Origin of the sequence: Zooshikella ganghwensis DSM 15267, from assembly GCF_000428585.1 — a bacterium.
GTDB lineage: Bacteria > Pseudomonadota > Gammaproteobacteria > Pseudomonadales > Zooshikellaceae > Zooshikella > Zooshikella ganghwensis.
Genome location: NZ_AUAF01000014.1, coordinates 1 through 57,671 on the forward strand (window position 1 = coordinate 1; position 57,671 = coordinate 57,671).

Genomic DNA, 57,671 nt, shown 5'->3' on the forward strand with positions numbered 1-57,671 from the left:
CCTAGTTGCCACTTAGTCTTTGGGAGTAAAGGTGTTAACACTGCCCATTGTTTATCAGTCAGATCCGTTGGATAATACATTGTGGCTCTTTTTTTGTTCCCTGTTTGTTTTTGGTGAAACTAATGGTAAACAGAAGAAGAGTCCATTCCTATCTTCTTGAAACTGCTTTGTGCTTAATGATTAACCTTTTACTTAGACATCTGTATATTTTTTGATTTTTGAGACACGTTCTAAGTTATGAAGTGTTGCTTTTGTCATTTTTTCAAAGTGCCTTACTTTTGGCACAATGAATACTTGTGGAATTAATATAAATATAAAAATAAGGAAGAAAGCAATATTAAACCCAATGCTATAATTAAAAAGCGATACGATTTTTCCTATAGATATAGCAATGATTGCTAGAATTACTGTCCGCATATCTAAACTTCATTAGTCATGGATATAAGGTGGTAATTTTATAGAAAGTCAGCAAATAGTTAAATGAGTCAAAGCATATTATTAATCTATACTGTTAGCGATATTAATAATGTTGGGTTATATATGTGTGGACAGTTTGCACTCGGATCAGGGTTTGATTGGGGCGGCTTTTGTATTCGTTTGGATATTCGTGACTTGGTTGACTCAAAAGATAAGTTACGTTTTAGTGAAGTGTTCAAGCCTAGCCAAAAAATACCCATTGTTACCCAACAGGGGGCAGGGCATCAGCTATGCCAAGCCACTTGGTCATTACTTCTAGAAGAGACTGATGGAGGCTTTAAACCTCATGCTAAATACGCTACATTCAACTCAAAGTCGTCTCGTTTGACAGAAAGTCCTGTAAGTAAGAAAGCATTTAAGCGGTCTCGATGTATCATCCCAGCAAGCTCTTTTGTAGAAGGGGATGGACCTAAAGGTCATCGATACTACCATCAGCTTACACCTGAGTCAGGCATGATAGCGTTTGGTGGTCTTTATCGAGAGTGGATTCATAGTAAAACGGGTGAGCTGATGTATTCAGCATCAATCATTACATTACTAGGTCATCCTAAACTTAAGGATGTGCATCAGAAGTCAATGCCTCTAATGTTGCCTCTGGATCAACCTGCTTTAGCTCATGACTGGCTAAATTCTTCATTACAAGCGACTGAGCGTTTTAATGATTTATTGGTTCCCACATTATTTGATTCATTTGAGATCCTTCCAATTGATCGTCCTGGGAATAAATTACCAATTGGTGAGCGATATAAAATTGAAAGGGATTAAGGTTTATTAAAATAAACATCAGGTATCGTTATTTTTCGACGATTTCATCTTGATTAACATCATAAACAATAATGTTATCTAAACTTAATAAAAAGTCATATACCATTACTGTAATATCTGTAAACAAATTATCATCATCTGGGCCGAAGACTACACGAACTCTGGAGTTAACGTTATTATCTGTTAATTTGACATGAGAAAAATCATTTTTTACATCTAATCCTTGATCAAAATAAACACTTACCCAATATCCATCAAAGTTTAATTGTAAGTTTTTTTGCTCATCAAATGGGTCAGATTCAATTGATGTTGTAAGGTCATCAGAACCTTAAAATAGTTTAAGTATTTGGTCAAAAAGCCATTGTTCATTGGCTTGCTTGCTATCCGATAAAAAGTAACCATACATTGTATGAGGCATTGGATTAACCATTAAAATATAGGGTTGTTTGTTGTAGAAATATTATTAACTTTTATAAAGTAGCTGCGTGATCAATATACCATTGCCAAAACTCACTCAATTTAATAGGCGATGACTGAAAAGGAGGATCTTGCCATGGATATCCACCAGAGAAAGCCCCTGCAGCATACATTGAGGTATCCCAGATATCCAAGTCTTCATCGTCATCATCTAGGTCTTCACAGTAGCAATCACCGATGAGGGTTAAAAGCATTTCTACACACGCGTATCCAACTAATACTGCGTTGAGCTGATCATCACTTAAATCTTGAATATTTTCTAAGCCTGCCAGAAGATTATTAGCGAGTTCTTGTAACTCATCAGGGTTTAAGTTCTTTGACAGATATTGATTGGCGTAATCTAACGCTTTGTGCGGAATTCCATTTATACCAATATATTTTTCCCAAATAGGTAGTACTTTTTTACACGTATCGATAGCAAGCTGAACACGCTTAAAATAACCTTCGTTTTGAACGGCAATATTTTCTTCATTTGTGTCAATTGGCCCGTATGCTAACCAGATTTTTTTTCTATTTTTTAGCGGAAGGTGATTGTTAGGGTTCTTCTTGATAGCACTTTGGGCAGATTTGATTGCTTTAACTTGGTTAGAGGTTTTTTCTTGAGACTTATACACAGACGTTAATTAATCCAGAATGTTAAAAACTCATTAAAATTATCAAATGATTCACTATCCTGATATCTTTCAGCTAGATGGCGCCATACTATCTTTCCTGCTTGAGGATGCCCCTCACAAAATAGTAGTACATAAGATTCCCCATTATCATGTATAACGACTGCATTATCACCGCATGGTTGAATACCGTTTTCATAAAATACCTCAGAACGACGGTCTTTAGTAAACTCGATAACTGATACATAATCATTAAGTTCTGGTGGGCATACCCCATTTATGCACAAACCATCAGCCATCATAAAGCCAAATATTTGTAAGAAATCAACATATTGATCTGGGAGTTTTACCCCAAGAATTTGCTCAATATTTCTAATTTCGTCACTTGTTGCACCTCTTTCAAGATCCATATATTCTGGCTTTTGTTGCAATTCTTTATAAATATCATTTAAACTCATGTATTGAGTCATTAGGATCTCATATTGTGTATTTAAGTTGATGAGCTACAAATAGCTGATAAAAATTGGTGGAACACTAAATTTAATTAATTTTCTTCCAATGAAATGGTTCTTGGTTATTCAACCACTTAACTAGAGCTGGAAAGGGGTTTACGTCTCTGAACCAATACTCACCAGCCTCCTTTTCCCAGAGTTCAATAAGGTATTCATCAGCTCGATAAGTTGTTACACCAGGGCAGAACGTAAGAAGCTGTTGTTCCCAGTCTGCTAGTTTATCTAGAATAGATGGCGTTCGCAGAATTGATGAGTAAACCCATGGAGTCCATATTATTGTAACGTTACCTGTAAGCTCTCCAATTAAGTCAACAGTTGTATTTGGTAGTGTAAATTCAAAGCCACTATCATAAGTTTTACAATCCTCAAGCTCTGTACTTGTTGCAGATTTATTGCTTGGAAGTTGTTGGTTAAATCTTTCACCAGATATATCTAGAATATACTCAACGTTATGTGCCATTGATATCGATTTTTAACTGAAATAAAGGAATCACCTCCATGTGATAGATTAATGTCAGTGATAAAAATTAAGTTAGTCAATCTCTACACCAGTGGTAATAGCTTGTTTGAAGTTAGTATTTTGAAGCAAACATTCGTCAAAGATAGCATACGATAAATCAGCGTGATAAAAATTGGTATCACTTATATCGGCATTGATAAACTCTGCTTGTGATAATTTCGCTCCTTCGAAATTACAATTACTTAATTTTGCTTTATAAAAAGAAGACTTTACGAGAGTTGTTTTTTTAAAGTTACAATTATTAAATAAACTTTTGCTAAAGTTAGACGCGTATAGATCAGTGTTATTAAACGTGCAATTTATGAAAGTAGAATGTATTGCATTAATTTCTGAGATGTCTATACCGCTAAAATCATAATTTTCAATCATTGTCTCACTAAAGTCTGCAGCTTCTCCTTGAGTGCCATGACTAGAAATATACAGTTTATGTTGTTCCAGAATTTTTTTTACGCTTGATGAATCTAGGTTGTTTTGGGTAGACACTATATGTCCTCTCAAAGCTTGGTATTAACTTCAACAATACGGTTTAGCTCTTCTTTTGTAAGATTTTTATCAAGCCATTGCCATAGGCTCTTATGATCTTTTTCATTCATATAAGTGCTATCCAGTATAACTCTTCTTGGGGCGGGTTTACCTGAACTTTCATGAGGATAAGTCCCATGAGGTATGCCTTTTTTTCTTAGCTCACTTTGTATTGATTTGCCAGATTGTTCTGGGTCGAAAAAATCTGGTTTTCCTGGTTTCGCAGATGGAGGAGCTTTTACATCCCATGGATTACCGTCTCCATCATAAAACTCAATGCCTCTTGGCCCTCTTTTTATAGGTCCTTTAATAAGCCCTTGTTTTTCAGCTTCTAATCCTGCCATGGCTTCAGCTCTTGTTGTTGGTTTAATAGCACCAGAATGGTCAGGATCACTGGCTAAGTCGTTAAACCTTGGATCTTTCCTATATGTTTCTGGTACATCTTCATATCTGTGAAGAGACTTATGTTTTTCTGGTTTGTTGGCAGGAGAGGCAACACGGTTTTTGTTTTGCTCTGGAAGGCTCCTTTTTTTGGTCGTTATAGATTTAACGGTTGTTTTTGATTTTCCTTCTCCCCCCAGAGGGTTCATATAAAACACGGTACCCTTTGGTAAACCTTCACGGTTGAGTCGTCGCCAGGCTCTTACAGACTGAGCTAAGATAATTCCTTCCAGTACTAGATCAGGATTTTCCTGTAGAAAGCGGATAGGGTCAGATTTAATTTTGTTTTGAAGGATAAGTTGTTCAGTAACAGGCTCTATATGTTTTAGTGTCCAGTACAGAATATTCTCTTCATCCATGCCGTTCTCACGGGTCATCGCTACATCTTTTAAGGGGAATATGCTGCCTGAACTGTTAATCTCATAAAGGTATTTATCAGGACCTAGCTTGATGAGAGGGTTGAGCGGAAAAAACTCCGCCTTCTTATCAGTTTTTGTTAGGTATTGGCTGGTCCAAATATCGATATCTGTGCGCATGTTTTGGAGTAACGCCAGATACTTACGATCCTGAGTGCTTAAACTTCCATTATGAAAAGGCTCTGAAATTCCTAAATGACGCTTAAGCGCTTTGACTACGGTGAGCATTTTAGCGCGATCTTCTGCTACCCATGCGGCTTTATGTTCTTTTGCTAAGCGTCTGGCATAGGCATCATTGCTTTCTCCACCTTGCTTTTTATAGGGGGCTAATTCTGGCTCTTCTGGGTCAGGATGATCGGGGTAGAGAACTCTGACTTGCTCAATATCTTCCCTAAGTTCAATAAAGGCTTTCCCTTTAGCATCTAACTGGCCTTTTTGGATCTGAGCTTCAGTGTCTTGATCATACAGCTCATAGTTTGCATTAGGGACAGGGGAGCCATCCTCGGTGACTAGTTCAAGTCTAACCCAGTTCTTGGCCTGCTCTTCTTCTTTCTGCTCCTCAGGCTTTGCAGCCTCAGTAAAGGACTGTGTGAGAGTCTCGGGGGTGGTATCAGGGGCAAAGCCAGCGGACTGTAATTGCTTGGATTGGATAGCACTACCTGCACCAGCACCTACTTGAAAGCCTGTGGTGACTTTAGAGCTGCATGGACTGACGATGACATTGCCATTACTGACTTGGCTGCCAACAATAGCTGCAGGCTTACCATCCACTAAGATAGTGGGGTTGCCTGTGGTAATCACACTGCCATCACTCAGCTTATCGCCCACACGAGCGACAGGTAAGCCCTGATCCTTCATGTTAGGGCTACCTTCAATGATGGTATTACCTCGACTGTCTTTATCACCAACCCGTGCCAGACGAAACACAAGTGTACTCCTAATGTTGTCTACACAGTCAGTGTAGACGGAATGACACACGTGTTACGGAAATTAGTCATGAGTTGCTTGTTATTATTTATAAGGCAGCACTCTTGATTAACTACTTCATAAACAAGTAGGACAAGTTAAATAGCAGATAAATAACTAAGTGCTGCCGTCGAATACTGCTGAATATAAAAAAACATGTTTTTTAATTCGTTTAATTCTTTCTGGGGAATCATAACCGTTTTTTTCTGATCGAAAACAGCACTAAAGATCAAAGTGGAAGAGGGTGAAAAATGGGTTGGATAAATATCGAAAGGGTTTGTTAAATCGATTACATCATTCGCGCTGAGATTTTCGTGTGGTTGATACCGCTCCCAAGGTTTTGCTTTGAACACCATAATCACTTCCTTACGATTCAATGTTTCGTACCTACGTCCTAGTCATGAAAGTGAAAATACGTGTAAATATTTGCGATGTAAATCCCAGTTTTTTGTGCAATAAATAAACATTTGGCATTTTTCTAAATAGCATTGGTGCTCAGGATTACTTTTTTGTCATTTCTCTAAAAACGCGCATGATATTCATAGAAAATATTCATGCGGCGTTCATAATTAAAGGACTATGAACAGAAGTATCAGAAGTAAACAGGAACGAAAAGCGATCGGACTTCGCCTACGACAAGCTATCAATGACCATTCCCTGTCAGTAGAAGAAATCAGTCAACAGACAGGTTTAACCACCGCGCAAATTTACGACCGTATGAAGCTTGGCAATCTGCGTCTGAATGAAGCCACTGAGTTATGTCGCGTATTGGAAATTGATTTGCAGTGGTTAGCAACCGGATATGAATCAATTCCCTATATAGAAGGTTTAACTCATAAGTTAACGGAATTAAGCAGAACAAAACCCGAGTTCGTCAATCATCTTTTGCTGGCCATTGATCGACTTTGGTATGAGGAAAGGCTAGGGAAGCGACTATAGGTTTTGTGCATAAGAATGTCATGCTATATAAATGAAAGTGGTTAAAAATGCACCATAACTGTGCAGTTATGAATAGGAAAAGGGTTTATCGTGTGATTTTCGTGTGAATTGATACCCTAATTCTACACATACAAGCACAACCCAAAGCTTTAAGGTTTGCGTTTAAGTAGTTGAAAATATTAGGAGTTTTTTTGAGTTTGGGAAGGGTGAAAGTGGTGGAGGCGGCGGGATTTGAACCCGCGTCCGCCAGTCCTCTGCTTTCGGCTCTACATGCTTAGCTTCCGTCTACTGGGTTAACCTTAGTCGGCCCGACGGTCAGGGCGAATAAGGCGAGCCTGCGAAAAGTTTAGCCAAGTTGATGCAGACAGTCTTCTCAGCGAGCTTACTAAATATGACAGTTACCACCACCCCGTAAGCTGACTAGTGGAACTGCTAGCTGGGATTAAGCAGCTAGAGCGTAGTTTTCGTCGTTTGCGACTATTAATTTGCAGCTTTGGATTTACGAGATTGGCTGCCATCTCGACATGCACCAGAAAGGTTCGTAACCGTCGTCGAATCCAGATCGCCCCCGGTAGAAACCTCGTTTCTTCTTTAACTATGACCTAAGTATGGGGTTCAGGTCAACCTAATTCAAGTACTTGCTTTACTACTTTTGATCAATCATGTGTCGCTATATAATTAATATTATACAACTATTGACGCATTAAACGCTGCTTTTGCCTCTGCCAGTCACGTTCTTTTTGGGTGGCGCGTTTATCAAATTCTTTTTTACCACGGGCTATGGCAATTTCACATTTTACTATGTGTTTTTTCCAGTAAAGTGCCGTACAAATACAGGTTTGGCCTTTTTGCTGCACAGCTGAAAAAAGCTTTGCTAACTCTTTGCGGTGTAAGAGTAGCTTCCTATCTCGCAGTGGATCTGCGACGATATGTGTGGAAACAGTTGTGAGTGGTTGTATTTGTGAACCAACTAGCCACGCTTCGCCATCTTTTAGCAGAACATAACTGTCTACCAGTTGGGCTTTGCCTGCTCGCAGGCTTTTTACTTCCCATCCGGTTAAAACAAGGCCTGCCTCGAATTTCTCATCAATATGAAAGTCGTGGCGAGCTTTTTTGTTAAGAATAATTGTACCGGACTGCTGGCCGGTGCCTTTCTGTTTTTTAGCCATGCGGGCTATTATAAATTTTTATAACCGTTTGTGCTATGACTATGTGCTACATGTTCTTGTGAGAAATTTACAGTTGGTTAAAATGTAACCTTTGCACCAAATTAGAACAAGAAAAGAGGTAATAACAACATGGCAGAATCAACTGCATCAACGAGCGCTACTTGGGCCACGAGGTGGACATTTATTCTGGCCGCTACCGGGTCTGCTGTTGGGTTAGGAAACATTTGGAAATTTCCATTTATTACTGGGGAGTATGGGGGAGGAGCTTTTGTATTAGTTTATTTGTTATGTGTTGCGTTTATTGGGTTACCCATTTTGATGTCTGAGGCTCTCATTGGACGACATGCGCGGTGTAATCCAATTAGTGCGATGAGTAATTTAGCTGCTGAATCGGGTAAAACGCGAGCTTGGGGTTTAGTCGGTTGGATGGGGGTGTTAGCAGGCTTTTTTATCTTATCATTTTATAGTGTAGTTGCAGGTTGGGCTTTGGACTATACCCTGGAAATTGGACGAGGTACTTTTAACGAGGTCGCCTCGGGATCAACAGGGAAAATGTTTGAAGATCTAATTGGTGATCCCAAACGTCTTATGATTTGGCACACACTATTTATGATCATTACTGCATTTATTATTGCCCGAGGTATACATAAGGGCTTGGAAAGCAGTGTGCGTGTAATGATGCCAACATTGTTTTTACTCCTGGTTGTTATGGTAATTTATGCCTTTGTTGAAACAGATAAGTTTGGTGCTGGCCTAAAGTTTTTATTTGCTTTTGATATTGAAAAAACCTTTTTTACCTATGAAAAGCTTGTTGATGGTGCTGTCACAACTTGTCAGTGGGCAGAAGCGGGTTGTGAAAAAGTATTTACTTCTAAGCCACTGCTTGCGGCTATGGGGCATGCTTTCTTTACCTTAAGTCTTGGTATGGGGGCAATCATGGCATATGGTGCTTATATGCCAAAGCAAGCAAATATAGCCAGTACAGCAATAACCATTGTATTTTTTGACACCGTTGTTGCTTTGTTAGCGGGTATGGCTATTTTCCCGATCGTTTTTGCCAATGGTATGGAAGCTTCTTCTGGTCCTGGCTTACTGTTTATTTCTTTACCGCAAGCCTTTGGTAACATGCCTTTTGGCCAAGTCTTTGGTTGCTTATTTTTCTTCCTGGTATCAATTGCGGCATTAAGCTCAGCGATTTCTCTCATTGAGCCTGCAGTTGCCTATTTGACGCAGCGTTTTTCTGTCGGTAGGGTAACAGCTACGATTGGATTTAGCTTTTTTGTGTGGTTTTTAGGTATTGGCTCTGTTCTGTCATTTAATGAATGGGCTGAAGTGAAACCATTCTTTGGCAAAACAGTATTTGATTTTCTGGACTATTTGACAGCAAATATCATGCTACCTCTTGGAGGAATGTTAATAGCCATTTATGCAGGGTGGGCGCTAAAACGCTCTTTGGTGCTGAATGAGTTAGCGCTGAAAAACCTGCTTTATTTCAACTTATGGCGTGCTACTTCAAGAGTTATTGCGCCTGTAGCAGTGTTTGTTGTATTCATTGTGACGCTTATTCAGTCTTTATAAGGGTAAAGCATCAACTAATGGCAGTGATAAATCGTTCAGCTCTGGTCATGTATTCGGCCAGAGCGATGTTTGACCTCATTAATGACATTGAGTCTTATCCTCACTTTTTGCCTTGGTGTGTTGGCGCCAAGGTTCACTCAAGGCGTTCTGATCTGGTGGAAGCAAGTCTTGATGTGGCAAAAGGTGGTATCCGCCACTCATTTACGACTCGGAATCTTTTATCGGCGGGTGAGTCGATTGAGATGGAGTTGGTACAGGGGCCATTCTCTAAGCTTAAGGGTAAGTGGCACTTTAAAACACTTGCTGATAACGCTTGTAAGGTTGAACTGGATTTAACGTTTACCTTATCTGGCAAGGTGCTAGAAAAGACCTTAGGTGCTCTATTAGTGTCTGCAACGAGTTCGATGGTGGATGCTTTTTGTCAACGTGCTAAGGAAGTTTATGGCTGATTTCGCTGAAGAACATATTAAGGTTGAAGTAGCCTACGCACTTGCTAATAAACAAAAAGTTGTAGTGCTCAATGTACCAAAGGGTGCATCTGTTTATGATGCTGCGGTTGCCTCAAAGCTTGATGAGGAGTTTGAAGGTATTGACTGGAATACGGCCAAGATGGGAGTTTTTGGTAAGTTAGTACCTAAGCCTAAGGATCGAGTGTTAGAGGAAGGGGAACGAGTAGAAATCTATCGGCCATTAATTGCAGATCCCAAAGAAGTGCGCAAACGTCGCGCAGAAAAGGCGAAACTTGCTAAAAAACAAAGTTCAGAGTCGCCCGAATAATCAAAAAATAGTAATCCCCTACGGTGTTTCAAACTCAACCTTGAGTAACCTTTGCTTGGGTTACTCAAGGTTTGCTTGAGCGCACTTCATCTTAAAAGTCTTCTGTTGGAGCGTCTTCTTCTAGTAAATCGCTATCATTTGATACGTCTGTGCTTGCTTCTTCGGGTATAGGCATTCCCGCTTCTTCCATGATAGCTTTGGGGTCTGGGCGAAAATCTCCTGAAAAGTGACTTAGAATGTCGTCTTTGAAGAAAATACTGAGTGTTTCTTGGGAGCGAGCTTCTCCTCCTGGTTGAAAGCTGTAAACGTAGTCCCAACGCTCTTGGTTAAAGCTATCAATCAAGAGAGGGGAGCCTAAAATGAAGCGTACCTGTTGTTTGGTCATTCCTGGGCGTAGTTGATTCACCATGTCTTGGGTGATGATATTGCCTTGCTGAATATCAATCTTATACACACCAGGAAAGCTAACCGTACGATGGTCGCTATCTGAGAAAAATGAACAGCCACTAATGCACATTAAAAGTGACGCGAGAAAAGTGAATTTTGTTAAGGTGTTTTGCATCTTTTAAAGACTTCCACTATCTTGGGTCAAAGTGAGATAATACCTTACTTCTTGGCGTCTGCTAAGGGTTCGATTTATAAAGGATAGTGTTGTGGAAAATCAAGAGTTAAGAAAAGCGGGTCTGAAAGTAACTTTGCCCAGAATTAAAATTCTGCAAATCCTAGAAAATGCAGAGCATCGCCATATGAGTGCTGAAGATGTTTATAAGGCGTTAATGGATGCTGATGAAGATGTTGGTTTGGCAACAGTTTACCGTGTATTAACTCAGTTTGAAAATGCAGGCTTGGTGGTTCGGCATAATTTTGATGGAGGCCACTCTGTATTTGAACTTGCCCAAGGCAATCATCATGACCATATGGTATGCGTAGAAACAGGCCACATTGTTGAGTTTTGTGATGAAGAAATTGAAAAGTTACAAAAACAAATAGCCGAAAAACACGGCTTTGACTTGGTTGATCATAGTCTTGTCCTTTATGTGAAGCCGAAAGCACAAAAAAAATAAATTTTTGTGACTTGGGTTGCTATTAATCTGGTGGCTAAACGATGACTGGTTTTAACTTGATAGCTAGGGACAAGCTTAGGAAAAGTTTTTGATGCGCTTTGAGTTTGACTGCCGTTTTAAAACGGCAGTAGCATTACTTTTTTTTAGGCAATTTTTTCAAAAGATAAAAATTGTGAATTATTTTTTACAGTGATCAGATCTCGCTTAATACAGACCAGTTTTATAAAAGTTGTTATTCAACGGCAGTAATCATTTCTTTAGCATGTGCCAGTGTATGTTCGGTGATATTTAGTCCACCAAGCAGGCGCGCAATTTCAGCGACTTTTTCTTCAGGATTTAAGGTTGTGATGTTTGTTTGAGTGCTATCTGCTTTGACCTGTTTATGAACAAAAAAGTGTTGATGACCTTGTGAAGCAACTTGAGGCAGGTGTGTTACACATAATACCTGTCCTTTACTGCCTATCTTTCTGAGTAGTTGACCTACAGTTTCTGCAACACCACCACTTATTCCAACATCAACTTCATCAAACACTAGAGTTGGTGTCGTTGAAAGTTGTGCCGCGATAACTTGAATTGCCAGACTTATTCGAGATAGTTCACCGCCTGAAGCAACCTTTTGCAGTGGTTTGGCGGGTTGCCCTGGGTTAGTGCTGACTAAAAACTCAATATCTTCCATGCCAAATGGTTCTGGTGTTTGAGTTGGTAAATGGGTTAACTGTACTTGAAAGTAACCATTTGGCATGCCAATTTGTTGTATTTGTTCAGAAACGGTTTGGCTCAGTGTTTTCGCTGACTTCTCTCTATGTTTGGAAAGCTTCTTGGCTTTTGATACATAGTCTTTTTCTAACTGAGCTATTTCACGGGTAAGTGCTTCTAAAGAGTCATCAGAAGATTCAAGCGCTTGTAGACTTTTTTCCAAAGCCTGTTGTTTCATATAGAGCTCTTCTGGGGAAATCCTGTGTTTACGAGCTAAGTCATAAATAGCACTTAAGCGCTGCTCAATTTCTTGGAGTCGCTCAGGGTCTGCATCAAAATGATCGGTAAAGCGATTAAGCTCTGCTACTGCTTCTTCGACTTGAATTTGTGCACTAGCCAACAGTTGCAGTGCATCGTTAATGAAAGGGTTATCAGGTTGGATTTTATTTAAAGCATGCTGGGTAATATTTAAGTGATGAAGAATACTACTGTTATCGCTATCACTACACAATGTTAATGCTTGCTGGCAGTAATGCATTGATGATTCTGCATTTGCTAGCACTTTTTGTTCTTGCTCAAGTGTTTCAACTTCCCCTTCATTCAGGTCCAATAGTTGAAGCTCATGCACCTGATAACTTAATAGCTGAACTTTATCGGCCACTTCATCATGTTGCTGGCTAAGTATATTTAATTTTGTATTACACTGCTTCCAACGCTGGTAAATCTGATGGACGTTTTCACTTAATGCAGCGGTTTCTGCAAAAGCATCAAGTAGTTTGCGGTGGGTATCCTTTTTAAGTAGAGATTGATGTTCATGCTGGCTGTGAATATCAATCAGCATATCCCCCAGGATGCGTAATTGCTGAAGCGTTGAGGGTGTACCGTTAATATAACCGCGTGAACGGCCTTCTCGGGTGACCACTCGGCGAAAGATACACTCATTACCGATAAGTAAGTCATGATCGGCTAGCCATTTTTGGGCATCTGCTAAATGCTGAATATCAAAAGTGGCAATGACTTCGGCTTTATCAGCACCAGCGCGAACCATGTCGACTTCTGCTCGATCACCTAAAGCAAGTCCAAGCGCATCCAACATAATGGATTTACCAGCACCTGTTTCACCTGTAATTACTGTCATACCAGAGGGAATGTCCAGCTCTAGTGTGTCAACAATGGCAAAATTGCTGATAGATAAGTGAATCAGCATGTATCCACTCCAGCCCTTAACATTGATGGGGAAAAGTTAATAAAATAGCTGTTTGTTTATACAGTAAACTAGCAGCATTCAGGTGCCAGGTCTAGCCTATAGCCTCAGAATAAGTGCATCTAACATTACAGTTGTAGTGTTTAGGTGACAATTGCTACTTGTTCAGCCATTGAATTATACATGCTGTTAATTTGTACAGTAGTCTTTTTATACATTAATTATTAATGAATACCTGAAAGTCAAGCCTTGAATCACAGCGGTTTACCCCCATATTGCTGGAAAAATAGCCATTTATACGGTTGCCCTGAACAGCTATAGCAATTAACGGAGAGACTGGGATGACTGATAAAAAGTCGACACCTGAGGTTGAAGAAGTCGTAGCGAATGATCAACAGCCTGAAGTTGAAGATGCTAGTGTAGAAGCATCCGAAGTTGAAGTGGATCAGCTAGAAATCGAAGATGCTGCTGCTGATAAGCAGGCCATTGAGTCTCTACAAACAGAAGTAAATTCGCTGCAGAATGCCCTGGTGGAGGCTCAGGAACAAGCACTGAGAGCGCAAGCTGAAGCTCAGAACATTAAACGTCGTTCTCAGCAGGATGTGGAAAAAGCGCATAAATTTGCACTGGAAGGTTTTAGTAAATCACTGTTGCCAATTATTGATAGCCTGGAACGTGGCTTAGAAACCGCTAATCGCGATGAGCCTGGGCAAAAGGCAATGTGTGAGGGTATTGAGCTAACGTTAAAGATGTTCATTGATGTGCTGCAAAAACACAATGTTGAGCAACTTGATCCCGTTGGAGAGCCTTTTGATCCTCAATACCATGAGGCAATGTCCATGCAAGAAAGCCCTGATGCTGAGCCAGGTACTGTACTTGCTGCATTGCAAAAGGGGTATACACTCAATGGTCGGTTGATTCGTCCAGCGATGGTGATTGTGGCTAAACCCAGTGAAACAAAAATCGATGAGAAGGCTTGAAATCGCTGGAACAGGACGCATATAGCAAAGCAAATAGAGTAATCACTGGCAATCTCCTTTATGTGCGGACAGCGGTTATCTCAAGGTTTTCAAATTAGGGTTATTGACGAATTAGCTACTCTACAGAGCTAGGGTATGGAGAGATAGAAAATGGGTAAAATCATCGGTATAGACCTGGGTACAACCAACTCATGTGTTGCACTTTTGGATGGTGACAAACCAAAAGTGATTGAAAATGCAGAAGGTACGCGTACGACGCCTTCTATTATTGCTTTCACGGATGATGGTGAAACGCTTGTAGGCCAGCCAGCAAAACGCCAAGCGGTAACAAACCCAAACAACACATTGTTTGCGATTAAGCGGTTGATTGGTCGTCGTTTTGCTGATGATGTGGTGCAAAAAGACATTAAGATGGTTCCCTACAAGATCGTTGAAGCAAAAAATGGCGATGCTTGGGTTGAAGTAAAAGGGGATCAAAAAGCACCACCCCAAATCTCTGCTGAAGTCTTGAAAAAAATGAAAAAGACGGCTGAGGACTACCTCGGTGAAGCAGTCACTGAAGCAGTAATCACTGTACCTGCTTATTTCAATGACTCACAGCGTCAGGCTACAAAGGATGCAGGTCGTATTGCAGGCTTAGAAGTTAAGCGGATTATTAACGAACCTACCGCTGCTGCTCTGGCCTACGGTCTGGATAAAAAGCGTGGTGACTCCACTATTGCGGTATATGACTTAGGTGGTGGTACATTCGACATTTCCATCATCGAAATTGCGGAAGTGGATGGCGAGCACCAGTTTGAAGTATTAGCTACTAATGGTGATACTTTCCTGGGTGGTGAAGACTTTGACTTGCGCTTGATTGACTATCTGGCAGATGAGTTCAAAAAAGAGCAAGGTATTGACTTACACAATGACCCACTTGCGTTGCAGAGACTTAAAGAAGCTGCAGAAAAAGCTAAAATTGAGCTTTCTTCAAGCCAGCAAACAGATGTAAATCTGCCTTATATTACAGCTGATGCGACAGGTCCAAAGCACTTGAATGTTAAGGTGACACGCGCGAAGCTTGAGTCACTGGTAGAAGACCTGGTTACTCGCTCTATTGAGCCATGTCGTATCGCATTAAAAGATGCAGGTCTGGACATTTCAGAAATTAATGAAGTGATCCTGGTGGGTGGTCAAACCCGTATGCCTATGGTTCAGCAAAAAGTTAAAGACTTCTTTAACAAAGAGCCTCGTAAAGACGTTAACCCTGATGAAGCTGTGGCAATGGGTGCGGCTATCCAGGGTGCAGTACTGTCTGGTGATGTTAAAGATGTATTGTTGCTTGACGTTACACCACTTACGTTGGGTATTGAAACCATGGGTGGCGTGATGACACCGCTGATTGAGAAAAATACGACAATTCCAACGAAGAAGTCGCAAGTTTTCTCTACAGCAGAAGACAACCAAACAGCTGTAACTATCCATGTGTGTCAAGGTGAGCGTAAGCGTGCAGGTGATAATAAGTCCCTAGGCCGCTTTGATTTGGCTGATATTCCTCCTGCGCCACGTGGTGTTCCACAAGTCGAGGTAACGTTTGATATAGATGCTAATGGTATTTTGAACGTTTCTGCTAAAGATAAGGCGACAGGAAAAGAGCAATCTATTGTGATCAAAGCATCGAGCGGCTTGTCTGATGATGAAATTGATACAATGGTGCGTGATGCAGAAGCCCATGCTGATGAGGATCGTAAGTTTGAAGAGTTGGCAAGTGCTCGTAATGCGGCTGATGGTTTGATCCATGCTACAAAGAAAACAGTAGAAGAAGCTAAAGATAAAGTTTCTGCTGATGAGAAGGAAAAAATTGAGAAAGCCATTGAGGAGCTGGAAGCAGCCCTTAAAGGTGATAATAAAGAAGAAATTGAAGCTAAAACTAAAGCGTTAACAGAGGCTTCTTCTGCACTTGCTCAGCGTATGTATTCAGAGCAAGCACAACAGGGCGAAGCTGGCCAAGCTCAACCAGAAGCTGATAGTGCTAGCAAGTCTTCTGATGATGCGGTGGATGCTGAGTTTGAAGAAGTAAAGGATGAGAAGAAGTAACCTTTGGCAAGGGAACGTTTTTCTCAACAGGGTGACAACCCTAACGGTATAACGCGGGAGAATTCCCGCGTTGTCGTTTGTATCGATAACTGTCTTGTGCCGAAACAGCAATTGTTTTTCGGGGTAATAAGCACGTAGGTTTCCTAAAGCTATGGCCAAAAGAGATTACTATGAAATTCTGGGTGTATCCCGGGATGTTTCTGAAAAAGACTTGAAAAAAGCCTACCGACGTATGGCCATGAAGTATCACCCTGACCGAAACCCAGGGGATAAAGATGCAGAAGAGCACTTTAAAGAAGTCAATGAAGCGTTTGAGGTGCTTTCTGACTCGCAAAAAAGAGCTGCATATGACCAGTTTGGGCATGCGGGTGTAGATGGTCAGGCAGGTGCAGGTGGCTTTGGCGCAGGTAGCTTTAGTGATGTTTTTGGCGATATTTTTGGTGACATCTTTGGCACTGCAGCGGGTGCTGGGCGAGGGCGTAGCAGTGTGCAGCGTGGCGCTGACTTGCGCTACTCGATGGACTTAGAGCTTGAAGAAGCGGTAAAAGGTGTTGAGAAGAAAATCCGTATTCCTACTCAAGTAGAGTGTCGTACTTGTGATGGTTCTGGAGCACGAAAAGGTTCTTCACCCGAAACATGTAGTACATGTGGTGGTGTTGGTCAGGTACGAATGCAGCAAGGATTTTTCTCTGTTCAACAAACTTGTCCTGCCTGTCATGGCACGGGTAAGGTTATTAAAGATCCATGTCGTGACTGTCATGGCGAAGGTCGTACTGAAGAATACAAAACCCTTTCAATTAAAATTCCTGCTGGCGTAGATACTGGCGATCGGATTCGCCTAGCAGGAGAGGGGGAAGCAGGGCTGAATGGTGGGCCTGCAGGTGACTTGTATGTTCAGGTCTCTGTGCGTGAACATAAGATTTTCCAGCGTGATGGTAAGCACCTTTATTGTGAAGTGCCAATTACTATCTGTGATGCTGTTTTAGGGGGTGAGCTAGAAGTCCCTACGCTGGATGGTAAAGTTAAATTAAAAATTCCACCTGAAACCCAAACAGGTAAGCTTTTCAGAGTTCGAGGTAAAGGTGTAGCTCCGGTTCGTGGTGGTGCTCAAGGTGACCTATTGTGTCGTGTAATTATTGAAACCCCTGTCAGCTTGACTAAGCGTCAACGTGAATTATTTGAAGAACTGCAAGCTACATTTGAAGGTGAGGGTGGTCATAAACAGTCTCCGCGAAAAACCTCTTGGTTTGAAGGCGTAAAAAACTTTTTTGAAAATATGTAGCTTTTGTAAAAGTCGAGCTTATGTAGGTAAACTCGATGTAGGTACTTCAATATAGTGTTATTAGTTTGGCCAGAAGGTGATTATACGATAATCATGTTCTGGCCAAATTTGTATGGGCCTACTGGTTTTAATAAATTGCTTTGGTGATATAGACTCGGCTCAGTAGGATAGAGTGTTTTTTTTCGCAAAAATCATAAAGTTGAGGGGCATATGATTCGCATAGCAGTTGTTGGAGCCGCAGGTAGGATGGGACGTACACTCATTCAAGCCATCACTGAAAGTAATGAGTGTCAATTAACTGTAGCGACTGACAGACCTGACAGTTCTTTGGTCGGTGCTGATGTGGGCGAGTTAGCGGGCTTGGGAAAAATGCATATTAAACTGTCGGCTAGTCTGGATAGCTGTAAAGATCAGTTTGATGTGGTTATAGATTTTACGCGCCCGGAACATACGCTAAACAATGTTGCTCTTTGTCAGCAGTGGAACAAATCGATTGTCATTGGTACCACGGGGTTTAGCGACGAGCAAAAACAGCAATTACAGGACGCCGCCCAATCGACTGCTATTGTTTTTGCCCCAAATATGAGTGTGGGTGTCAATTTATGCTTTAAGTTGCTGGAGCTGGCCGCAAAAGTCATGGGTGATGATGCGGATATCGAAGTAATAGAAGCACATCATCGCCATAAAGTTGATGCACCTTCAGGCACAGCACTGCGTATGGGTGAGGTTGTGGCTGATGCGCTAGGCCGAGACCTTAAGACGTGTGCTGTGTATGGTCGTGAAGGTATAACAGGCGAACGGGACCGCAAGACTATTGGCTTTGAAACGATTCGAGCTGGTGACATTGTTGGTGATCATACTGTGCTGTTTGCGACTGAGGGCGAGCGTGTTGAGATTACTCATAAAGCCAGTAGTCGTATGACATTTGCGCAAGGTGCTGTTCGTGCGGCTAAGTGGCTAGCGAAAAAAGAAGCAGGGCTTTATGACATGCAAGATGTTTTAGGCTTACGTTAAGGCAGAGACATTAAGATAAGAAATAGTGCTCAACGTAATTTTTTGTAAGCGACCTTAATTTTCCAATAGACGCCGGGCAGGATTTTATTTTAAAATTCCGAAAATTTGTGCCAAGAAAAGGGGTTTGGTTTCAAATGTCCGGCTATCAAAAAAAAGCAAGATGGAGCAGATAACAACTGCAGGCATCTTGCTTTTTTTTTGCCTATGAAAAATGCATCAGAAAATGTGAGGGAGTTAGCTTTGTCAACACCAGCAATATTAGCCCTTGAAGACGGCTCGATATTCTCAGGAGTGTCGATCGGCGCTGATGGGCAAACAGCAGGAGAAGTAGTTTTTAATACGGCTATTACAGGTTATCAGGAAATCCTGACAGACCCTTCTTATGCTCGTCAGCTTGTCACTTTAACGTATCCACATATTGGTAATACGGGTATTAATCTGCAAGATAATGAATCTGCTCAGGTATGGGCAAGTGGGTTAATTATTCGAGAGTTATCACCGGTTGTGAGTAATTGGCGCAGTCAACAATCGTTGTCTGAATTTTTAAAAGAAAAGGGTATTGTCGCCATTGCAGAAATTGATACACGTCGTCTGACTCGTATTCTTCGCGAGAAAGGCGCACTGTCTGGCTGTATTATGGCTGGTACGACAATCTCAGAAGTCGCGGCATTTGCGCAAGCTGAATCTTTTCCTGGTTTAAAAGGAATGGACTTAGCATCCGTTGTTAGCACAGATAAAATTTATGAATGGAATGAAGGTGAGTGGCAGCCATCCACGAATGACTTTTCAGCGACTGTGGATAAACCCTATCATGTGGTCGCTTACGACTTTGGTGTTAAGCATAATATTTTAAGAATGTTAGCCCAACGTGGTTGCCGTATTACGGTGGTACCTGCTACTACTCCTGCCAGTGAAGTGTTGGCGATACAGCCAGATGGGGTATTTCTATCAAATGGTCCTGGCGATCCCGAACCTTGTGTTTATGCTATTGACGCTATTCAAGCACTGCTGGAAGCTAACATACCATTATTTGGTATTTGTTTGGGGCATCAGTTATTAGCACTAGCCAGTGGTGCAAAAACAGAAAAAATGAAGTTTGGGCATCATGGTGCTAATCATCCCGTCCAGGACGTTCATACTCGTAATGTAATGATTACCAGTCAGAACCATGGCTTTGCCGTAAGTGAAGACTCTTTACCGAAAAACGTTGAGGTGACTCATAAATCTCTGTTTGATCACTCACTACAGGGTATCCAGTTAACAGACAAACCTGCGTTTAGTTTTCAAGGGCATCCTGAAGCAAGCCCTGGTCCCCATGATGTAGCTCCCCTCTTTGATCGCTTTATCGATTTAATTCGATCTCGACGCTGATTAGCCCTTACAGCAATCACCTCTGCATAAACGTAAACATATAAAACAGTTGTAACTAATTTATCGTCAGTGAAGAGAAAACCATGCCTAAACGTCACGATATCAAAAGTATTCTAATCCTTGGTGCAGGTCCTATTGTAATTGGCCAGGCTTGTGAATTTGACTACTCAGGAGCACAAGCATGTAAAGCACTTCGAGAAGAAGGTTTTCGCGTTATTCTCGTGAACTCTAACCCCGCAACCATCATGACTGATCCTGTGATGGCTGATGCAACTTATATTGAACCTGTTCGTTGGGAAACTGTTGCCAAAATTATTGAGAAAGAAAGACCAGATGCCTTATTGCCTACGATGGGGGGGCAAACAGCACTGAACTGTGCGTTGGACTTATATAAGCATGGTGTTTTAGAAAAGTTTGGCGTAGAGATGGTTGGTGCTAATCAAGATGCCATTGATAAAGCTGAGGATCGGCAACGCTTTGATATCGCTATGAAGGCCATTGGCTTGGAAACACCTAAGTCTGGCATTGCTCACTCCCTTGAAGATGCATTGCAGGTGCTTGAAGAAGTAGGCTTCCCTTGTATTATCCGCCCTTCATTTACCATGGGAGGAAGTGGTGGTGGGATTGCGTACAATCGAAAAGAGTTTTTAGAAATCTGTGAACGTGGTTTAGACCTTTCACCAACCCGTGAATTGCTGATTGATGAGTCATTGATTGGCTGGAAAGAGTTTGAAATGGAGGTCGTGCGGGATAAACAAGACAACTGCATTATTGTCTGCTCCATTGAAAATATTGATCCGATGGGGGTTCATACTGGGGATTCGATTACTGTTGCACCTGCTCAGACTTTAACGGATAAAGAATATCAGTTGATGCGAAATGCATCTGTTGCTGTATTGCGGGAAATTGGTGTTGAGACAGGTGGCTCAAATGTCCAGTTTGCATTAAATCCTGCTAATGGACGTATGGTTGTCATTGAGATGAATCCTCGGGTTTCTCGCTCTTCTGCCTTAGCCTCAAAGGCAACAGGGTTCCCTATAGCTAAAGTCGCTGCCAAGCTGGCAGTCGGTTATACCCTTGATGAGCTACAGAATGAAATTACAGGTGGGGCAACTCCCGCATCGTTTGAGCCTGCAATTGATTATGTAGTGACAAAAGTGCCACGTTTTGCATTTGAAAAATTTCCAAAGGCCGACAGCCGTCTTACAACACAAATGAAGTCTGTCGGCGAAGTGATGGCGATGGGGCGAAACTTTCAAGAGTCATTTTTAAAAGCATTACGTGGCTTGGAAGTGGGTGTTACAGGTCTGGATGCCAAGCTTAATTTAAATCAGGATGGGGCTTTGGAGCAGTTAAAGGCTGAGCTTATAACCCCTCGTGCTGAAAGGATTTGGTATGTTGGCGATGCTTTCAGGGCGGCAATGACTATAGAAGAAGTGCATCAGCTGACGCATATTGATCCATGGTTTTTGACATATATTGAAGACATCATAAAAACTGAGCAGCAGGTGAAGTCTGGAGGTGGACTGAATAGCCTGAGTAAACAGGCCCTTTGGCAATTAAAGCGTAAGGGTTTTTCTGATGCTTGCTTAGCTAAATTACTCAGTGTCAGTGAAAAAGCTGTGCGGGAATATAGGCAAAAATTAGGTGTACATCCTGTATACAAAAGGGTAGATACGTGTGCGGCTGAGTTTGCAACAAGTACAGCCTATATGTACTCCACCTATGACGAGGAGTGCGAAGCATTACCAACTCAGCGTGAAAAAATGATGGTGCTGGGTGGTGGACCCAATCGGATTGGTCAGGGTATAGAGTTTGACTATTGTTGTGTGCATGCGGCTCTGGCACTTAGGGAAGAGGGCTATGAAACCATTATGGTTAACTGTAACCCAGAGACAGTATCAACAGACTATGATACGTCAGATCGACTCTACTTTGAGCCTGTTACCCTGGAAGATGTGCTGGAAATAGTCGCTATTGAAAAGCCAAAAGGCGTTATTGTTCAGTATGGTGGACAGACACCGCTTAAGCTTGCCAGAGCTTTGGAGGCAGCAGGTGTACCTATTATTGGTACATCACCAGAAGCGATTGACCGTGCAGAGGACCGTGAGCGTTTTCAACATATGATCCAACGCTTAGGGTTGCTGCAACCAGAAAATGCAACGGCAAGAAGCAGTGAAGAAGCGGTCAAAAAAGCAGAAGAAATTGGTTATCCATTGGTTGTTAGACCTTCCTATGTGTTGGGTGGGCGCGCAATGGAGATTGTTAGTCAAGAGTCTGAATTAGTGCGCTATATGCGTGAAGCAGTTCAGGTTTCCAATGAAAGTCCTGTGTTATTGGACTCATTCCTCAACCGTGCCATTGAGGTTGATGTGGATGCAGTTTGTGATGGCGAAACAGTGGTGATCGGTGCTATTATGCAGCACATTGAACAAGCTGGTGTCCATTCGGGCGATTCTGCTTGTTCCCTGCCTCCTTACAGCTTAAGCCAAGAAACTCAGCAAACCATTCGTGATCAGGTGACATGTATGGCACTTGAACTTGGTGTTATTGGTTTGTTAAATGTTCAGATGGCCGTGCAGGATGACAGGGTTTATGTTATCGAAGTTAATCCTCGTGCGTCGCGCACAGTACCTTTTGTGTCTAAATGCATTGGTCACTCGCTGGCAAAAATTGCTGCGAAAGTGATGGCGGGACAGTCACTTGCTGATGTTGGATTTACCTCTGAGGTTATCCCAAATTACTGGTGTGTAAAAGAATCAGTGTTCCCCTTTAATAAATTTCCAGGGGTTGATCCTATTTTGGGACCTGAGATGAAGTCTACAGGTGAAGTGATGGGCGTTGGTGACAGTTTTGCCGAAGCGTTTGCTAAAGGGCATGCTGCTACCAATTTGCCGAACTCAGGAAAAGTAATTATCAGTGTGCGTGATGAAGATAAACCACGTGCAGTGAATGTTGGAAAACTGCTTATTTCACTAGGTTTTGAGCTTTATGCTACAGAAGGTACTGCCAATGCACTTGAAGTGGCAGGTGTTCCTGTAACTAAGGTGAATAAGGTAAGCGAGGGACGCCCTCATTTGGTAGATATGATCAAAAATGACGAAATCAGTCTGATGATCAATACCACTGAAGGGCGTCAAGCGATTGCAGACTCTTATACTATTCGCGGCTCTGCCTTGCAGCACAAGGTCCCTAATGCAACGACCATTGCCGGTGCTGAGGCGGTTGCCGAAGCGATCCGTTTTGGACCAGAAAAAACGGTAAGACGCTTACAAGATTTACATAAAGGTGTGACTGGATGAATAGAATACCAATGACAGTCAGTGGTGAGGTAGCACTTAGAGAAGAGCTAAAGCACTTGAAGACTGTAGAGCGTCCTCGGATTATTCAAGCAATAGCTGAGGCTCGAGAGCACGGAGACTTAAAGGAAAATGCTGAATATCACGCAGCCCGTGAGCAGCAAGGTTTTACGGAAGGTCGAATCAAAGAAATAGAAGGTAAACTTTCTTCTGCGCATATCATTGATGTTACAAAGATTACGAAAACAGGCAAAGTAATTTTTGGTGTAACCGTTGAGCTGCTCAACTTAAACACCGATGAAGAGGTGGAGTACCAAATTGTTGGTGATGATGAAGCAGATATTAAGCAAGGGAAAATATCTGTGAACTCTCCCATTGCGCGCGCGTTGATTGGTAAAGAAGAAGGCGATGTGGCACTTGTCAGAACACCAAATGGTGAAGTGGAGTACGAAATAGAGGAAGTTAAACACCTCTAAACATCGTAAAGCTGAGAATGTTGTTTGAATAGTTGCAAACCCCTCTTTCAATTGTGAGCGAGGGGTTTGTTATATTCGGTCAGAAGGAAGCTACAGCGGTTAATGCCGGTGTAAATTCGAAAGTTGTAGATTGGGTTCTTCTGCAGGGCGGTAAATTAGTGCAATGTTACCAATGGTTTGCACCAGTTCAGCTTGGCACTCATTGCAAAGTGCTTGAATTAACTGTTGTTTAACCTCTCGATCACCTACTTGAAATTTCACTTTTATCAGTTCGTGATCATTGAGTGCTCTTAAGGTTTCTTCAACAATGCTACTGGAAACACCTTTTCCGGCTACAGTTACAATAGGTTTAAGATTGTGCCCGATAGCACGAAACTGCTTTTTCTGACTGGCAGACAACGACATTATTTATAAATCCACTGTGAAAACATAAAATACTCACGGATAACAATACCCGAGTTGGAATAATTTTAGCCTATGAGTACGGTTGATAACTATTTTACAGGCTATTTTTCTAACAATGAATGCTTACGTTAGTAAGCCAGATAACAGAGTTGTACGTTATGGGTAAGTCGAAAAGTAGTCATCGCTGGTTACAGGAACATTTCTCTGACCACTATGTTAAAAAATCTCAGCAGGATGGATACCGCTCAAGGGCCAGTTATAAATTACTGGAAATTCAGCAAAAAGATAAATTGTTACGGCCTGGAATGACTGTCGTTGATTTGGGTGCGGCACCAGGAGGTTGGTCACAAGTTGCTGTCAGCCTGGTTGGAGATCAAGGAAAAGTTGTAGCGTCAGATATTTTGCCAATGGACCCTATCGCTGGTGTCGACTTTATTCAGGGTGACTTTACTGAGGATGAAGTCCTGCAGGAAATTCTTGCTGTAATTGGTGATGCAGCGATAGACCTTGTAATTTCAGATATGGCCCCCAATATGAGTGGGGTGCTTGCAGTTGATCAACCAAAAGCAATGTATTTAGCTGAGTTGGCTGTTGATTTGGCACAGCAGGTGCTTAAACCTGGAGGGGGCTTTCTGACGAAAGTATTTCAGGGTGAAGGTTTTGATGCTTACCTTAAGTTATTGCGTCAGCACTTTAAGCAGGTACAAACCCGAAAACCATCATCATCTAGACCTAGATCCCGTGAAGTTTATTTGCTTGCCCGTGGTCTAAAGCGTTAAGGCTGAGATGAGAGTGTCATCAATCTTACGATGAGCTTTAAATGAGAAACTGTTGCAAATAGATAATCTGTAGTATCGTATGGATTACTCCTTGAGCGCTTCTCCAATAACGTGATGAAGCTGGTACGATTACCAGTTGGAAATCTGGTCAGGCAGACTGAGTGACTGTCAAACTTTGTTCACTCTATAGAGGATAGGCCTTTGAATGACATGGCAAAAAATCTGGTGTTGTGGCTAATAATAGCTTTGGTATTGCTAACAGTGTTTAAAAACTTTGGCAATATGCAGTCTTCAACCAAAGAAATTAGTTATTCCGATTTTGTCACGTACATTGAAAACAAACAGGTTAGTAAAGTCGAAATTGATGGTTCTAAAGTAAATGGCCGCTTTACTGATAATCAAACGTTTGAAACCAACTTACCCTTGGCTATTCGTGATGACAAATTAATGGATGATTTGTTGCGTAACCAAGTTGAGGTATCTGTTAAGCCAATTGAAAAGCAAAGTATCTGGACTCAGTTGCTGGTCGCAAGCTTTCCAATTCTCGTCATCATAGCTGTTTTCATGTTTTTTATGCGCCAAATGCAAGGTGGTGGAAGCGGTCGTGGTGGCCCTATGAGCTTTGGTAAAAGCAAAGCCAGACTGCTAAGTGAAGACCAAATTAAAACGACATTTGCAGATGTTGCAGGTGTTGAAGAAGCAAAAGATGACGTTCAAGAGCTGGTAGAGTTTCTCCGTGACCCAGGCAAGTTTCAGCGCCTAGGTGGTCGTATTCCACGTGGGGTACTTATGGTTGGTTCACCAGGTACAGGTAAAACCTTGTTAGCCAAAGCCATTGCTGGTGAAGCGCGCGTACCCTTTTTTACAATATCTGGCTCTGATTTTGTAGAAATGTTTGTGGGGGTTGGTGCTTCCCGGGTTCGAGATATGTTTGACCAGGCTAAGAAGCAATCACCTTGTATTATCTTTATTGATGAAATTGATGCGGTAGGTCGTCATCGTGGCGCAGGCTTGGGTGGTGGTCATGATGAGCGTGAGCAAACCTTGAACCAGCTACTGGTGGAGATGGATGGTTTTGAAGGTAATGAAGGCGTTATTGTGATTGCTGCAACAAACCGCCCTGATGTGCTTGATCCTGCACTTTTGCGTCCAGGTCGCTTTGATCGACAGGTTGTTGTTCCTTTACCAGATGTACGTGGTCGTGAGCAAATTCTTAAAGTGCATATGCGTAAAGTGCCGATTTCTGAAGATGTAAAGCCTGCAGTTATTGCGCGAGGTACACCGGGTTTTTCAGGTGCAGATTTGGCTAATCTGGTGAATGAGGCTGCATTATTTGCGGCTCGTGGTAATCGCCGTGTAGTGGGCATGGAAGAATTTGATAAAGCTAAAGATAAAATCATGATGGGCGCTGAGCGCAAGTCCATGGTGATGAGTGAAAAAGACAAGGAAATGACCGCTTATCACGAAGCAGGTCATGCCATTGTTGGCTTAAAAATGCCAGAACATGATCCTGTATATAAAGTGACGATTATTCCTCGTGGGCGTGCATTAGGTGTCACCATGTATTTACCTGAGGAAGATAAGGTTTCATACAGTAAACGCTATTTGCTAGGCCGTATTGCCTCTGCCTATGGTGGCCGTATTGCTGAGGAGCTGATTTATGGGGCTGATGGTGTCTCAACAGGAGCCCAAAACGATATCCAGCAAGCTACGCAAATGGCCAGAAATATGGTTACTAAATGGGGCTTATCAGAAAAAGCTGGTCCGTTACTGTATGGAGAGGAAGATGGTGAGGTTTTCCTAGGGAAATCTCAGGGGGCACACCATTTAAATGTGAGTCCTGAAACAGCGAAATTAATTGATGAAGAAGTTAAACACATCATTGATAACTGTTACATAACGGCAAAAAGGCTTATTGAAGAAAATCGAGATAAGCTGGAGCTAATGAAAGATGCATTAATGGAGTATGAAACGATTGATGCCGACCAGTTGAGTGACATTATGGCTGGTAAAAAGCCTAAGCCTCCCGCTGACTGGCCTGAAGATGGGACGAATGGAGGTGCAAAAGTTGAAGATGTGAGTACTAGTGATAGCAAGGAAACTGACAGTTCTTCTGACTCTAAAGAAACTTCCAGTAAACCCTCTATTGGAGGACCTGCAGGTGAGCATTAAGCTCACCTTGCACGCCATTAACCTGCCTTAAAATAAGCTTCTTACTTTTCGAGTATGACAACATCTACTTTGATGCTGAGCTGTGGTGATAAGGTATTAGACTTGTCTACACCACAGGTGATGGGTATTTTGAATGTTGCTCCTGACTCTTTTTCAGATGGAGGCCAGTACAGTAATTTTGACAAAGCGCTTCAGCATGCAGAGAAGATGATTTGTGCTGGTGCCTCGATCATTGATATTGGTGGTGAGTCTACTCGCCCAGGGGCAAATCCTGTTACCGTGCAAGCTGAAATGGATCGAGTGCTACCTGTGCTTTCAGCGTTGAAGCAGCATTTTGATGTCATTATTTCTGTGGATACAAGCTCACCAGAATTGATGCGTGAAGCTGCGCAACTTGGTGCTGGTATGATTAACGATGTTAGAGCATTAAAAAGGGATAATGCGCTGACAGTTGCTGCAGATCTAACTATTCCTATTTGCCTGATGCACATGCTGGGTGAGCCTGATACTATGCAGCGGCTTGCCACTTATGATGATGTAGTTGATGAAGTGATAAGTTATCTACAGCAGCGCGTGGCGGCATGCATTGAACATGGTATTGAAAAGCAGCGTTTGCTGATAGACCCTGGGTTTGGTTTTAGCAAAACGCTAGAGCATAATTTGCTGCTTCTTAAGCGACTGGATGAGTTGCAGCGACTTGAATTGCCCTTACTTGTAGGTTTATCTCGTAAGCGCATGATTGGTGATGTGCTAGGTAAGCCAGTGTCTGAAAGGCTATATGGTAGCCTTGCTTTAGCCGCCTGGTCTGTGCTGCATGGTGCTCATATTATACGAGTTCATGATGTGGCAGAAACAGTTGATGTGGTTCGTATGTTAAATGCGATACAAGCATAGTGGCTCGGCTTTAGTTTCATAAAGGGCATTTTTGGAGACAATTTAAATATGGAAAAAAAGTTCTTTGGTACTGATGGTATACGTGGAACCGTAGGCGAGTTTCCAATAACACCAGACTTTATGCTTAAGCTTGGGTGGGCTGCTGGCCGTGTGTTTGCAGGAAGACAGCAGAGCAAAATATTAATTGGCAAAGACACTCGAATTTCAGGCTACATGTTTGAGTCTGCCTTGGAAGCTGGGCTTTCTGCTGCTGGTGTGAATGTTGACTTACTAGGTCCTATGCCTACGCCAGCTGTTGCTTATCTTACCAGAACTTTTAGAGCACAGGCTGGCATCGTAATTAGCGCGTCACATAACCCCTATCAGGACAATGGCATTAAATTCTTTTCAGGAAAAGGATTAAAGCTTGATGATGACATTGAGCTACAAATAGAGAAGATGTTAGATCAAGATATGAGTGTGGTTGGTTCTGATGCAATTGGGAAAGTCACTCGTATTAATGATGCTGCAGGGCGCTATATTGAATATTGTAAAAGCACTGTAAATGGAAGTGTTAGCTTAAAAGGACTAAAAATTGTTGTCGATGCGGCCAATGGTGCAACTTATCATGTTGGACCTGCTGTATTTAGAGAGTTAGGTGCTGATGTTGTTGCTATTGGCGTATCCCCAAATGGCATGAATATTAATAAAAATGTTGGTTCAACATCGTTAGGATCATTACAGCAGGCTGTAATGGATCAGCAGGCTGACTTAGGAATTGCCTTTGACGGTGATGGTGACCGAGTGCTAATGGTAGACCACACTGGCAGTGTAGTTGATGGTGATGAGCTTCTTTATATTATTGCACGACACCAGCAGCAGCATCAGGCGCTACAAGGTGGTGTGGTAGGAACACTGATGACCAACTTAGGGGTGGAGAAAGCACTTGAGTCTGCATCAATCCCTTTTATTAGAGCTAAAGTTGGTGATCGCTATGTGAATGAGCAACTTATTTTAAATAACTGGTGCCTCGGAGGAGAATCTTCTGGGCATATTATTTGTCGCCATGTAACCACGACAGGTGATGGGATTGTTTCAGCGTTACAAGTTTTGAAAGCCATGTTTTGTGCTGAGCAGAATTTATACGACCTGAGGCAAGGTGTTGAAAAATATCCACAAATCATGATCAATGTCAAAATGAAACAGCAGCTGAATATTTCTAATAGTGCAGCTGTTCAACAGGCCGTAGCACATGCTGAAAACAGTTTAGCTGACAAGGGGCGTGTATTATTGCGTCCTTCTGGTACTGAGCCTGTAATACGTGTCATGGTTGAAGGTGAAAATGAACAATTGGTCTCTCAGTTAGCCGAAGAGTTGGCTGGGGTTGTACAACAGGCCGCGTCGAATTAGTGAGTCGTTCAGTAGGTTGTATATTACTGGCTACTACGCTAACATTGCCGGCCTCAAGTGACTAGGCGAGGTTTTTATGCGCAAGCCCTTAGTGGTAGGAAACTGGAAAATGCACGGCAATACTGCAGAAAATGTAGCATTGCTTGAAGGTTTGCTGAGCGCTGAGTTAGGAACATCAGATGTGGCTGTATGTCCACCCAGTATTTATGTTGCGCAAGTGGCTGAAAAACTAAAGGGCAGTGCAATTGGCTGGGGTGTTCAGAATATTTCTGCAGTAGAAAAAGGTGCGTATACTGGAGAAATCAGTGCTCCTATGGCTAAGGATTTAGGGTCTAAATATGCCATTATTGGTCACTCAGAGCGCAGAACTCTGTTCGGTGAAGTAGATAAAGATGTTGCAGATAAATTTGTTGCGGCTCAGCAGGCAGGTTTGACGCCGATTGCTTGTGTTGGCGAAAATCTAGCAGAGCGTGAAGCTGGAGAAACACTGACTGTCGTTGGTCGGCAACTAGGCGCAATATTAGCTGCCCTATCTGCAGGTCAGGTTGATGGTTTTGTTATTGCTTATGAGCCTGTTTGGGCAATTGGCACTGGTAAAACTGCAACACCTGAGCAAGCGCAAGAAGTACATAAGTTTATTCGTGATCAACTTGCAGCACTATCAGCTGAATTAGCTGAGAATATTCAAATACTCTATGGTGGGAGTGTTAAAGCTGATAATGCAGAAGCCTTATTTGCCAATCCTGATATTGATGGTGGATTAGTAGGTGGAGCTTCATTATTAGTTGATCAGTTTGTAGCGATTTGTCGTGCAGCAGGTTGATGACTGAATGGATACGATCATACTGATAGTTCATGTACTTGCAGCGCTGGCCCTTGTAGGGCTAGTGCTATTGCAGCAAGGTAAAGGTGCTGAGGCTGGAGCCTCATTTGGTGGCGGTGCTTCACAAACGGTATTTGGCAGTCAGGGTAGTGGTAACTTCCTTACTAAACTGACGAGTGTTTTGGCTACTGCTTTCTTTGTCACTAGTTTTACACTTGCTATGCTTGGTAAACATAGTTCAAGTGTGGTATCAGAGTCTGTAATTCCTCAAATTGAGGAAGTTGAGCAAGTGATTGGCGATGCTCCAGTTGTTATTGATGCTGAAGATGTAGCTAATGATGCTCCAGGGGTTGACGAACAGGGTCAAAATGAAGCAAAATCTGCACCCGCTTCAGAAGCTAATGCTGATCAAGTTGATCAGCCAGCTGTAAATGAAAGCGAAGCTACTGTGGATCAGGCTGGTGAACAGCTTGGTACTGAGAGCTCACAACATAGCTCGTCTACTGAAGATAAGACAAGTGCAGTAGATGTAGAAGTAAAGACTGAAAATCAAACCTCATCTTCTGATCAATAATTACCAGTGAAGATCAGAGTGTAGTAAGGTTCTGATGAAGCAATGAAAAGCCGAAGTGGTGAAATTGGTAGACACGCTATCTTGAGGGGGTAGTGGCGTAAGCCGTGCCGGTTCAAGTCCGGCCTTCGGCACCATTTGTTTATTAAGTTGACCATGTAGATGATGCTGAATATAATCTAAGCGCCTTTTTGATGCGGGGTGGAGCAGTCTGGTAGCTCGTCGGGCTCATAACCCGAAGGTCGTTGGTTCAAATCCAGCCCCCGCTACCACTAGATTTTAAAAAACCCCTTAAATAAGGGGTTTTTTATTAGCTGAATTTTTTCAGTGAATGTTTGTGACAAGGAGTAGCCTTCACTGTAAATGTGATATTCAAGCTACTATTGATTTCAGGAGTGGGCGCTATGCCCACTTTTTGTTTGTAAAAAAATTATTTGGGTTGAGGCCGGTGACTTGTGGCAAGTAAACACCAGACACTTGAACAATTAATTGTGCCCACCGTAGAGGCATTAGGCTTTGTTGTGTGGGGTATTGAGTTTTTTTCTCAAGGAAAACACTCAAAGCTACAGGTTTTTATTGATTCCCCAGAGGGAATTAATTTAGACGACTGCGAAAAAGTTAGCCGACAAGTTAGCAGTATTTTGGATGTTGAAGATCCTATTTCTGGTGAATATACCCTTGAAGTTTCTTCGCCAGGTATGGATCGACCATTATTTACTTTGGCACATTATGAAGCGTTTAAAGGGCATCAAGTCCAGTTGAAGTTGCGCTCACCTTATGAAGGCCGAAGGAAATTTAAAGGCGTTATCACCGGTGTGGAAAATGATGAGGTTGTGGTTCAGGTTGATGACCATGAATATTTGTTCGCTATCGATCTGATCGAAAAAGCTAACATAATACCCCAGTTTTAAGGGCTCTCTGGGCTTTTGGGCAGGTTAAGTAACAGGCGAGGCGTAGCATGAGCAAAGAAATTTTACTAGTCGTTGACTCAGTATCAAATGAAAAGGGTGTGCCGCCCGATGTTATCTTTGAAGCAATTGAGATTGCTCTGGCAACTGCAACAAAAAAAAGATACGAAGAAGACATTGATGTTCGTGTAGCCATAGATCGTAAGACAGGTAATTACGATACTTTTCGGCGTTGGAAAGTTGTTGCTGATGAAGACTATGAAAACCCTGCTGCACATATAGTCATTGAAGAAGTCGATGAAAAAGACCCTAACTTGCAAATTGACGATTATTGGGAAGAGCAAATTGAGTCAGTTGAGTTTGGTCGGATCGCTGCTCAAACCGCTAAGCAGGTTATTGTCCAAAAGGTTCGAGAAGCAGAGCGTGCTCAAGTAGTAGAAGCATACAAAGAAAAACTGGGTGAGCTTGTCAGTGGTACGGTAAAAAAGGTAACGCGCGATAACATTATTGTTGACCTTGGAAATAATGCAGAAGCAGTATTACCCAGAGACCAAATGATTCCAAGAGAATCATTTAGGGTTGGTACACGGGTAAGAGCACTGCTTTTTGATATTCGCAAGGATGGACGTGGACCGCAGTTAGTGCTTAGCCGAGCCTGCCCACAGATGTTGATAGAGTTATTTAAAATTGAAGTGCCTGAAATAGCTGAAGAAGTGATTGAAGTTAAAGGTGCTGCACGTGACCCCGGCTCAAGAGCAAAGATTGCTGTAAAAACCAATGATGGTCGCATTGACCCTGTTGGGGCTTGTGTTGGAATGCGAGGGTCTCGTGTACAAGCTGTTTCTGGAGAGCTGGGTAATGAGCGGATTGATATTGTTCTGTGGGATGATAACCCTGCCCAATTAGTAATTAATGCAATGTCCCCTGCTGAAGTAGCTTCAATTGTTGTGGATGAAGATGCCCATACTATGGATATTGCAGTTGCAGAAGATAACCTTGCGCAAGCAATCGGTCGTAATGGTCAGAATGTCAGACTTGCCAGCGAGTTAACCAGTTGGACACTTAATGTGATGACTGAAGATGAAGCGCTGGCTAAACAAGCACGCGAAGTGGGAGATATTGTTAATCGCTTCCGTGAGCAGCTTGAAGTAGATGAGGATCTAGCACAGTTGTTAGTTGATGAAGGCTTTACTTCCCTTGAGGAAATAGCTTATGTACCTCTGGAAGAGATGCTGGAGATTGAAGGGTTTGATGAAGACTTAGTAAATGAGTTGCGTCAGCGAGCCAAAGACAATCTGTTAACACTTGCAATTGCATCAGAAGAGCAGTTGGAAGAAGCCCAGCCAGCAGAAGATCTGCTGACCATGGAGGGGATGGATAAGCATCTGGCATTTTTATTCGCCAGTAAAGGCATCATAACCATGGAGGACCTAGCCGAGCAGTCAATTGACGACTTGCTTGAAATTGAAGGCATTGATGAAGAACGTGCTGGACAACTCATCATGACTGCGCGAGCACCATGGTTCGAAGATGGGCAGCAAGGGTAAACCACGGAGAGAGGAGATTTGTTGATGGCAGATGTAACAGTAGAACAACTCGCCCAAGTGGTTGGTGCGCCTGTTGAACGATTACTGCAGCAGATGAAAGATGCGGGCTTACCGCAAACAAAGGCCAACCAGGCTGTTTCTGATAAAGAGAAACAAGTCTTGTTGGCTTATTTAAAGCAAAGTCATGGTGGTTCAGCAGCAGATCCAGGCCGTATAACACTTAAGCGTAAAACTGTAAGCCAGCTTAAAGTAAGCGGTGGCCAAGGGAAGAGTAAAACAGTAAATGTTGAAGTACGTAAAAAACGTACTTATGTGAAACGCAATGAAGCTGAGGCTGAAAAGGCTGAGAAAAAGCGTTTGGCTGAAGAGCAAGCACGTGAGTTAGAAAAGCGTCGTAAGGAAGCGAAGGAAGATGCGAAGCGTGCTAAGGATCAAGAAGAGCGTGCACGTATTGAAGCCGAAGCTCGTAAACAGCTAGAAGCTGAGCAGCCTCAAAAAGAAAAGCCGGCTGATAAAGAAAAAAGCTCACCAAAACGCAAAGCTCGTGAAAAGAGTCGCTTTGAACGTGATGATGATGGTGATGACCGTCGTAAGAAGCGTCGTTCAGTCGATAAGGGCGATGCGAAGCCTGGTCGTGGTGGAAAAAGTACCCGGCGTGGAAGATCATCACCTCAAAAAACACAGCTGCATGGTTTTGAAAAGCCAACTAAGCCGATTATTCGGGAAGTCAATATTCCTGAGACCATTACTGTTGCTGAGCTGGCTCAGAAGATGTCAGTAAAGGCAGCCGAAGTCATCAAGGCCATGTTTAAACTAGGCACCATGGTGACAATTAACCAGGTTATTGATCAAGAAACCGCAGCCATTCTCGTTGAAGAAATGGGGCATAAAGTCAAGCTTATTAAAGCTGATGCGCTTGAAGATAGCTTGGCCGTTGAGCTTAATACCGTAGAAGGAGAGCAGACTACCCGTGCTCCTGTGGTGACGGTTATGGGACACGTAGACCATGGTAAAACATCGCTACTTGACCATATCCGAAAAGCTAAGGTGCAAGCGGGTGAAGCAGGTGGTATCACGCAGCACATAGGTGCTTATCATGTTAATACTGAACGAGGCATGATTAGCTTCCTGGATACACCAGGTCACGCGGCATTTACGGCCATGCGTGCTCGTGGTGCCAAAGTGACTGACATTGTTATTTTGGTTGTAGCTGCAGATGATGGTGTAATGCCTCAGACTGAGGAAGCGATTCAGCATGCTAAGGCTGCTGAAGTGCCTATTGTTGTCGCAGTGAATAAAATTGACAAGCCTGAAGCTGATCCCGACCGGGTTAAGAACGAGCTTGCTCAGCGTGATGTCATTCCAGAGGAGTGGGGTGGTGATACTCAGTTTGTCAATGTTTCTGCACACTCTGGTGAAGGTATTGATGAGCTATTAGAAGCCTTGTTGTTGCAGGCTGAACTGCTTGAATTAAAAGCTGTTCCAAACTCCCCTGCTCGCGGTATTGTAATTGAGTCTTCTTTGGACAAGCGTCGTGGAGCTGTGGCTACAGTTCTAGTGCAAAATGGCACACTCTCACAAGGTGACAATGTACTTGTTGGGCAGTTCTATGGTCGTGTTCGGGCCATGTTGGATGAGAATGGCAAGCCTATCAAAGAGGCTGGGCCTTCAATTCCAGTTGAAATCCTTGGCTTGGATGGAACGCCAGATGCTGGTGATGAAGTCTTTGCGGTTCAGGATGAGAAGAAAGCACGTGAGATTGCTTTGTTCCGTCAAGGTAAATACCGTGAAGTAAAACTTGCTCGTCAGCAAGCTGCTAAGCTTGAAAATGTTTTCGAGAATATGAAACAAGATGAGAAGAAAACGCTCAATATTGTTTTAAAAGCAGATGTTCGTGGTTCTCTGGAAGCACTGACCCAAGCGCTTAATGACCTTGGTAATGAAGAAGTTCAAGTAAAAGTAGTTTCTGGTGGTGTTGGTGGTATCACTGAGACGGATGCTAACCTGGCGCTCGCCTCCAGTGCAGTTATCTTTGGCTTTAATGTTCGTGCTGATGCTACAGCGAGAAAGATTGTTGAAACTGAAGGTCTTGATTTACGTTACTACAGTGTGATTTATGACATCATTGATGATGTTAAGAAAGCACTCAGTGGAATGTTGAAAGCCCAGTTTAGAGAAGAAATTGTGGGCGTGGCTGAGGTTCGTGACGTCTTCAAATCACCTAAGTTTGGCCTTATTGCTGGCTGTATGGTGGTTGAAGGTATGGTTTACCGTAATGAGCGTATTCGTGTCCTTCGCGATAACGTGGTTATTTATGAAGGTGAGCTTGAATCGCTACGTCGCTTCAAAGATGACGTCAATGAAGTACGAAGCAACATGGAATGTGGTATCGGTGTGAAGAACTACAATGACGTGCGTGTGGGTGACAAGATTGAGGTGTACAAATCAATTCAAGTCGAGCGCAGCTTGTAAGTTTGGCTGAGCAACTAAATTAAATGTGAGAGTACATGGCTAAAGAATTTAGTCGAACACAGCGTATAGCGGATCAGATTCAAAAAGAATTAGCAGTGCTAATTCAGCTAGAAATCAAAGATCCGCGTCTGGGTATGGTGACAGTGAGCAGTGTCGATGTGAGTCGAGACCTGGCTTATGCAAATATTTATGTCACCTTTCTGGGGAAAGAAGATCAGGCCAGTAATGATGAGCAAGTTGCCGTATTGAATAAAGCAGCTGGCTTTTTAAGGTCAATGCTAGCAAAAAGACTAACTGCTAGAACTACGCCTCAACTGCGCTTTTTTTTCGATGAAAGTATTCAGCGTGGCCAATATCTGTCCAAGTTGATTGATGATGCTGTAAGTAAAGATCGTAATCACCACGATAAAGGTGTTGAGGAAGAGTAAAACGTGGCAAGACGTCGTCGTCAGCGTGGTCGCCCTGTGCACGGTATACTGGTGCTCGATAAACGCCAGGGTGTTACCTCTAATAAAGTGTTGCAGGAAATTAAAAGCTTGTTTGGTGCTGCAAAAGCAGGCCATACAGGTAGCCTTGACCCATTAGCAACGGGGGTTTTACCTATTTGCTTTGGTGAGGCAACAAAGTTTTCTCAATATCTGCTTGATGCAGATAAGGGCTATCTGGCTGGAATTCGTTTTGGTGTACGAACAGCTACTGGCGATGCTGAGGGTGAACCCATTGAGCAGCGTCCAGTTAACTTTTCTGAGCAAGAATTGCTGACAACTTTAGAGCAGTTTACAGGGGAAATATCACAAGTCCCTTCAATGTATTCTGCGATAAAAGTTGATGGCCAGCCACTCTATAAGCTGGCAAGAGAAGGCATTGAAGTTGAGCGAAAGGCAAGAAATGTAGTGATTCGTGAACTGTCTTTAACGTCTTTCAATCAGGATACTGCTGAGATACAGGTTGCTTGTAGTAAAGGTACCTATATTCGAACACTTGTTGAAGATATTGGTGAGGCATTAGGGTGTGGTGCTTATGTAACATCCCTGCGCCGCACGTCTGCAGGCCCTTTTACTTTAGATAACGCCTATACTATCGAGCAGTTAGATGAGGTATGCCAAAACGGTGGGCATGAAGCACTGGATGAACGGCTACAGCCCATAGATATGGCACTTAAACTTCTTCCTCAAGTGATTCTTGGGGAAACTACTGCTTACTACCTGAGTCAAGGCCAACCAGTGTTGGTTCCTAGAGCGCCTACAACTGGTTTCGTAAGGCTCTATCAGGAAGGAAGTCAGTTGGCTTTTCTAGGGATCGGTGAGATTTTAGATGATGGTCGTGTTGCACCACGACGCTTGGTTAGAATTTACTCGTAATTACGGGTAGAATAGACAAGCTTCTTAAGCAGTGTTGCACTTAATCACTGCTTGAATTGCGAGGATGGCTGTAAATATGCACGGTCATTCCTTCACTTTTCATAACCTGGCTTTTTGGGTAAACCACTGGTTTACGGCAGATTGCTTTGGCTATTTCAATAAGTGCATATTATTTAGGAGAAATGAATATGGCACTGAGTGCTGAGAAAAAAGCTGAGATTATTAAAAACTTTCAAACAGTTGAAGGTGATACAGGTTCACCAGAAGTTCAAGTAGCATTGTTGTCTGCTAATATTGAAAGTTTGCAAGGACACTTTAAATCTCATATTCATGACCACCACTCTCGTCGTGGTTTAATTAGAATGGTTAATCAGCGTCGTAAGCTGCTGGACTATCTGAAGCGTAAGGATGTAAGTCGCTACAGTAACCTGATTTCTCGTTTAGGCTTACGTCGCTAATAAGGTTAGCGATGAAGGTTGGCCAGCTAGACATCATAAACGTCTTAATGCTGGTAATCTGTACACCGCTAAGATCACTGATAGGAAACCCTAGCAGTGGTTAGCGGTGTTTTTATTTGTATAAAAAATATACCAAAAAAGGCCTGTTATCTCTCGCATTCAGTTGCCGCCAGTCCAGCGCCTCTTTGAATATATAGACACTGTAAGGTACGGGCTAACTCAGTAGAGTTGGTGCTGCTAGCATAAATCAGTGCAAGATGAATATTTTCAGGCAAGATTATTGAAAGATTTGAAAGAAGGATAACATTGTGAATCCGGTAAGAAAGACTTTTCAGTTCGGTGATCAAACCGTAACACTGGAGACCGGGCGCGTTGCACGGCAGGCTACAGGTGCGGTATTAGTGACTATGGGCGGAGTTACCGTTTTAGTTACAGCTGTAGGCGCTAAACAAGCTGTGGAAGGCGCTGATTTTTTCCCTTTATCAGTACATTATCAAGAAAAAACATACGCTGCTGGTCGTATTCCTGGAGGATTTTATAAGCGCGAAGGGCGACCATCAGAAAAAGAAACACTCACATCTCGCTTAATTGACCGTCCCATTCGCCCACTGTTTCCCAAGGGCTTTATGAATGAAGTACAAATTCTTTGTACGGTTATTTCAACTGATAAAAAGCATGATCCAGATATTGCCGCAATGCTAGGTACCTCAGCAGCTTTAGCCATTTCTGGTATTCCATTTGATGGTCCAATAGGTGCTGCTCGCGTTGGCTTTATTGATGACCGTGGCTATGTACTTAACCCAAGTTATGCTGATTTAGAACAGTCTGAACTCGACATGGTGGTAGCGGGAACTAAAAATGCTGTACTCATGGTTGAGTCTGAAGCCGATCAGCTAACCGAAGATGAAATGTTAGGAGCTGTATTATTTGCTCACCAGGAGTATCAGGCCGTAGTTGATGCTATAACAGAGTTTGCTGCAGAAGCTGGCAAGCCCCGTTGGGATTGGCAGCCTCCAGCAGTTAATGAAGCGTTGATGAGTGCTGTTGAAAGCGCCTTTGCCTCAGAAATTCGGGCGGCATACCAAATTTCTGACAAAATGGAGCGCTATGCGCGTCTTGGTGAAATTCGTGAGCAGGCTGTAAGTGAGTTGGCGAAGGAAGAAGGTGAGCCAAGTGCTGGGGAAGTCAGTAGCCTGTTTAGTAAGCTTGAAAAAAGTATTGTTCGCCAGAATGTGGTGGATGGTAATCCACGTATTGATGGTCGAGATACAAAAACAGTAAGACCTATTCATGTTGAAGTTGGAGTTTTACCTGCTGCGCATGGTTCTGCATTGTTTACGCGTGGTGAAACGCAAGCGTTGGTGGTAACAACTCTTGGTACTGCACGGGATGCACAGTTAGTTGACCAGCTTGAAGGCGAGCAACGTGAATCCTTTATGTTGCATTATAATTTCCCTCCTTACTCAGTAGGTGAGTGTGGACGTATTGGTGCAACTGGCCGCCGAGAAATAGGTCATGGCCGCTTGGCCAAGCGTGGTGTTCAGGCTGTTCTGCCACAAGAAGATTCATTCCCCTATAGTATGCGGGTAGTTTCTGAAATCACTGAGTCTAATGGCTCAAGCTCAATGGCTTCTGTCTGTGGTGCATCTCTGGCATTAATGGATGCTGGTGTACCTCTAAAAGCCCCTGTCGCTGGTATAGCCATGGGCTTGGTTAAAGAAGGTGAAAAGTTTGCTGTATTAACCGATATTCTGGGTGATGAAGACCATTTAGGTGATATGGACTTTAAAGTAGCAGGAACTGTTGATGGTGTGACTGCGCTGCAAATGGATATTAAAATTCAGGGTATCACTGAAGAAATTATGGAAATTGCTTTAGAGCAAGCACGTGATGCTCGCTTACATATTCTTGGCGAAATGAACAAAGTCCTAGCAGCATCTCGCCCAGAGTTGGCAGATAATGCTCCTACCATGCTAATGCTTAAGATTGACCCAGATAAAATCCGTGATGTTATTGGTAAGGGTGGCACCACTGTTCGTGCTATTTGTGACGAAACTGGGGCAGCTATAGATATTGATGATAGTGGTAATGTAAAAGTATATGCAGATGATAAAGCCTCTGCAGCATTAGCTGTTCGTCGTATTGAAGAAATTACCGCCGAAGCTGAAATTGGCCGGATTTATGATGGGACAGTGCAACGTATTGTTGACTTTGGTGCATTTGTGAATATCCTTCCAGGTAAAGAAGGTTTAGTTCATATATCTCAGATTTCATCGAAGCGAATTCAAAAGGTCACTGATGTGCTGCAAGAAGGTCAGCAAGTTAAGGTTGTCGTTTCAGATATTGATAACCGTGGCCGTATTAAATTGAGTATGAAAGACATAGCTCAAGAGTAGCAGTCAGTAAGGTATATAAAGAAGGGCCATCAGGCCCTTTTTTTTGCAGTTTGAAACCTGAGACAGCATTGATTTGAAAACAGGGTACTGATTTTAAGACTATGGTAAAGGTAAGAGCCTTGTTTCGAAGATTATCATGAGAAGCCAAGCCTTCACTCAAGGAGAGTAGCTTTGCTACAGATTGGAATGGAAAAAGTGACTTAAATACCCATCTTTTGAGGGTATAAATTACAATAGCCGGATGTGCTAGATAAGATTATGGGAACGTGTAAATACCATCAGGACCAGCCCGCCACATGGCAGTGTAAAAAATGTAACCATTTCTATGGTGACTGCTGTGTGCCAATTCCTTCAGATTCATCACGAAAAATAAAGTGTACGTTATGTACAGAACCTCTAACCTATTTAGGAGGTACATATTCGGCTGAACCTTTCTGGAAGAAAACCAATGACTTTTTTGTATATCCTTTTCAGAGTAATGCGCTAGTTTTTCTTGGCATCATAACACTCATCCAAACTGGCGTTTTTTTTATATTTGGCGATGTTACCTCTTTAAGTGGACTGGTATTGTTTATCGCTGCAATGATTGTTGTTGGCGGTATTCAAATTAACTACTTTTTTACAGTCATTAATTATATTGCTGAAGGCGAAATGGAGGCTCCACCACCCGCTATCGCCTTTTCGATGGAGGGTATATTTTTACTTTTTAAACAAATAGCATTAATTGTGATTGCAGTGATATGTGGTATTGCTGCATTTAAAACTTCAATTGTTATAGGCATTATTGTTTCTACTCTTTTGTATCTCTTTATTCCTGCCAGCATTATGATCTTAGCCAGAGAGCATTCATTGGGAGAAGCGATGAACCCAGGTCGTATTATCGAGATCATCAAAGGCATGGGGTGGCATTACTTACTTTTGTTTGTATTTTTATACATTCTCACAATGGGACCTAATATTGCTACAGAAATGATGTTGAAGTTCGTTAATGAGTTTTTTGTCATTCCGATTGATGCTTTTTTCAGTGCTTACTTTCATTGTGTTTCAGTCGCGATATTAGGGTATTGCATATATCAATATCAAGTGGCATTTGGCTTTGTCAGTGAGCAAGATGAAACTAAAGCACTCAATGAAGCTGACTATGATATAAAACTTGCGCTCTGTGAATCAGAAATATTTATGAAAGAAGGTCGGCGCGAGGAAGCAGGAGAAGTTATTCGTAATGCCATTAATAAGCATCAAAAAAATCTTGAGTTGAATAGACGCTATCATCATTATCTAAAAACGTTCGGTCAAAATGAATTATTGACACGACATAGCCTTCATTTTGTTAATTTATTGCTTGAGCATAATATGGATCGCGAAGCTGCTCAGGTATATATGACTTGTAAAGAAAAACAAGTGATACTTACATTTAAAGTTGCTGAAACCTGCCACCGTTTAGGTGCAGCACTCGTAAATAGTCATCGATACAAAGAGGCCATCTTATTGCTGAAAAATCTTCATAAGCTCTTTCCGCAATATCGTGGTATTCCAGATGCTTATTTTGTTATGGCAAAAGCATTTTCTGAAGGGTTACATCAAGATGAACAGGCTATGAAACTATTAGCTTTTATTATTCAAAAATACCCGAATGCAATGGTAACGAAGGAAGCGAAAGACTATCAAAATGTAATACAAAATATGAAGAAGTGATTAATCTGATCGTTCTAAATAAAGGTAATATAAATTGTTTCCTCAGCAAGACTGAGGGAGTAAATGACTGCACTATACCCTTCACGAATCATTTTTATGTGCGCTATCCATAGCGCTCACCCTAACGGGCCAGCGAAGCTGTTCTAAAGTGTTCCCGACACATTAGTAGGGATTGTTGTCAGCGCTCTTGACCACTAAGGATGTTGGGAATGCAGTTTATGCATAATGACATGGATGTCATATAGTAGAGCAATGCAGGAGCTATTGCCGAGGAGCATTTAACTGCCACCCCAGTCACTTATTAATATAACCGCCCAGCAGCGCTGCTATATCAATTAAAGTGGCTACCGCAAGTTTCACAGCAGTAAACTTGCCCAGGGGCTTCATCACTTGACGGCTGCCCCTAAAAACCCTTCGTCTTGGGTATATATAGTTTCCTGATTTCAGTTTTTTTTCAGCAACTTGGCTTGCTGAGAATCTGGATAGTGATGTACTAAATAATTGAGGTAGCGCTGGTAACCTGTTTGGTCTTTATCTTTTGCACAAGCTTTGGCAACAATGAATAGTAAATTAGGAAGTCCTGCATTTTTGCCATCAAGTTTTAACAGGCGTTTAAGTAGTATTTCTGCATCAGCTCGATATCCGTGTTTTGAAAAATGTTCAGTGAGAAACGCAAGTACTTTAGGTGAATTAAGAGTTGAAATATTTTTCTGTTGGGAATATTTTTTGAAAATTTTATGAACAAAACCAATATGTTGAGGATTTTTTGCCAGCTGAAATATTTTTAAAACAGCTTGATGGAAGTTCTTATCTGATGGATTATGGCTAGTAATAGTATAATATTTTTCCAGAAGTTGATGGTTTTCAGGGTACTCATTAAGAACACTTTGGCAGACTCGCTGAGCAGCGTCTAAATTAAAGTTTGAAATATAGTTATCTGCCTGATTAATCGCACGTACGATAGGTTCATTTGGATCATTTTTTTCGATGTAATCAATATCAACTTTCACTAACCAGTTTTTTGACAAGTAAAGTAGACCAAAACCACTCACTAACCCTCCAATATGGGCCCAGTAATTCACATTATCAAATGTGAAGAATGCGCCATAAAGTTCTTTCCCTAACCAAATAGGAAAAATAGCAATAGCGGGGGCACGAAAGTAATTGAAGTAAAACCCTATCCAGTAAAAGAATTTGATTTTTCTCAAGCCATATAGTGCTAAATACATACCCATTAAACCAGCAATGGCGCCAGATGCACCTATACCAGGCTGAAAACTTTGTGGTTCAAGAACAAAGAATAGTGCATTAGCAGCTAAACCTGTGACCAAATACAACGTAGTGAAGATGATTCTGCCAATGGCAATTTCTAATGAAAAGCCAAAAATAAACAGGAAAATCATGTTTCCTAGCAAGTGATCACCACTACCATGTAAAAACATGGAAACGAAGAAACCACCTGCTGTTGGTTTTGCTGGAATTATTCCAAATCTTATGTAGCTAATATCATCTCGTTGATCCGTTGCAATTTTTCGTGATTTTAGCCACTGTTCTTTATCTTCATTATCTTTGATTTTTTCTTTCAGAAATAAATCAAATCCAACACTAAGAAGTATGTTAGTAGCAACGTACTCACTGTAACCTGCTTTATCAAGCCGATAAACTTCGTTGTATAGTTTATACTCTTTGTCTATGTACTGGTAATATAGGGGTTTCTCTTTCTCATATAAGCCACTGTTTATATAATAGGTGACAGCTTGGTCAATTTTATGTTCATCATTACCCTGGTATCCCCAATAAATAATACAGTTAATAATAATAAGCAAGAGGGTTATAATCGGAGGCTTAGACCAGTCTAATTTTTGTTCTGCAGGAACGATTAACATTGTAAATCCATACGCTTATGAAATGAGCCTTAAAATATGTAAGACTCAATATTGAATGTATATAAATGTCGTTACTGATTATAATGCAGGCTTTGTCTATCTAACAGGAGAAATTGGAAATCAATAAATGCTTAGCAGCTGGTCTAGTTTGGTCTGTCAAAGCTAGCGACAGTACTACAGCGTTTTTTATATCTTGGTGAGCGTGGATGCAGTTTGTAAACAAGCTGTAACCTAAGAGTCCTTTTTATACTGGATTGAGCAACATATACCCTTCACGAATGATTTCTAGGTTTTGTTATCTTCACTCCTCACCCCAATCACCTATTAATATAGGCTCATGGGACTTCGTCTCTCGATGGCCGCACCTAAAAACCATTCGCATTGGGTATATCTGCTTCATATTGTCCTTACAAGCTAAGCTCAAGTAAGTTGCTTGTGTCACTACTTGGGCACTCAGCCAATCTCAAAATTCCATGTTGAAATTCTTGAATATCTTTTATTTCGAAAGTGAATATATAGGTTTGTATTTTTGTCAGATACGTAGAAATACAAAGTGACTTGATTCATAAAAAGAACAACAGTCCATAAATAGAGATTATTTTATGGTTTTAATAATATTATTGTAGATAATGCTGATTGATAAAATGTGTCAAAATTTCCACAGTTTAGGAATAGGCGGATGAAAAACCATATCTGCATCACAAAAATGATGGTCTAGCATCACAAAATAATAGCTTTAACTGATAACACATAAGCAAAGTGACAATTTTGTCAACGCTCTCTAAATCCGTATGATTCCTGTTCAAATAATAGGCGCGATTAATTTTTTTCAATAAAACGCCTGGCTTTAAGGTAGTAAGCCAAACAGGGAAACGTATGAAGACAAGCACTTTTTCATGTATATTTTCTATTATCGTAGGTTTAAACTCTTTTGCTGTTATATCTCAAGAGATTCCTGCTGCAATTACACCTGGTGGTGCCGAGCCTGAGCTGAATCAAGGGCTATCACTACCTGCGATACAAGAAGAGATATTCCCAATCCCACCTGTTATAGAAAGACCTCTCGACGTTGATAGTGGTCCTAAAATATCCGTCAAAGATATCAATCTTGTTGGCTTTAGTGATTATGTTGAGAATGACATTTTTTTTGATGAGTTAAAACAAATAGTTGATGAAGAAGTTGCTAATCATCAAAATAACCAGGAAGCAGCTCAGCTAACTATTGGTCAGCTGCAAGTTATTGCTGATAAACTGACACTATATTATCGATCTCATGGATTAGTGCTTGCTCAAGTATATATTCCTGTTCAGGAAGTAAAAAATAATATAGTAGAATTTAATGTGCTCGAGGGAAAATTAGGAAAAGTCTTTGCTAATGATAATAATCACTATACTGATGAGCAGATCCTAAAGCCATTTTCCAAGTTATTAAATAAGCCTGTTTCTGCAAAAGAGATGGAGGAAGCTCTCTTATTATTAAACGATTATCCTGGGTTAACGGTTGGAGGGATGTTCACTACAGGGCAGCAAGTAGGTACTGCAGATTTAAAAGCAATGACTTTAGAGGAAAAATGGTATAGTGGACGTTTATTGTTTGATTCGTCAGGTTCAAAATATACAGGAAAAGACCGTTATTTAACTGAATTAAATTTTTATAACCTAGCAGGCTTAGTAGATACATTAAGCCTTCAGTTGTTGCAAACTGATAGACCCAGTAACTCCGTATATTGGTCTTTTAGGTATGAGTTGCAAGCATTTAATCCTCGTAATTACGTAGGAATTAGCAGCTCACAAAATAAGTTTGATGTGGGCAGTGAACTACAAGCGCTAGGATTGGAAGGATACAGTACACAGCATGAAGTATATTGGCGTCATGTATTTAAAAGGAGCAGAAATCTAAATATCTATGGTCGCTTAGGTTTAGCTCTAAAAGAATCAGAAACAAAAACAAAAACAGATTTTACTTTAGGAACCGATAAGTTAACGGTATTAACAGCCCAATTAAGTTTTGATCATGTAGATAAAAAATATGCCGGTATTAACTTAGGTTCTATTAGTTATTCCCAAGGGTTTGATGGTTTATTAGGTGCTATGGAAGACAAATCCTTATCAAGCGATGGTGATCACTCAAGCCGTAGAAAAAGCAATGGCGATTATGTTGGTGGTAAATTTTCGAAGTGGAACCTTGAATTAGCGCGGGTGCAGGCTCTGAATGAGGATCAGACATTGACCTTTAACTTTAAAGGTCAATATACAAAGGATTCTTTGGTTTCTTTAGAACAGTATAGTATGGGCGGACCTAATAGTGTCCGAGCTTATCCTGCTTCCGAGTTTCTTGTTGATAAAGGTTACTTTGCATCTTTGGAGTGGAATGTTGGCTTTCCATTTATTGGCGACAATGAAACATATAATGGTAAACGTTGGAAAGACATGATCAATTTTTCAGTTTTTGTTGATCATGCAGAAGGATGGCTTAATGATCCACTGGATAATGAAGAAGAGAAAAAATCGTTATCAGGTGTAGGTGTTGGTATGTATTTTACTGATATTAATGGTCTTGATGGTAGGTTTTATGTAGCAAAACCGTTTTCAAGTCATGAAGCCAGCAACGATAGAGATTATCAAGTATTTTTTGAAGTTAGTTATAAGTTTTGATGATTAGGCAAAAGGAAGTAAAAAATGATTAATGAAGTCACCGTTAAACCTTTAGTTGCCTCAATTCGTCAAAGTATTTTGGCAGCAACCATAGTGGTTCCATCTTTAGTGATGGCTGCGCCACAAAATGGTACTGTCACAGATGGAAACGCTACAATCACTCAATCTGATACAACAACTACGATTACACAAGACTCACCAAGAGCTGTAATTGATTGGAAGTCTTTTAATGTGGAGAGGAATGAATCGGTTATCTTTGACCAAAAATTTGGCACATCGGCTGCTACATTAAATAGAATTAATGATCAAAATCCTTCGCATATACATGGCAAAGTCACTGCTAATGGGAAAGTTTATCTTGTTAACCCTAACGGTATTATTTTTGGTAAAGATGCGACAGTAATTGTAGGTGGGTTTGTTGCATCAGGTATGAACGTATCAGATGAACATGCTGAGAGCTTTCAGAATGGTGGAAAGCTAATTTTTTCAGGTAATAGTAATAGTAAAATAGAAAATAATGGGCTTATTAAAGCATCATCTAGTAGTGTTGCCTTAATTGGTGAAAAAATAGTTAATAATGGTGATATTGAAGCTGAAGGTAGTGTTTTATTGTCAGGTGTGAAAGTAACAAATAATAATAAAATTACAGCAAAGTTAAATGCATCATTAATTGGTTCTGATAAAGCCTCACTGGACTTTGATGGTGATGGTCTCATGGTTATCGAAGTAGATAGAGATATTATCATAAATGATACTGATTCGAGAAAAGTAATTAATAATGGTAATATTAATGCTCGATATATTAAGCTTTCGGCAGAAGCAACGAATAATGCAATAAACAGCTTAGTCAATAATGATGGTATTCCTAAGGCAGAAGCAACTACTATTGAGAATGGTAAAATTACCTTATCAGCTAATAAAGTTATTAATGAAGTTATTAATAAAGGTGAGTTAAAAGTCCTTGCTCGTATTGGTACTGATACCGGTGGAACCATTGAGATTGCTGCTGATAAAGTTGAGCTATCAGGGAAAGTTAATACGTTTTGGAATAAACCGAAAGCAAATATCAACATTGATGCAAAAGATGTCACTTTGGCAATATCCGAATCATCTAAAATAAATGACCTCGCGATCAAAGCAGAAAATACACAGTTTGAGCAACAGCTTAATGACTTAGATGTAAATAACATCAAATTAGAGGGCAACGTTGTATTTGCTGAAAATACTAAAATAACTGCTACTGACAGTGTCGACTTGGGTGAAGCTCAAGTTGTTGGTGATCAGCGTTTAACGATTAATGCAAATAATGAAGTTATACTGGGTGATATTCATAAGTCAATAACACCACTTGATAAGCTAGTAGTAGGTTCAAAATCACTATTATTGGCAGGTGATATTAGGGTTAATTATTTTGACTTAAATAAGCAAGGTAGTATTAAGCTAGATAAAAATTCATCAATCAGTACCGAAAGTGATTTGATATTACCCATGGTGCAAGGAGATTACTCATTAGCATTGAAAACACCGGGTTATATTTATTTTAAAGATAGTGTTGATGTAAACAGCTTAAGTCTTGATACAAATAGGCTTTACCTGGCGGGTGATCTTAGCTTGAATGGTGTTTTTGATATTCAAAGAGTAAACGATATTATTCTTCCTAGTTACTCACCAATAAGTATTTCTAACCAGGGTGGAGATATCAGGCTCGATAAACATAATCTTACCAATAACAACAAGCAGTTAAGGCTCTCTGCCCCTGGCCATACTATAGCGCTAGGAGAAGTGAGTTTAAATGCACTTGAAATATTTGGGAATACACCCTCGAATTTAATTTTGTCTGATAATATTTATGCAAGAAAATCGATTGATTTTAGTGATGTTGAAAAGATCACATTAGCTGGGGATATTGATTTAGAAACAGGCGACCATTTGTCGGAAATAAAGTTATCAAAGCTTGTAACTGGAGATAATAATCTCAATTTACACAGTCGTGTGGGAAATATTCAACTACAGAAAGTTGATATAAAAGGGAAGCTTAATACTGATACACAAGCAAAAATACTGCTAAATGGGAATGTCACTGCTGATAGTGGAGTTAATTTAGCTGCAGGCAATGGTCTTATTTTACAAAATGATGTATTAGTAGACTCCCAGAGTGGAAACGTGGTTTTAAACGGTGACGTTTCTGGAAGTAATAAACTAAACCTTATTGGTAATGATGTTTACCTACAAAAAGTAAATGTAGGCTCGCTTGCTATGGAAGGTGGTGATTTCCTTTCCGTGCTAGGAGATATTACCACAGATGGTGATATTACACTCAATAATATTAAAAAGGTCCATCTTGCTGGATCACGTAAGATTAACTCTGGATCAGGTACAATTGATGTGCAGGGTTCACACTTAGTGAATGGTACCAGCTTGGAGTTAAATGCCAGCATTATAAAGCTTGGAGATTTGGGGCACGAAGGTAACCGAATAAATACAGTTAGACTACAAAATACTGATGAGCTAGTTTTGGCTGGAGATATTTATGTATTCAATACAATTAATTTTGATCATGTTGGAACGCTATCTGTAGCAAATGACTCTAAAATTGATATTAGTAGATGGTCATCATCATTAGACTTAGCCAATACGAATGTGAAAGGTAATGGAGATCTTTCTTTTAACCTAAATAAAGGTGATCTTACCATTGGCTTGATTAATATTGATGGTAACTTAACTTCAAAAAATGTTTACTTGACGACGCTTAATAACGATATAACTTCAGGTAGTGGAGAAGTTAAATTAAATAGTGATTATGTGTACTTGAATCAAGATGTAGTAGTTAGCGCTTATAAAGGAGTTGATTTATCTTCGGTAGATAGTGTTTATGGACAACGTAATCTATCACTTCTTAGTAGTGATGGTGTCATTAGGCTATCTCGTATTGGTGGTAATAGCAGTATTACTGACTTAAATATTGCGGCAAAAGACGTATTTCTTAATGACTCAGTTAATGCCAAAAATATAACTTTTAACAATACAAACCGTATTCATATTGAAAATGATCTCCAGTTAAAGCATTTAGGCAATGACTTAAATCTTGCCAATACAGAAATTTTAGGGAATCACCAGCTAGGTCTTTATAGTAATGGAGACCTGCAGCTAGGTTTAGTCGATTTAGGTGCTGGAGAGTTAACAGTTAGCTCGATTGGGAATATTACACTTGCTGATGATATAACAGCTAATAATGGTGTTTACTTTAAAGGTCATGGTGCTGTTACCTTGACAGATGATATTGTAATCAATAGTAAGCAGTCCCATTTAGATTTAGCAAACAATACATTATCAGGTAATTATGGCTTAACGCTTAATGCAAAAAAATTGACACTAGGTAAGCTCGATATTTCCAGTCCTCTTAAAACGCTAGTGGTCAATCATGCTCAAAATGTCATACTGAATGATGATATTGTTGTCACTGAAACAGTTGACTTAACAAACAATGGACGCATTCAATTAAGCCAACCTTTAGCGATTCGAGCATTGCAAGGTGATGTTAGACTGGAAAATAGTAATCTCTTTGGATCAGAGTTAAATATAGGAGCTAAAAACATCACCTTAGGAAAATTAACGGTTGATAAGCTAGGTTTTCAAGCACAATCGTTAACTCTTACAGATAACATTAAAACACAATCTGCTTTTTCTACCGCAGGAATTGATACTGTTAACCTTGTTGGGACATCTATCATTGATACAAGCTTTGGTGATGCTGATATCAATTTACAAGATAGTTTGGTTAAAGGTGATAATCTTTATATTAAGGCTGGTCAAGGTAATGTGTTCCTAGGCAAGATGTTCATTAATGAGCTTGCTGTGAAGAATAGCGGTATGCTAACAACTCAAGAGAGTATTGTATCCAAAAATGATGTAAATTTTAGTGGAAAAGGATTCTGGAAATTAAATGGAAATACATCAATTAGTTCAGAATCGGGTAATATATTCGCAGCGGATAAATATCTCCGTGGTAATCACACATTATCACTTGCTGCTCCTAATGGGCATATCAAACTGGCTTCTGCTCATATTGGCTCTCTGAATATTTCTGCTCAAGAAGTACAGTTAGAGGGAGATCTTAGCGTTAAGCAGGGAGGCTTAGATTTTCGACATGTTAGAACACTGGATCTAGCCAAGTATGCTAGTTTGCAGACACAACAAAGTGCCGGAAATATCAACCTGTCTCATACATCCGTAGTCGGTAGAGGTAACTTAGCCTTATATAGTGGGTTGGGTAGAACCCTGCTTGGACGAGTATCACTTGATGGTCAGTTAATTGCCCAAAATCAAAGTCGTGTCGATGTCTATCAGCCGATATCGGCTAACAAAGGTATTAGCCTGGAACAAACACCAGAAGTGTATTTGCATAATAGTGGTATTTTTACTAGTGATGCGGGTGATATCCATTTACCAAATGTTGTTGGAAGTGGGTATGGCTTTTTAGCGAAAGCTGCAGGCAATGTTCATGTTGGTTCACTAACTACTGCTAACGTTAATATTCAAAGTGGTAAAGGGGTAGTATTGGGAGATGTTAATACTAACTATTTAAATGTTATTGCGCAGAAAGATATTAACCTGAATGGGAATACCAGTGCTCAGCAAGCTGCCTCTATTATAAGTAGTCAAGGACAGGTTAATATGTTTAGTAATCGCGTATTGAATACGGTAGGAAATGCAGTACTCAATGGGTATTCTGGTGTAAATATTTCACATATCAAGGCTGATGATGTACGAATTACCTCTAAAGTGGGAAATATTCATACATTACCCACTCTGTATGGACGCAACATTATCGCGCGAAGAGCTGAGTTAAATACGCGTGGTGAAATTGGTAGTAACTATCAGCCAGTTAACTTATTAGTGAGCAAAGACTTATTAATTTATAATGCTCGTAAAGCGGTATTAGCTGGATTATTCAATAAACCAACGTTAGTAAATACATCCGAAACAACAACGATCATGTTGCCCAAAGTTTCTAAAGATGCGGCAAAAACAGCTTTAATTACACTTGAAGATACACGTTATTTTGATAGCAGTATCTTTATTGATGGGGTAACACTATTTACTTATAGTGATGAAGATTTGCTACAAGTGGAAAGATTGGAGTCAATGACTACTATGAAGGAATAAATAGTATGATGTTGTAAGCAAATGAACACGAACAACGCGTTTTATCAACATATCGTTCCGCTCAGCATGGAAGACCATGCTGAGTACAAAATTCTCGAAAATGCTAACTACAATTTTGTAGCAGATACCAGTGCTGTTTATTTAACCTCCACAGAGTTTAGTCAGGCTTCAAAAGTTTTTCCCATTGTCTTTGTTGAACAAGATGATCAGATTCAACCTGCTGCCGTACTTGGTTTGGAGAAACACCATAATGTCTTTGTGACAGACAGAGGAAGTTGGACTGCTAAATATATTCCTGCCTATATAAGACGATATCCGTTCATACTGGCTGAAGTTAGTAAGCCTGAAAAGGACTGGATTGTCTGTATTGATGATCAATCATCCGTATTAAATAAAGAACAAGGTGTAGACCTATTTCATTCAGGTAGTGTGAGTGAGTATACAAAAAATAAAATAAATTTCTTAAAGTCTTTTCAACAGGCAAGTGAGGACACAAATACCTTTTGTGAGTATATAAAAGAGCTTAATTTATTGGAGCCTATGAATGCTCAAGTAAAAATGAATAAGGGAGATGATTTATCCGTCACAGGTTTTATGGTGATTAGTAAGGCACAATTGCAAAAACTAACAGAAAAACAGTTGAAGGAACTTATTACACGCGATTATATGATGCTCCTTTATGAACACCTATCGTCATTAACTAATTTTTCGGTACTTGTGGACAAAATAGCAGCACAAAGGATTATTGAGGGGCAAAGCAGTTATGAGTGAGTTGGATGTCAGTTATTTTCAGCAAGTCGCGACGGCTAAATTGCCTGAAGATGCGCCATCTGGGTCTGATGCTCGTTATGCCTCCACCTATGAAACGCTTGAAGCGGAATTTGCAAAGCTGACTGCTCTTACTGATCAAGGTTCTGTCACTTGGAAAAAAGTTGTTGCTCAAGCTGAAGAGCATTTACAGCATCAATCAAAAGATATTCTAGTCGCTTGTTATCTCTGTCGAGCTCTTTATGAAATGCATGGCTTTGAAGGGTTGTTTGCAGGCTTTCAAATGCTGAACAGTTTTATTGAGCAGTGTTGGGATATTATTTTCCCCCCAAAAAAACGGATAAGAGCTCGAGCAAGTGCTTTGGAGTGGCTGCTTGAAGACCTCCATGAAATGGTGGGTTCCTATAAGCCAGTGCAGGAAGATCTTGCTAAGCTCTCCAAAGCAACTGAAGCAGTAAAAGCTTTGGAACAGCAAGTGAATGATATTATGGGGGATCATGCACCTGCTCTGGGACCTTTCCGTCGTTTGCTGACAGGTTTTATTGAAGATATTGAGCTATCAATGCCAGCCCAGCCTGTTAATCAGCAACCTGAAAGCAACCCGTCACAAAACGTTGATACTTCAAAAACTGCATCACCAACCGAGCAGGTAACAACGCAAGAAGAGAAGCAAATAACTAATACCAAGCCGCAAGCACAAAAACCGGAAATTAAAGCTACTTCGACTTCAGTTAAAACAGACATCAAGCCTTTAGAAGGTGATCTTACTGATGATCGAGAGTGCAACAAGGCTTTGCGAACTTGTCAGGATTATTTAAGACAAATAGCAGCTTATAAGCGTGAGCAACAATTGAGTGATGCATTTGCCTATGAAATCAATCGTTATGCTGCATGGTTGAATGTTTGGCAATTGCCGCGTCATCAGCAAGGCAAAACAGATTTACGACCGATTCCAAAAGACAAGCGAATAGCTTACGAAAACCTTATGGCAAATGGCCAGTATCAGAAACTTGTTGATGAAGTTGAAAACAGTATTTCAAAAGCCCCATTTTGGTTGGATGGTCATCGTTTAGTTGCAGAAGCGTTACTCCAATTGGGTTTTCAAGAAGCTTATGAAGCAGTGATCACACAAACAGCGAGTTTTTTAAGAAAGTTTCCAGAGTTACTTGAATTAACGTTTTTTGATCAGATGCCTTTCGCTGATGAGGAAACCAAAGACTGGGTAAAGTCCACTGTATTAGTGAGCAATAAACAGTCATCTTCCAGTCAGCTTCAAGATATGGGCCAGCCTTGGCTAGAAGCATTTAAAGAGGCAAAAGCGCTAGCAAGTAAAAAACAAATACAAGAAGCATTATGTCTTTTTAGACAAGGTTTAAGGTCTGCATCACCAAGAGAATCTATGTACTGGAAACTACAACAGGCGCAGTTTTGTTTTGATATAAAAAAATATGAGCTGGCTTGTCCTATTCTTGAAGAAATGGATCGTTATCTGGTAACACACCATTTAGATCAGTGGGAACCCGAATTATGTATTCAGGTGCTATCACTATTATTACGAAGTTATAAACGACTACCTGATAAAAAAGTGGCACCAGAAACTATTGAAAGTTTGCATGCACGGCTATGTTGTTTTGATGTTGCAGCTGCACTCGAGTTATAACGTTAATAGAATAGAGGGATAGAAAATGGCAAAAGAAGGTTCTGTCGCACCTAAAGAACGTATTAATATTTCGTATAAACCTGAAACGGGTGGTGCACAGGAAGATGTTGAATTACCACTTAAAATGTTAGTGGTTAGTGATTTTACGTTAAGGGAAGATGATCGTTTAATTGAAGAGCGTAAAACAATTAGTGTTGATAAAGATAACTTTAATGAAGTGTTAAAAAAGCAAAATCTTGCCATTGATATCGCTGTACCAAATACATTATCTGAAAATGAAGATGATGATATGGGGTTATCGCTAAAGTTTGAAAATATTAGAGACTTTGAACCGGAAAGTATTGTTAAGCAAGTACCTGAACTCAATCAGTTATTGGAATTAAGAAATGCTTTAGTCGCGCTCAAAGGCCCACTAGGTAACGCTCCTGCGTTTAGAAAAGCTATTCAAAATGTATTAAATGATGCTGACTCTAGAGAGAAACTACTGAAAGAACTAGGGTTAGATAAAGAAAATTCTGGCGAATAATCTTTAAGGTATTTAGTAGGAGAGCGTTATGTCTGATTCACCAGAAATGAATCAACAAACAAGTGAACAGGTTACTGATAGTAGTTCGCTCTTAGATGAAATTGTGCAACAGACAAAAATTGCCCCTGAGGAAGAAGGCTATGATGTTGCCAAAAAGGGCGTAACGGCTTTTATAGCTGAATTACTTAAGCCGCAAAATCAAGAAGAGCGCGTCAATAAAAGCCTTGTTGATAAAATGATTGCTGAGATTGACGGGCGTATTAGTAAGCAAGTTGACCAAGTATTGCATAACAAAACATATCAACAGTTGGAGTCAACTTGGCGAGGTTTGAAAGTTCTGGTTGATCGGACAGACTTCAGAGAAAATATTAGAATTGAAATCTTAAATGCCTCCAAGCAAGATTTGTATGAGGATTTTGAGGATGCACCAGAAATAACCAAGTCCGGCCTTTATAAAACAGTATATACAGCTGAATACGGCCAGTTTGGTGGACAACCGTTTGGTGCCATTATTGGTGATTATGACTTCTCGCCTGCAGCAGCTGATGTAAAATTATTGCAGAATATTGCCAGTGTATCAGCTATGTCTCATGCACCATTTATTGGTGCAGCGGGGCCAAAATTCTTTGGCTTAGATTCATTCGAGGGTCTACCAAACCTAAAAGATTTGAAAGCCATTTTTGAAGGTCCTCAGTATGCTAAATGGCATAGTTTCCGGCAGTCAGAAGACTCACGCTATGTAGGTTTAACCATGCCTCGTTTCTTGCTGCGTCAACCTTATGACCCAGAAGAAAACCCTGTGCGAGCATTTGAATATAGAGAAGATGTATCTTCCAGCCATGAAGATTATTTATGGGGAAATACAGCATTTACTTTTGCTACACGCTTAACTGACAGTTTCGCAAAATACCGTTGGTGCCCCAATATTATTGGACCACAAAGTGGTGGAGCGGTAGAAGATCTACCGGTACATTTATTTGACTCGATGGGTGATGTGGAAATGAAAATTCCCACAGAAATCCTAGTCTCAGATCGAAGAGAGTATGAGTTATCAGATGAAGGCTTCATACCTTTAACCATGCGTAAGGGCAGTGATAATGCGGCCTTTTTCTCTGCAAACTCTGTTCAGAAACCGAAGAAATTTTCTAACAATCCAGAAGGTAAAGCGGCCGAAGTTAATTATAAACTAGGTACACAACTGCCTTATATGTTTATTATTAATCGGTTGGCACATTATCTAAAAGTACTGCAGCGTGAGCATATTGGTAGTTGGAAAGAGCGTTCAGACCTTGAGCGAGAACTGAATACATGGATCAGACAGTATATTGCTGATCAGGAGAATCCATCACCAGAAGTGCGGAGTCGTCGTCCACTAAGAGCAGCCAAAGTGATGGTGTCTGATGTCGAAGGTGAGCCAGGCTGGTATCGCGTTAATTTATCAGTGCGGCCACACTTCAAATATATGGGGGCGGATTTTACGTTGTCACTCGTAGGCAAGCTTGATAAGTCATAGGTGATAGTGAACATACTTGATTGAGTTTATCAGCGTTGTTGATTTTGCTGAATCCGTAAGAAGTGTACATTTCGACCAGTATGGATTTAGCAATAATAACCATCTGAACTTCTATCTAAATGTTTACTATCTAGTCAGAAATATACCTTTTTAATGAAAGGTATATTTCTTATCAAAGGGTTTAACTCCAACTTATTTAATTAAGAGCACGCATGACTGCAGAGCGTTGTTTATTTGAGCGTATCATCAATGCAGAAACGGTTAATCAAAGGACACTCGCATTCGATGAGCATAAACTTCAAAAATCGATTCTTTCCCACGTTCAGGATATGTTAAATGTACGGCAGGGAAGTGTGATGGCATTACCTGATTATGGTATGCCTGATTTTAATGATTTAGTGTCTCAATTTCCTGATGCCATTATTCAAATAAAACAAGCCATTAAAGAATACCTAAACTTATATGAACCTAGGTTGTCCACGATACGTGTTGAACACTATGAAGATGTAGATAATCCACTCGTACTCAAGTTTGGTATAACTGCAGAAGTCGTCTCTGAGAATCAACGTTCACGTATTTCATTTGAAACTGAGTTGGCAGGTTCTGGCCAAGCACGCGTAAAAGGTTGATAAGGGGAAAAATGCGGTGTCTTTTAATAAGTATTTTCAGGATGAACTTAATGCCGTTCGTGAGTTGGGTAAAGAGTTTGCAGAAAAAAACCCCAGGCTTGCCCCTTACCTATCTGTACAGGAGCAAGACCCTGATGTTGAGCGTTTAATAGAAGGTTTTTCATTTCTAACAGGGCGTTTACGGCAAAAGCTAGAAGATGAGTTACCTGAGTTATCTCATTCAGTAATGAGTTTACTTTGGCCTAATTATTTAAAACCTGTTCCTTCTATGAGTATTTTGGAATTTACAACACAAGGTGGTTTATCCGAAAAGCAGGTAATTGAGCGTGGTGCTGAAGTTCAATCACTTCCTGTTGATGGTACACGTTGTAAATTTCATACATGTTATGATGTTGATATCTATCCTATTGCCCTAGATGATCTTGAGTATACACTTCAAGCGACAGGAAGTAGCTTAAGATTACATTTTTCATTGAAAAATTTCACGACGTTACAAGATATATCGTTACAAAGCTTGCGTCTTTTTTTACATGGACAATTCAATATAGCTCAAACGCTGTATTATTATTTATGTCGCCATGTAAAAAAAATAATGATTACTACCTCTGTTGAGGTTGAGTCAATTGATCTATATGGTTTAACCCCTAATCATGTTAAGCCAGTTGGTTTTGCTGAGAGTGAAAGCTTATTACCTTACTCTGATAATACCTTTATGGGGTATCGTTACATTCAGGAATATTTTGCTTTACCCGAAAAATACTTGTTTGTGGATATTGAAGGCCTGGACAAAATATATCAAAAAGAAACTATTAAAGATGTTTTGCAAACAGCAGGAGAGTTTAACTTAGTCATTGAGTTCGATCGACCCATTGAACGACAAGATATGCCTAAGCTTGAAAATGTCCGCTTATTTTGTACGCCCGTTGTTAATTTATTTGAACATGAAGCAACACCTATCCGAATGGATCAGCGCCGAACTGAATACAGAGTATTGCCTGCAGGTGAGAATCCCTCACATTACGAAATTTATAGTATTGATAATGTTGTGGGATGGGGGCATGGTGACCAGCTAAAACGAGCCTACAAGCCCTTTGAATCGTTCGATCATGCTATTTCAATTGGAGGCAGTCAAAAGAACATTTATTATCGTACACGTTTAAAAGATTCTGTTGTACAGCAAGGTGTAGATACTTATTTATCATTTGTTTCATTTAATGATGAAGATTTGGCACCTCAAGCAGAGACTATTTCCGTTGAGTTAACCTGTAGTAACCGTAACTTGCCAAGTAAGTTATCGATAGGTGATATCAATGTTGAAACGGGAGATACGCCTGAGTTTGTTGACTTTACAAATATCACTAAA

The 57,671-nt window shown here is 40.9% G+C and carries 46 protein-coding genes, 2 tRNA genes and 1 other RNA gene (1 of these 49 running past the window's edge); 37 read left to right on the forward strand and 12 right to left on the reverse strand.

All coding sequences use genetic code 11. From position 1 onward, the window contains the following. Nucleotides 1-480 precede the first annotated feature (480 nt). Nucleotides 481-1,242 (forward strand): SOS response-associated peptidase family protein, encoded by a 762-nt coding sequence (locus F607_RS28230; protein WP_051310934.1) that lies wholly within the window; start codon nt 481-483, stop codon nt 1,240-1,242. A gap of 470 nt (nt 1,243-1,712) precedes the next feature. Here F607_RS28230 and F607_RS0105205 read toward each other — a convergent pair whose 3' ends face one another. The 6 genes from F607_RS0105205 to F607_RS0105230 all read right to left on the reverse strand — a co-directional run bounded on the left by F607_RS0105205 (nt 1,713) and on the right by F607_RS0105230 (nt 6,063). Continuing rightward, nucleotides 1,713-2,333 (reverse strand): Imm5 family immunity protein, encoded by a 621-nt coding sequence (locus tag F607_RS0105205; RefSeq protein WP_027707229.1) that lies wholly within the window; start codon nt 2,331-2,333, stop codon nt 1,713-1,715. Nucleotides 2,334-2,338: 5 nt separating this feature from the next. After that, the gene (locus F607_RS0105210) at nt 2,339-2,788 is read right to left on the reverse strand and encodes an SMI1/KNR4 family protein (protein WP_027707230.1); all 450 of its coding nucleotides are present in this window, start codon (nt 2,786-2,788) and stop codon (nt 2,339-2,341) included. 82 nt (nt 2,789-2,870) lie between these two features. After that, a complete protein-coding gene (locus tag F607_RS0105215) occupies nt 2,871-3,302 on the reverse strand; it encodes a hypothetical protein (protein WP_027707231.1) in 432 nt (143 codons plus the stop codon). 72 nt (nt 3,303-3,374) lie between these two features. After that, complete coding sequence (locus F607_RS0105220; RefSeq protein WP_027707232.1) at nt 3,375-3,845, reverse strand: pentapeptide repeat-containing protein; 471 nt, start codon at nt 3,843-3,845, stop codon at nt 3,375-3,377. An 11-nt stretch (nt 3,846-3,856) separates the two neighbouring features. Continuing rightward, nucleotides 3,857-5,668: a PAAR domain-containing protein gene (locus F607_RS32545; RefSeq protein ID WP_051310936.1), complete on the reverse strand. Its 1,812-nt coding sequence runs from the start codon at nt 5,666-5,668 to the stop codon at nt 3,857-3,859. 137 nt (nt 5,669-5,805) lie between these two features. Continuing rightward, the gene (locus tag F607_RS0105230; protein WP_027707233.1) at nt 5,806-6,063 is read right to left on the reverse strand and encodes a hypothetical protein; all 258 of its coding nucleotides are present in this window, start codon (nt 6,061-6,063) and stop codon (nt 5,806-5,808) included. Between the two features lie 223 nt (nt 6,064-6,286). Here F607_RS0105230 and F607_RS0105235 point away from each other — a divergent pair, with 223 nt between their 5' ends. Beyond that, the gene (locus tag F607_RS0105235) at nt 6,287-6,646 is read left to right on the forward strand and encodes a helix-turn-helix domain-containing protein (RefSeq protein WP_027707234.1); all 360 of its coding nucleotides are present in this window, start codon (nt 6,287-6,289) and stop codon (nt 6,644-6,646) included. 213 nt (nt 6,647-6,859) lie between these two features. Here the strand turns inward: F607_RS0105235 and ssrA are convergent. Continuing rightward, nucleotides 6,860-7,216, reverse strand: a transfer-messenger RNA (tmRNA) gene (ssrA, locus tag F607_RS33435). A 122-nt stretch (nt 7,217-7,338) separates the two neighbouring features. Then, complete coding sequence (gene smpB, locus F607_RS0105240) at nt 7,339-7,815, reverse strand: SsrA-binding protein SmpB (RefSeq protein ID WP_027707235.1); 477 nt, start codon at nt 7,813-7,815, stop codon at nt 7,339-7,341. A gap of 129 nt (nt 7,816-7,944) precedes the next feature. On the opposite strand from smpB, the gene F607_RS0105245 reads away from it, so the two are divergent. From F607_RS0105245 to F607_RS0105255, 3 genes are read left to right on the forward strand one after another with little or no spacing between them, the layout of a single operon-like run. Then, on the forward strand, nt 7,945-9,393 hold the full coding sequence (locus F607_RS0105245) for a sodium-dependent transporter (protein ID WP_027707236.1): 1,449 nt from the start codon (nt 7,945-7,947) through the stop codon (nt 9,391-9,393). A 17-nt stretch (nt 9,394-9,410) separates the two neighbouring features. Beyond that, complete coding sequence (locus F607_RS0105250; RefSeq protein ID WP_027707237.1) at nt 9,411-9,842, forward strand: type II toxin-antitoxin system RatA family toxin; 432 nt, start codon at nt 9,411-9,413, stop codon at nt 9,840-9,842. Beyond that, entirely contained in the window at nt 9,835-10,170 is a 336-nt protein-coding gene (locus F607_RS0105255) for an RnfH family protein (RefSeq protein ID WP_027707238.1), read from the forward strand. The genes F607_RS0105250 and F607_RS0105255 overlap by 8 nt, the downstream gene beginning before the upstream one ends. A gap of 91 nt (nt 10,171-10,261) precedes the next feature. On the opposite strand, the gene F607_RS28240 is transcribed toward F607_RS0105255, so the two are convergent. After that, entirely contained in the window at nt 10,262-10,732 is a 471-nt protein-coding gene (locus F607_RS28240) for an outer membrane protein assembly factor BamE (protein WP_084611113.1), read from the reverse strand. 91 nt (nt 10,733-10,823) lie between these two features. Between F607_RS28240 and fur the strand changes: the two genes are divergently transcribed. Then, nucleotides 10,824-11,234: a ferric iron uptake transcriptional regulator gene (gene fur / locus F607_RS0105265; protein WP_212721146.1), complete on the forward strand. Its 411-nt coding sequence runs from the start codon at nt 10,824-10,826 to the stop codon at nt 11,232-11,234. 232 nt (nt 11,235-11,466) lie between these two features. On the opposite strand, the gene recN is transcribed toward fur, so the two are convergent. Next, on the reverse strand, nt 11,467-13,137 hold the full coding sequence (recN, locus tag F607_RS0105275) for a DNA repair protein RecN (protein WP_027707240.1): 1,671 nt from the start codon (nt 13,135-13,137) through the stop codon (nt 11,467-11,469). 338 nt (nt 13,138-13,475) lie between these two features. Here recN and grpE point away from each other — a divergent pair, with 338 nt between their 5' ends. The 7 genes from grpE to greA all read left to right on the forward strand — a co-directional run bounded on the left by grpE (nt 13,476) and on the right by greA (nt 23,635). Beyond that, complete coding sequence (grpE, locus tag F607_RS0105280; protein ID WP_084611114.1) at nt 13,476-14,114, forward strand: nucleotide exchange factor GrpE; 639 nt, start codon at nt 13,476-13,478, stop codon at nt 14,112-14,114. Nucleotides 14,115-14,264: 150 nt separating this feature from the next. Then, complete coding sequence (gene dnaK / locus F607_RS0105285) at nt 14,265-16,193, forward strand: molecular chaperone DnaK (protein ID WP_027707242.1); 1,929 nt, start codon at nt 14,265-14,267, stop codon at nt 16,191-16,193. Nucleotides 16,194-16,344: 151 nt separating this feature from the next. Further along, nucleotides 16,345-17,475, forward strand: a complete 1,131-nt coding sequence (dnaJ, locus tag F607_RS0105290; protein ID WP_027707243.1) for a molecular chaperone DnaJ — start codon at nt 16,345-16,347, stop codon at nt 17,473-17,475. Nucleotides 17,476-17,685: 210 nt separating this feature from the next. Beyond that, nucleotides 17,686-18,489 carry a 4-hydroxy-tetrahydrodipicolinate reductase gene (gene dapB, locus F607_RS0105295; protein WP_027707244.1) on the forward strand — a complete coding sequence of 268 codons (804 nt, stop codon included), beginning with the start codon at nt 17,686-17,688 and terminating at the stop codon, nt 18,487-18,489. 240 nt (nt 18,490-18,729) lie between these two features. Continuing rightward, nucleotides 18,730-19,860 carry a glutamine-hydrolyzing carbamoyl-phosphate synthase small subunit gene (carA, locus tag F607_RS0105300; RefSeq protein WP_027707245.1) on the forward strand — a complete coding sequence of 377 codons (1,131 nt, stop codon included), beginning with the start codon at nt 18,730-18,732 and terminating at the stop codon, nt 19,858-19,860. An 83-nt stretch (nt 19,861-19,943) separates the two neighbouring features. Next, nucleotides 19,944-23,162: a carbamoyl-phosphate synthase large subunit gene (carB, locus tag F607_RS0105305; protein ID WP_027707246.1), complete on the forward strand. Its 3,219-nt coding sequence runs from the start codon at nt 19,944-19,946 to the stop codon at nt 23,160-23,162. Beyond that, nucleotides 23,159-23,635: a transcription elongation factor GreA gene (gene greA / locus F607_RS0105310; protein WP_027707247.1), complete on the forward strand. Its 477-nt coding sequence runs from the start codon at nt 23,159-23,161 to the stop codon at nt 23,633-23,635. The genes carB and greA overlap by 4 nt, the downstream gene beginning before the upstream one ends. 99 nt (nt 23,636-23,734) lie before the next feature. Here greA and yhbY read toward each other — a convergent pair whose 3' ends face one another. After that, the gene (gene yhbY, locus F607_RS0105315; RefSeq protein WP_027707248.1) at nt 23,735-24,040 is read right to left on the reverse strand and encodes a ribosome assembly RNA-binding protein YhbY; all 306 of its coding nucleotides are present in this window, start codon (nt 24,038-24,040) and stop codon (nt 23,735-23,737) included. A 158-nt stretch (nt 24,041-24,198) separates the two neighbouring features. Here yhbY and rlmE point away from each other — a divergent pair, with 158 nt between their 5' ends. From rlmE to F607_RS0105395, 16 genes are all read left to right on the forward strand, one after another. Next, nucleotides 24,199-24,819, forward strand: coding sequence for a 23S rRNA (uridine(2552)-2'-O)-methyltransferase RlmE (gene rlmE / locus F607_RS0105320; RefSeq protein ID WP_027707249.1), 621 nt, complete (start codon nt 24,199-24,201; stop codon nt 24,817-24,819). Nucleotides 24,820-25,029: 210 nt separating this feature from the next. Continuing rightward, nucleotides 25,030-26,991 (forward strand): ATP-dependent zinc metalloprotease FtsH, encoded by a 1,962-nt coding sequence (gene ftsH, locus F607_RS0105325; RefSeq protein WP_027707250.1) that lies wholly within the window; start codon nt 25,030-25,032, stop codon nt 26,989-26,991. Between the two features lie 102 nt (nt 26,992-27,093). Next, nucleotides 27,094-27,885, forward strand: a complete 792-nt coding sequence (gene folP / locus F607_RS0105330; protein WP_338112604.1) for a dihydropteroate synthase — start codon at nt 27,094-27,096, stop codon at nt 27,883-27,885. 48 nt (nt 27,886-27,933) lie between these two features. Then, a complete protein-coding gene (gene glmM / locus F607_RS0105335) occupies nt 27,934-29,274 on the forward strand; it encodes a phosphoglucosamine mutase (RefSeq protein WP_027707252.1) in 1,341 nt (446 codons plus the stop codon). Nucleotides 29,275-29,350: 76 nt separating this feature from the next. Further along, the gene (tpiA, locus tag F607_RS0105340) at nt 29,351-30,097 is read left to right on the forward strand and encodes a triose-phosphate isomerase (RefSeq protein WP_027707253.1); all 747 of its coding nucleotides are present in this window, start codon (nt 29,351-29,353) and stop codon (nt 30,095-30,097) included. Nucleotides 30,098-30,104: 7 nt separating this feature from the next. After that, nucleotides 30,105-30,671 carry a preprotein translocase subunit SecG gene (gene secG / locus F607_RS33440; RefSeq protein ID WP_084611115.1) on the forward strand — a complete coding sequence of 189 codons (567 nt, stop codon included), beginning with the start codon at nt 30,105-30,107 and terminating at the stop codon, nt 30,669-30,671. Between the two features lie 49 nt (nt 30,672-30,720). Then, nucleotides 30,721-30,805 (forward strand) — tRNA-Leu (locus tag F607_RS0105350). Between the two features lie 58 nt (nt 30,806-30,863). Beyond that, nucleotides 30,864-30,940: transfer RNA gene (locus tag F607_RS0105355), tRNA-Met, on the forward strand. A 183-nt stretch (nt 30,941-31,123) separates the two neighbouring features. Further along, nucleotides 31,124-31,579 carry a ribosome maturation factor RimP gene (gene rimP / locus F607_RS0105360; RefSeq protein WP_027707254.1) on the forward strand — a complete coding sequence of 152 codons (456 nt, stop codon included), beginning with the start codon at nt 31,124-31,126 and terminating at the stop codon, nt 31,577-31,579. A gap of 47 nt (nt 31,580-31,626) precedes the next feature. Then, nucleotides 31,627-33,123, forward strand: a complete 1,497-nt coding sequence (nusA, locus tag F607_RS0105365; RefSeq protein ID WP_027707255.1) for a transcription termination factor NusA — start codon at nt 31,627-31,629, stop codon at nt 33,121-33,123. Nucleotides 33,124-33,147: 24 nt separating this feature from the next. Beyond that, nucleotides 33,148-35,595: a translation initiation factor IF-2 gene (infB, locus tag F607_RS0105370; protein WP_027707256.1), complete on the forward strand. Its 2,448-nt coding sequence runs from the start codon at nt 33,148-33,150 to the stop codon at nt 35,593-35,595. A gap of 35 nt (nt 35,596-35,630) precedes the next feature. Continuing rightward, the gene (gene rbfA / locus F607_RS0105375) at nt 35,631-36,023 is read left to right on the forward strand and encodes a 30S ribosome-binding factor RbfA (RefSeq protein WP_027707257.1); all 393 of its coding nucleotides are present in this window, start codon (nt 35,631-35,633) and stop codon (nt 36,021-36,023) included. Between the two features lie 3 nt (nt 36,024-36,026). After that, complete coding sequence (gene truB / locus F607_RS0105380) at nt 36,027-36,956, forward strand: tRNA pseudouridine(55) synthase TruB (RefSeq protein WP_027707258.1); 930 nt, start codon at nt 36,027-36,029, stop codon at nt 36,954-36,956. A 188-nt stretch (nt 36,957-37,144) separates the two neighbouring features. Continuing rightward, on the forward strand, nt 37,145-37,414 hold the full coding sequence (rpsO, locus tag F607_RS0105385) for a 30S ribosomal protein S15 (protein ID WP_027707259.1): 270 nt from the start codon (nt 37,145-37,147) through the stop codon (nt 37,412-37,414). A 308-nt stretch (nt 37,415-37,722) separates the two neighbouring features. Next, nucleotides 37,723-39,810, forward strand: coding sequence for a polyribonucleotide nucleotidyltransferase (gene pnp, locus F607_RS0105390; protein WP_027707260.1), 2,088 nt, complete (start codon nt 37,723-37,725; stop codon nt 39,808-39,810). Nucleotides 39,811-40,149: 339 nt separating this feature from the next. After that, nucleotides 40,150-41,505, forward strand: coding sequence for a DUF4013 domain-containing protein (locus F607_RS0105395; RefSeq protein WP_038290186.1), 1,356 nt, complete (start codon nt 40,150-40,152; stop codon nt 41,503-41,505). Nucleotides 41,506-41,948: 443 nt separating this feature from the next. Here the strand turns inward: F607_RS0105395 and F607_RS28250 are convergent, their stop codons facing one another. Continuing rightward, nucleotides 41,949-43,391 (reverse strand): rhomboid family intramembrane serine protease, encoded by a 1,443-nt coding sequence (locus tag F607_RS28250; RefSeq protein ID WP_051310938.1) that lies wholly within the window; start codon nt 43,389-43,391, stop codon nt 41,949-41,951. 876 nt (nt 43,392-44,267) lie between these two features. Here F607_RS28250 and F607_RS0105410 point away from each other — a divergent pair. The 8 genes from F607_RS0105410 to tssF all read left to right on the forward strand — a co-directional run. Beyond that, nucleotides 44,268-46,046 (forward strand): ShlB/FhaC/HecB family hemolysin secretion/activation protein, encoded by a 1,779-nt coding sequence (locus tag F607_RS0105410; protein ID WP_027707262.1) that lies wholly within the window; start codon nt 44,268-44,270, stop codon nt 46,044-46,046. 24 nt (nt 46,047-46,070) lie between these two features. After that, nucleotides 46,071-51,212 carry a two-partner secretion domain-containing protein gene (locus tag F607_RS0105415; protein ID WP_027707263.1) on the forward strand — a complete coding sequence of 1,714 codons (5,142 nt, stop codon included), beginning with the start codon at nt 46,071-46,073 and terminating at the stop codon, nt 51,210-51,212. A 21-nt stretch (nt 51,213-51,233) separates the two neighbouring features. Then, complete coding sequence (locus tag F607_RS0105420) at nt 51,234-51,983, forward strand: SapC family protein (protein ID WP_027707264.1); 750 nt, start codon at nt 51,234-51,236, stop codon at nt 51,981-51,983. Next, entirely contained in the window at nt 51,976-53,640 is a 1,665-nt protein-coding gene (tssA, locus tag F607_RS0105425; protein ID WP_027707265.1) for a type VI secretion system protein TssA, read from the forward strand. Before F607_RS0105420 ends, tssA begins: the two co-directional genes overlap by 8 nt. Nucleotides 53,641-53,665: 25 nt before the next feature. Next, a complete protein-coding gene (tssB, locus tag F607_RS0105430; RefSeq protein WP_027707266.1) occupies nt 53,666-54,166 on the forward strand; it encodes a type VI secretion system contractile sheath small subunit in 501 nt (166 codons plus the stop codon). Nucleotides 54,167-54,194: 28 nt separating this feature from the next. Further along, nucleotides 54,195-55,679 (forward strand): type VI secretion system contractile sheath large subunit, encoded by a 1,485-nt coding sequence (gene tssC / locus F607_RS0105435; protein ID WP_027707267.1) that lies wholly within the window; start codon nt 54,195-54,197, stop codon nt 55,677-55,679. A 212-nt stretch (nt 55,680-55,891) separates the two neighbouring features. Then, complete coding sequence (tssE, locus tag F607_RS28255; protein WP_051310940.1) at nt 55,892-56,308, forward strand: type VI secretion system baseplate subunit TssE; 417 nt, start codon at nt 55,892-55,894, stop codon at nt 56,306-56,308. A 16-nt stretch (nt 56,309-56,324) separates the two neighbouring features. Further along, nucleotides 56,325-57,671, forward strand: the 5' portion of a protein-coding gene (tssF, locus tag F607_RS0105445) for a type VI secretion system baseplate subunit TssF (protein ID WP_027707268.1). Its footprint extends 438 nt past the window's final position; the window shows 1,347 of its 1,785 coding nt (coding positions 1-1,347); its start codon is at nt 56,325-56,327; its stop codon lies off the right edge, out of view.

Excerpts from the sequence above, each read along its gene's own strand:
- F607_RS0105210 (WP_027707230.1), bottom strand. The coding sequence starts at position 2,788 with ATGAGTTTAAATGATATTTATAAAGAATTGCAACAAAAGCCAGAATAT.
- tssE (WP_051310940.1), top strand. The coding sequence starts at position 55,892 with ATGACTGCAGAGCGTTGTTTATTTGAGCGTATCATCAATGCAGAAACG.
- F607_RS0105245 (WP_027707236.1), top strand. The coding sequence starts at position 7,945 with ATGGCAGAATCAACTGCATCAACGAGCGCTACTTGGGCCACGAGGTGG.
- rbfA (WP_027707257.1), top strand. The coding sequence starts at position 35,631 with ATGGCTAAAGAATTTAGTCGAACACAGCGTATAGCGGATCAGATTCAA.
- F607_RS0105415 (WP_027707263.1), top strand. The coding sequence starts at position 46,071 with ATGATTAATGAAGTCACCGTTAAACCTTTAGTTGCCTCAATTCGTCAA.
- F607_RS0105410 (WP_027707262.1), top strand. The coding sequence starts at position 44,268 with ATGAAGACAAGCACTTTTTCATGTATATTTTCTATTATCGTAGGTTTA.
- dapB (WP_027707244.1), top strand. The coding sequence starts at position 17,686 with ATGATTCGCATAGCAGTTGTTGGAGCCGCAGGTAGGATGGGACGTACA.
- recN (WP_027707240.1), bottom strand. The coding sequence starts at position 13,137 with ATGCTGATTCACTTATCTATCAGCAATTTTGCCATTGTTGACACACTA.
- secG (WP_084611115.1), top strand. The coding sequence starts at position 30,105 with ATGGATACGATCATACTGATAGTTCATGTACTTGCAGCGCTGGCCCTT.
- ftsH (WP_027707250.1), top strand. The coding sequence starts at position 25,030 with ATGGCAAAAAATCTGGTGTTGTGGCTAATAATAGCTTTGGTATTGCTA.
- F607_RS28240 (WP_084611113.1), bottom strand. The coding sequence starts at position 10,732 with ATGCAAAACACCTTAACAAAATTCACTTTTCTCGCGTCACTTTTAATG.
- rpsO (WP_027707259.1), top strand. The coding sequence starts at position 37,145 with ATGGCACTGAGTGCTGAGAAAAAAGCTGAGATTATTAAAAACTTTCAA.
- dnaJ (WP_027707243.1), top strand. The coding sequence starts at position 16,345 with ATGGCCAAAAGAGATTACTATGAAATTCTGGGTGTATCCCGGGATGTT.
- glmM (WP_027707252.1), top strand. The coding sequence starts at position 27,934 with ATGGAAAAAAAGTTCTTTGGTACTGATGGTATACGTGGAACCGTAGGC.
- grpE (WP_084611114.1), top strand. The coding sequence starts at position 13,476 with ATGACTGATAAAAAGTCGACACCTGAGGTTGAAGAAGTCGTAGCGAAT.
- tpiA (WP_027707253.1), top strand. The coding sequence starts at position 29,351 with ATGCGCAAGCCCTTAGTGGTAGGAAACTGGAAAATGCACGGCAATACT.
- F607_RS0105255 (WP_027707238.1), top strand. The coding sequence starts at position 9,835 with ATGGCTGATTTCGCTGAAGAACATATTAAGGTTGAAGTAGCCTACGCA.
- F607_RS0105235 (WP_027707234.1), top strand. The coding sequence starts at position 6,287 with ATGAACAGAAGTATCAGAAGTAAACAGGAACGAAAAGCGATCGGACTT.
- infB (WP_027707256.1), top strand. The coding sequence starts at position 33,148 with ATGGCAGATGTAACAGTAGAACAACTCGCCCAAGTGGTTGGTGCGCCT.
- yhbY (WP_027707248.1), bottom strand. The coding sequence starts at position 24,040 with ATGTCGTTGTCTGCCAGTCAGAAAAAGCAGTTTCGTGCTATCGGGCAC.
- rlmE (WP_027707249.1), top strand. The coding sequence starts at position 24,199 with ATGGGTAAGTCGAAAAGTAGTCATCGCTGGTTACAGGAACATTTCTCT.
- F607_RS0105230 (WP_027707233.1), bottom strand. The coding sequence starts at position 6,063 with ATGGTGTTCAAAGCAAAACCTTGGGAGCGGTATCAACCACACGAAAAT.
- dnaK (WP_027707242.1), top strand. The coding sequence starts at position 14,265 with ATGGGTAAAATCATCGGTATAGACCTGGGTACAACCAACTCATGTGTT.
- F607_RS0105250 (WP_027707237.1), top strand. The coding sequence starts at position 9,411 with ATGGCAGTGATAAATCGTTCAGCTCTGGTCATGTATTCGGCCAGAGCG.
- greA (WP_027707247.1), top strand. The coding sequence starts at position 23,159 with ATGAATAGAATACCAATGACAGTCAGTGGTGAGGTAGCACTTAGAGAA.
- tssA (WP_027707265.1), top strand. The coding sequence starts at position 51,976 with ATGAGTGAGTTGGATGTCAGTTATTTTCAGCAAGTCGCGACGGCTAAA.
- tssC (WP_027707267.1), top strand. The coding sequence starts at position 54,195 with ATGTCTGATTCACCAGAAATGAATCAACAAACAAGTGAACAGGTTACT.
- carB (WP_027707246.1), top strand. The coding sequence starts at position 19,944 with ATGCCTAAACGTCACGATATCAAAAGTATTCTAATCCTTGGTGCAGGT.
- smpB (WP_027707235.1), bottom strand. The coding sequence starts at position 7,815 with ATGGCTAAAAAACAGAAAGGCACCGGCCAGCAGTCCGGTACAATTATT.
- F607_RS28230 (WP_051310934.1), top strand. The coding sequence starts at position 481 with ATGAGTCAAAGCATATTATTAATCTATACTGTTAGCGATATTAATAAT.
- tssB (WP_027707266.1), top strand. The coding sequence starts at position 53,666 with ATGGCAAAAGAAGGTTCTGTCGCACCTAAAGAACGTATTAATATTTCG.
- F607_RS0105420 (WP_027707264.1), top strand. The coding sequence starts at position 51,234 with ATGAACACGAACAACGCGTTTTATCAACATATCGTTCCGCTCAGCATG.
- nusA (WP_027707255.1), top strand. The coding sequence starts at position 31,627 with ATGAGCAAAGAAATTTTACTAGTCGTTGACTCAGTATCAAATGAAAAG.
- F607_RS0105215 (WP_027707231.1), bottom strand. The coding sequence starts at position 3,302 with ATGGCACATAACGTTGAGTATATTCTAGATATATCTGGTGAAAGATTT.
- F607_RS28250 (WP_051310938.1), bottom strand. The coding sequence starts at position 43,391 with ATGTTAATCGTTCCTGCAGAACAAAAATTAGACTGGTCTAAGCCTCCG.